General features: G+C 49.5%; 52 protein-coding genes, 1 pseudogene and 1 riboswitch (1 of these 54 running past the window's edge). Of the genes and pseudogenes, 40 read left to right on the plus strand and 13 right to left on the minus strand.

All coding sequences use genetic code 11. The features are described from left to right. The 4 genes from EJL91_RS24805 to EJL91_RS23545 form a co-directional block, all read right to left on the minus strand. Nucleotides 1-215, minus strand: a 215-nt coding sequence (locus tag EJL91_RS24805; protein WP_206429545.1) for a hypothetical protein, incomplete at its 3' end; no start/stop codon positions are given. A gap of 636 nt (nt 216-851) precedes the next feature. Then, nucleotides 852-1,613, minus strand: a complete 762-nt coding sequence (locus EJL91_RS23535; protein ID WP_243125550.1) for an ABC transporter ATP-binding protein — start codon at nt 1,611-1,613, stop codon at nt 852-854. 5 nt (nt 1,614-1,618) lie between these two features. Beyond that, a complete protein-coding gene (locus EJL91_RS23540) occupies nt 1,619-2,683 on the minus strand; it encodes a FecCD family ABC transporter permease (RefSeq protein ID WP_125144422.1) in 1,065 nt (354 codons plus the stop codon). Nucleotides 2,684-2,805: 122 nt separating this feature from the next. Then, nucleotides 2,806-3,948, minus strand: coding sequence for an ABC transporter substrate-binding protein (locus EJL91_RS23545; protein ID WP_125144423.1), 1,143 nt, complete (start codon nt 3,946-3,948; stop codon nt 2,806-2,808). A 126-nt stretch (nt 3,949-4,074) separates the two neighbouring features. Then, a riboswitch (cobalamin riboswitch) is annotated at nt 4,075-4,255 on the minus strand. Nucleotides 4,256-4,913: 658 nt separating this feature from the next. Between EJL91_RS23545 and EJL91_RS23550 the strand changes: the two genes are divergently transcribed. The 9 genes and pseudogenes from EJL91_RS23550 to EJL91_RS23585 all read left to right on the plus strand — a co-directional run bounded on the left by EJL91_RS23550 (nt 4,914) and on the right by EJL91_RS23585 (nt 16,676). After that, nucleotides 4,914-5,822: a helix-turn-helix transcriptional regulator gene (locus EJL91_RS23550; protein WP_125144424.1), complete on the plus strand. Its 909-nt coding sequence runs from the start codon at nt 4,914-4,916 to the stop codon at nt 5,820-5,822. A gap of 70 nt (nt 5,823-5,892) precedes the next feature. After that, complete coding sequence (locus EJL91_RS23555) at nt 5,893-6,351, plus strand: GyrI-like domain-containing protein (protein ID WP_125144425.1); 459 nt, start codon at nt 5,893-5,895, stop codon at nt 6,349-6,351. A gap of 97 nt (nt 6,352-6,448) precedes the next feature. Beyond that, nucleotides 6,449-6,766: pseudogene (locus tag EJL91_RS25430) on the plus strand (TfoX/Sxy family protein); the annotation flags it as partial. Beyond that, nucleotides 6,767-7,444 carry a GyrI-like domain-containing protein gene (locus tag EJL91_RS23560; protein ID WP_243125551.1) on the plus strand — a complete coding sequence of 226 codons (678 nt, stop codon included), beginning with the start codon at nt 6,767-6,769 and terminating at the stop codon, nt 7,442-7,444. A 66-nt stretch (nt 7,445-7,510) separates the two neighbouring features. Then, nucleotides 7,511-8,266: an N-acetyltransferase gene (locus EJL91_RS23565; protein WP_125144427.1), complete on the plus strand. Its 756-nt coding sequence runs from the start codon at nt 7,511-7,513 to the stop codon at nt 8,264-8,266. 528 nt (nt 8,267-8,794) lie between these two features. Next, the gene (locus tag EJL91_RS23570) at nt 8,795-11,251 is read left to right on the plus strand and encodes a LuxR C-terminal-related transcriptional regulator (protein WP_243125547.1); all 2,457 of its coding nucleotides are present in this window, start codon (nt 8,795-8,797) and stop codon (nt 11,249-11,251) included. Between the two features lie 134 nt (nt 11,252-11,385). Next, a complete protein-coding gene (locus EJL91_RS23575; RefSeq protein WP_125144428.1) occupies nt 11,386-11,724 on the plus strand; it encodes a DUF2442 domain-containing protein in 339 nt (112 codons plus the stop codon). A 2-nt stretch (nt 11,725-11,726) separates the two neighbouring features. Beyond that, the gene (locus EJL91_RS23580) at nt 11,727-12,611 is read left to right on the plus strand and encodes a hypothetical protein (RefSeq protein WP_125144429.1); all 885 of its coding nucleotides are present in this window, start codon (nt 11,727-11,729) and stop codon (nt 12,609-12,611) included. 318 nt (nt 12,612-12,929) lie between these two features. Further along, the gene (locus EJL91_RS23585) at nt 12,930-16,676 is read left to right on the plus strand and encodes an Ig-like domain-containing protein (RefSeq protein ID WP_125144430.1); all 3,747 of its coding nucleotides are present in this window, start codon (nt 12,930-12,932) and stop codon (nt 16,674-16,676) included. Nucleotides 16,677-16,907: 231 nt separating this feature from the next. On the opposite strand, the gene EJL91_RS23590 is transcribed toward EJL91_RS23585, so the two are convergent. The 4 genes from EJL91_RS23590 to EJL91_RS23605 form a co-directional block, all read right to left on the minus strand. Continuing rightward, a complete protein-coding gene (locus tag EJL91_RS23590; RefSeq protein ID WP_125144431.1) occupies nt 16,908-18,773 on the minus strand; it encodes a cobaltochelatase CobT-related protein in 1,866 nt (621 codons plus the stop codon). Between the two features lie 14 nt (nt 18,774-18,787). Beyond that, nucleotides 18,788-19,687 (minus strand): AAA family ATPase, encoded by a 900-nt coding sequence (locus EJL91_RS23595; RefSeq protein ID WP_125144432.1) that lies wholly within the window; start codon nt 19,685-19,687, stop codon nt 18,788-18,790. A gap of 534 nt (nt 19,688-20,221) precedes the next feature. Continuing rightward, entirely contained in the window at nt 20,222-21,226 is a 1,005-nt protein-coding gene (locus tag EJL91_RS23600) for a polysaccharide deacetylase family protein (protein WP_341467054.1), read from the minus strand. Between the two features lie 29 nt (nt 21,227-21,255). After that, entirely contained in the window at nt 21,256-22,158 is a 903-nt protein-coding gene (locus tag EJL91_RS23605; RefSeq protein WP_125144433.1) for an AraC family transcriptional regulator, read from the minus strand. A gap of 264 nt (nt 22,159-22,422) precedes the next feature. On the opposite strand from EJL91_RS23605, the gene EJL91_RS23610 reads away from it, so the two are divergent. Together EJL91_RS23610 and EJL91_RS23615 are read left to right on the plus strand one after the other, a co-directional pair. Next, the gene (locus EJL91_RS23610) at nt 22,423-23,622 is read left to right on the plus strand and encodes an MFS transporter (RefSeq protein ID WP_125144434.1); all 1,200 of its coding nucleotides are present in this window, start codon (nt 22,423-22,425) and stop codon (nt 23,620-23,622) included. Between the two features lie 99 nt (nt 23,623-23,721). Next, nucleotides 23,722-24,603 (plus strand): AraC family transcriptional regulator, encoded by an 882-nt coding sequence (locus tag EJL91_RS23615; protein WP_125144435.1) that lies wholly within the window; start codon nt 23,722-23,724, stop codon nt 24,601-24,603. Between the two features lie 469 nt (nt 24,604-25,072). Here the strand turns inward: EJL91_RS23615 and EJL91_RS25220 are convergent, their stop codons facing one another. Beyond that, nucleotides 25,073-25,207, minus strand: coding sequence for a hypothetical protein (locus EJL91_RS25220; protein WP_279230064.1), 135 nt, complete (start codon nt 25,205-25,207; stop codon nt 25,073-25,075). A 712-nt stretch (nt 25,208-25,919) separates the two neighbouring features. Here EJL91_RS25220 and abc-f point away from each other — a divergent pair. Next, nucleotides 25,920-27,458, plus strand: coding sequence for a ribosomal protection-like ABC-F family protein (gene abc-f, locus EJL91_RS23625; RefSeq protein ID WP_125144437.1), 1,539 nt, complete (start codon nt 25,920-25,922; stop codon nt 27,456-27,458). A gap of 330 nt (nt 27,459-27,788) precedes the next feature. On the opposite strand, the gene EJL91_RS23630 is transcribed toward abc-f, so the two are convergent. Then, on the minus strand, nt 27,789-28,529 hold the full coding sequence (locus EJL91_RS23630) for a MerR family transcriptional regulator (protein WP_125144438.1): 741 nt from the start codon (nt 28,527-28,529) through the stop codon (nt 27,789-27,791). Nucleotides 28,530-28,803: 274 nt separating this feature from the next. On the opposite strand from EJL91_RS23630, the gene EJL91_RS23635 reads away from it, so the two are divergent. From EJL91_RS23635 to EJL91_RS23680, 10 genes are all read left to right on the plus strand, one after another. Then, the gene (locus EJL91_RS23635) at nt 28,804-29,325 is read left to right on the plus strand and encodes a PadR family transcriptional regulator (protein WP_125144439.1); all 522 of its coding nucleotides are present in this window, start codon (nt 28,804-28,806) and stop codon (nt 29,323-29,325) included. A 37-nt stretch (nt 29,326-29,362) separates the two neighbouring features. Then, nucleotides 29,363-29,629: a DUF3795 domain-containing protein gene (locus EJL91_RS23640; RefSeq protein ID WP_125144440.1), complete on the plus strand. Its 267-nt coding sequence runs from the start codon at nt 29,363-29,365 to the stop codon at nt 29,627-29,629. Further along, on the plus strand, nt 29,622-30,464 hold the full coding sequence (locus EJL91_RS23645; RefSeq protein WP_125144441.1) for a MerR family transcriptional regulator: 843 nt from the start codon (nt 29,622-29,624) through the stop codon (nt 30,462-30,464). Before EJL91_RS23640 ends, EJL91_RS23645 begins: the two co-directional genes overlap by 8 nt. Nucleotides 30,465-30,526: 62 nt before the next feature. After that, the gene (gene tsaA, locus EJL91_RS23650) at nt 30,527-31,003 is read left to right on the plus strand and encodes a tRNA (N6-threonylcarbamoyladenosine(37)-N6)-methyltransferase TrmO (protein ID WP_125144506.1); all 477 of its coding nucleotides are present in this window, start codon (nt 30,527-30,529) and stop codon (nt 31,001-31,003) included. A 171-nt stretch (nt 31,004-31,174) separates the two neighbouring features. Then, complete coding sequence (locus tag EJL91_RS23655; RefSeq protein ID WP_125144442.1) at nt 31,175-31,543, plus strand: nuclear transport factor 2 family protein; 369 nt, start codon at nt 31,175-31,177, stop codon at nt 31,541-31,543. 56 nt (nt 31,544-31,599) lie between these two features. Then, nucleotides 31,600-32,520, plus strand: a complete 921-nt coding sequence (locus EJL91_RS23660) for a DUF7638 domain-containing protein (protein WP_125144443.1) — start codon at nt 31,600-31,602, stop codon at nt 32,518-32,520. Between the two features lie 89 nt (nt 32,521-32,609). Continuing rightward, nucleotides 32,610-33,164: a GNAT family N-acetyltransferase gene (locus EJL91_RS23665; protein WP_125144444.1), complete on the plus strand. Its 555-nt coding sequence runs from the start codon at nt 32,610-32,612 to the stop codon at nt 33,162-33,164. A 111-nt stretch (nt 33,165-33,275) separates the two neighbouring features. Beyond that, on the plus strand, nt 33,276-33,938 hold the full coding sequence (locus EJL91_RS23670; protein ID WP_125144445.1) for a YHYH domain-containing protein: 663 nt from the start codon (nt 33,276-33,278) through the stop codon (nt 33,936-33,938). Nucleotides 33,939-34,264: 326 nt separating this feature from the next. Further along, nucleotides 34,265-34,684, plus strand: a complete 420-nt coding sequence (locus tag EJL91_RS23675) for a YjdF family protein (protein WP_125144446.1) — start codon at nt 34,265-34,267, stop codon at nt 34,682-34,684. 491 nt (nt 34,685-35,175) lie between these two features. Beyond that, nucleotides 35,176-36,501, plus strand: coding sequence for a serpin family protein (locus EJL91_RS23680; protein ID WP_125144447.1), 1,326 nt, complete (start codon nt 35,176-35,178; stop codon nt 36,499-36,501). 41 nt (nt 36,502-36,542) lie between these two features. On the opposite strand, the gene proC is transcribed toward EJL91_RS23680, so the two are convergent. Next, nucleotides 36,543-37,343, minus strand: a complete 801-nt coding sequence (gene proC / locus EJL91_RS23685) for a pyrroline-5-carboxylate reductase (RefSeq protein ID WP_125144448.1) — start codon at nt 37,341-37,343, stop codon at nt 36,543-36,545. A 202-nt stretch (nt 37,344-37,545) separates the two neighbouring features. Between proC and EJL91_RS23690 the strand changes: the two genes are divergently transcribed. From EJL91_RS23690 to EJL91_RS23715, 6 genes are all read left to right on the plus strand, one after another. Further along, complete coding sequence (locus tag EJL91_RS23690; RefSeq protein ID WP_125144449.1) at nt 37,546-37,845, plus strand: ATP-dependent Clp protease adaptor ClpS; 300 nt, start codon at nt 37,546-37,548, stop codon at nt 37,843-37,845. 40 nt (nt 37,846-37,885) lie between these two features. Then, complete coding sequence (locus tag EJL91_RS23695) at nt 37,886-40,333, plus strand: AAA family ATPase (protein WP_125144450.1); 2,448 nt, start codon at nt 37,886-37,888, stop codon at nt 40,331-40,333. Between the two features lie 5 nt (nt 40,334-40,338). After that, nucleotides 40,339-41,001: a leucyl/phenylalanyl-tRNA--protein transferase gene (gene aat / locus EJL91_RS23700; RefSeq protein ID WP_125144451.1), complete on the plus strand. Its 663-nt coding sequence runs from the start codon at nt 40,339-40,341 to the stop codon at nt 40,999-41,001. Then, nucleotides 40,991-42,385: a flagellin lysine-N-methylase gene (gene fliB, locus EJL91_RS23705; protein WP_125144452.1), complete on the plus strand. Its 1,395-nt coding sequence runs from the start codon at nt 40,991-40,993 to the stop codon at nt 42,383-42,385. Before aat ends, fliB (EJL91_RS23705) begins: the two co-directional genes overlap by 11 nt. 62 nt (nt 42,386-42,447) lie before the next feature. Further along, on the plus strand, nt 42,448-42,792 hold the full coding sequence (locus EJL91_RS23710; RefSeq protein ID WP_125144453.1) for a TIGR04076 family protein: 345 nt from the start codon (nt 42,448-42,450) through the stop codon (nt 42,790-42,792). A 21-nt stretch (nt 42,793-42,813) separates the two neighbouring features. Continuing rightward, entirely contained in the window at nt 42,814-43,233 is a 420-nt protein-coding gene (locus tag EJL91_RS23715) for a C-GCAxxG-C-C family protein (protein ID WP_125144454.1), read from the plus strand. 23 nt (nt 43,234-43,256) lie between these two features. On the opposite strand, the gene EJL91_RS23720 is transcribed toward EJL91_RS23715, so the two are convergent. After that, nucleotides 43,257-43,952: an alpha/beta hydrolase gene (locus EJL91_RS23720; protein WP_125144455.1), complete on the minus strand. Its 696-nt coding sequence runs from the start codon at nt 43,950-43,952 to the stop codon at nt 43,257-43,259. Nucleotides 43,953-44,370: 418 nt separating this feature from the next. Between EJL91_RS23720 and EJL91_RS23725 the strand changes: the two genes are divergently transcribed. The 11 genes from EJL91_RS23725 (at nt 44,371) to EJL91_RS23775 (ending at nt 55,741) form a co-directional block, all read left to right on the plus strand. Continuing rightward, complete coding sequence (locus EJL91_RS23725) at nt 44,371-44,991, plus strand: helix-turn-helix domain-containing protein (protein WP_125144456.1); 621 nt, start codon at nt 44,371-44,373, stop codon at nt 44,989-44,991. A 148-nt stretch (nt 44,992-45,139) separates the two neighbouring features. After that, on the plus strand, nt 45,140-45,853 hold the full coding sequence (locus EJL91_RS23730; RefSeq protein ID WP_125144457.1) for a phosphatase PAP2 family protein: 714 nt from the start codon (nt 45,140-45,142) through the stop codon (nt 45,851-45,853). A gap of 138 nt (nt 45,854-45,991) precedes the next feature. Continuing rightward, nucleotides 45,992-46,951 (plus strand): lactate/malate family dehydrogenase, encoded by a 960-nt coding sequence (locus EJL91_RS23735; RefSeq protein WP_125144458.1) that lies wholly within the window; start codon nt 45,992-45,994, stop codon nt 46,949-46,951. Further along, a complete protein-coding gene (locus EJL91_RS23740; protein WP_125144459.1) occupies nt 46,948-48,048 on the plus strand; it encodes an iron-containing alcohol dehydrogenase family protein in 1,101 nt (366 codons plus the stop codon). The genes EJL91_RS23735 and EJL91_RS23740 overlap by 4 nt, the downstream gene beginning before the upstream one ends. Before the next feature lie 288 nt (nt 48,049-48,336). After that, nucleotides 48,337-49,506: an amidohydrolase gene (locus tag EJL91_RS23745; RefSeq protein ID WP_125144460.1), complete on the plus strand. Its 1,170-nt coding sequence runs from the start codon at nt 48,337-48,339 to the stop codon at nt 49,504-49,506. Between the two features lie 64 nt (nt 49,507-49,570). Then, a complete protein-coding gene (locus EJL91_RS23750) occupies nt 49,571-50,503 on the plus strand; it encodes a transporter substrate-binding domain-containing protein (RefSeq protein WP_125144461.1) in 933 nt (310 codons plus the stop codon). A gap of 227 nt (nt 50,504-50,730) precedes the next feature. Next, complete coding sequence (locus EJL91_RS23755) at nt 50,731-51,393, plus strand: amino acid ABC transporter permease (protein WP_125144462.1); 663 nt, start codon at nt 50,731-50,733, stop codon at nt 51,391-51,393. Next, the gene (locus tag EJL91_RS23760) at nt 51,386-52,108 is read left to right on the plus strand and encodes an amino acid ABC transporter ATP-binding protein (RefSeq protein ID WP_125144463.1); all 723 of its coding nucleotides are present in this window, start codon (nt 51,386-51,388) and stop codon (nt 52,106-52,108) included. The genes EJL91_RS23755 and EJL91_RS23760 overlap by 8 nt, the downstream gene beginning before the upstream one ends. Nucleotides 52,109-52,142: 34 nt before the next feature. Beyond that, nucleotides 52,143-53,324 carry a pyridoxal phosphate-dependent aminotransferase gene (locus tag EJL91_RS23765; RefSeq protein ID WP_125144464.1) on the plus strand — a complete coding sequence of 394 codons (1,182 nt, stop codon included), beginning with the start codon at nt 52,143-52,145 and terminating at the stop codon, nt 53,322-53,324. A 54-nt stretch (nt 53,325-53,378) separates the two neighbouring features. Beyond that, nucleotides 53,379-54,668 (plus strand): flagellin lysine-N-methylase, encoded by a 1,290-nt coding sequence (gene fliB, locus EJL91_RS23770; RefSeq protein WP_125144465.1) that lies wholly within the window; start codon nt 53,379-53,381, stop codon nt 54,666-54,668. Nucleotides 54,669-55,360: 692 nt separating this feature from the next. Continuing rightward, nucleotides 55,361-55,741 carry a hypothetical protein gene (locus EJL91_RS23775; protein WP_125144466.1) on the plus strand — a complete coding sequence of 127 codons (381 nt, stop codon included), beginning with the start codon at nt 55,361-55,363 and terminating at the stop codon, nt 55,739-55,741. On the opposite strand, the gene EJL91_RS23780 is transcribed toward EJL91_RS23775, so the two are convergent. Continuing rightward, a complete protein-coding gene (locus tag EJL91_RS23780) occupies nt 55,722-57,089 on the minus strand; it encodes an MATE family efflux transporter (RefSeq protein WP_125144467.1) in 1,368 nt (455 codons plus the stop codon). The two genes, EJL91_RS23775 and EJL91_RS23780, sit on opposite strands and share 20 nt — an antisense overlap. A 255-nt stretch (nt 57,090-57,344) precedes the next feature. Between EJL91_RS23780 and EJL91_RS23785 the strand changes: the two genes are divergently transcribed. Further along, nucleotides 57,345-57,671, plus strand: partial view of an aspartate aminotransferase type Ic gene (locus EJL91_RS23785; protein ID WP_125144468.1) — the 5' end (the start) only. 963 nt of this gene lie beyond the right edge of the window; only the first 327 of its 1,290 coding nucleotides appear in the window; it begins with the start codon at nt 57,345-57,347; its stop codon lies beyond the right edge, outside the window.

The following is a 57,671-nucleotide window of genomic DNA, read 5'->3' on the forward strand; positions in this document are numbered from 1 at the left end:
CGCTCGTGGGAGTACATAATGGTACTAACCTCGAAAAGACCTCGGTAAGTACCAATGAACTCCCAGGTTCCCTCCGGAATCTTTTTCTCCCTTCTTCCCCGCAGGAAGGTTATGGCCGGGACGAAAGACTCAGCCCAGGACGTCTGCCCGGCCCCCGGCCTGCGGAGGCTGATTTGTCCTCTTTCTTCAATGGGGGAGGCGCTTGTCGCTGCCACTACGTTTCCCCAAATACCGGAAAACTGCATCCTGTTCACTATGAGACTGTGTAAGCTTATAAGCTTAGAGTGTTTATTCTGACACTCTTTTTATGCAGCCCATGATGTCGTCAGAATGTAAAATAGTTACGACTATATCGTGGCCACGACAATACCACCTCCCCACTTGACGAAAGAGACAATCAGCCCCTGACGCCGGCGGACGGGGCAACACACTTCGCTGAGTCTTCAGTCCCGCCGACAACCTGCCCGGGGAAGGAAGGAGAAAACTTTCCGAAGGGAGACCTTGGAATCCGCCAGTGCTTGCTGAGGTTTCTCACGAAGCTAGCATCCGCTGCGCATTCCACAAGCGGGAGCGAGTCCCCGCAGGAATTTTTTCTCCTGGATTCCCCCCTCACCACAACCTGCAAACCGGGACTGAAGACTCATACACAACCTCCACCACCCCGTCCGCCGTCTTACAGAGGCGTCCTCACATCTCAACTAAATCCCCATGGTTCTGTCAAATGTAGATGTATTGTTTCAAAACTTCTCGCAGGCTGTTATTTTATTTGGGCACCAATCGGGCACCATTTCACGGTCTTGTTCATCTGTTTATATTGCGGGAAACCCTGTATTCATGCGAATTTCATCAAGTCATGCCCTTACAATTACGGATCGTCTGCCTATCCGCACGAGTTCCGTATCAACTCCGTAGGCTTCTCTTATCTGATCCGGTGTCAGAACTTCCTCAGGAATTCCCTGGGCGACAACCGTTCCTCCGGAGAGCAGGACGGTGCGGTCCGCATAGTCTAAAGCCAGATTCAGATCGTGGATGACGGCTGCAACGGTGATGCCGTTCCGGCTGATGCGGTGCAGCAGGTCCATGACCTCATACTGATATTTTAAATCGAGACTGCTGGTGGGTTCGTCTAAAAGCAGTACCTGAGGTTCCTGGGCGATGGCCCTTGCGATCAGCACCCGCTGGCGTTCTCCGCCGCTGAGCTGGTTAAACGGCCGGAACGCATAGTCTTTCAGACGGAATTCCTCTATTACTTCCGATACTTTTTCCAGATCATGTTTTCCTGCCTTCATTCCCATGTGGGGAAGGCGGCCGGACAGCACGATTTCCATTACATTCAGAGCGCATTCCGTCTGGGTATTCTGTGGCACATAGCCGAAAATGCCGGCTCTCTCCCGGACGGTAAGCTTCCCTGTTTTCGTTTCATTCCAACGCACGCATTCGGGATCTGCCTTAAGAAGTCCGTTGATGCAGCGCAGCAGCGTTGACTTTCCTGCACCGTTGCCGCCGAGGAATGCGCAGAAGGTTCCCGGCTCGACGCGGAATGATACATTCTTTAAAACTTTCCTGTGTCCGTAGGAAAAGTTCAGTCCCAGGACCTCTAATCCGTTCATCATATCATTCACAGCCTCTTCCTCCCCCGGAAAATCAGATATAAGAACAGCGGGACGCCTACGTAGGATACGACGATTCCCACCGGGATCATGGTAGGGGAAAATGCGCACCGTCCGATGGTATCCGCCGCCAGAACCAGGGCCGCTCCCGTGATGGCGGAGAGAGGGAGCAAAAGCCTGTGATCGCCGCCGATTATCATCCTGGACATATGGGGGGCCACGAGGCCGACGAATCCGATAATGCCGGTGAAGCTGACAATAGCCGCAGTAAGCAGCGTGATGCAGCCTCCCGTCAGGATCCGGGTTCGTTTTACATGGATTCCAAGGGCGGCTGCGCTCTCATCCGAGCCGGCGGCGATCATGTTAAACGCCCAGGCCTGGCTTTGGAATACAGGCAGCGTAATCAGCAGAAAGAGCGCCATGACGGCAATATCCTTCCATCCGACGGCGGTGAGGCTGCCGAAGGTCCAGTGTATGATGGCCGGAAGCTGCTGTTCGTTGGCGATAAACTGCATCGTCGAGTTGAGTGCATTGAAAAAATAGTTCAGGGCGATGCCCGTCAGCACCAGGGTTTCTGAACCGAGCCCCTTCAGGCTGGAAAGCCCATAGACAAAAGCGGCACAGAGCAGCGCCATGAAAAAGGCGGCCAAAACCGTGGCCGTTTTCTGAAGATGGACGGGGAATCCGCCAAAGACAATCACCGCGGCTGCGCCCAGGGCAGCGGCTCCGGAGAGTCCGGTGGTAAATGGGCTGGCCATCTGGTTGCCTGTAATTGCCTGCATCCCCGTTCCGGCTATGCCGAGGCCTGCGCCCGCAGTGAGAGCGGCTGCGACGCGGGGCAGCCGCAGCAGGAGAAGGACGTTCAGTTCTTTGGGGCTGAGCGGCTGGACGGTTATGAAACGTTCTGTAAACGGCAGCCAGGTGACGGCCAGACGGGCCGGAGTGAGATCCGCCACACCGAGGCAGACGGCGGCGGCAGCAAGCGCGCAGAGAGCGGCGGTAGCCAGAAGGATCCAAAGAATTTTCCGGCGGATCAGGGGTTTATATTCGCTGGTCAGCGTATTAAAAGACATAAAAATAATCTCCTTAATTTAAAATCAGCCCGCATGCCGGATGAAAACGGACTGCGGGCGGACTGCCGGACGGTATCCGGCGCAGCCTGGTTAGAAAGCCGCGGCCCGGATACTGCCTGGATTTATTTTTGTGCGGGAACGTGATAGTAGTGCTGGGCATTTGGCTCAAAACCCTGGTATTTCATCCACTGTTCAAAGATGGCGTCCGGATCCAGATCCGTCATTAAATCGGGATAGAGCCATTTGGACATGTAGGCGGCTCCGATCATTTTTCCCAGTCCTCCGCTCATAAAGGCGGTATTGAGATAGAAATTGCCCTCTTTAACAGCCGTTAATTCCCGGAAACCTTCGCGCTCCATCATGGATTCCGCCTTGGCTGCAAATTCCTCCTGTAAAGGCGCGATGAATACGCCGCTGTTTCCGACTACTTCCCCTGCATAGACCTTGACAATCAGGTCGGGATCCGCCATCAGAACCTGTTCCGGATCAATATCCTTGCCGGCCAGGGAGGCGTCTCCGAAAATATTTTTACCGCCGGCCATGAGAATCATATTATGCCAGCCGTCGTTGGAAGTTCCGGGAATGCAGGTGGTATAGTCACCGCCGTACTCCCAGTAAACAGTTTTAGGTTCTTCTACCTGTTTTAACTGTTCTTTCATATAATCAACCGGTTTCTGATAGAAATCAACCAGTTCTTCCGCCTGATCTTCCTTGCCGAATAACTGGCCGCAGAGTCTAATCTGCTTTGGCACATCGGAGTTGTCCCATCCGGTGATAACCACAACCTTAATACCGAACGGTTCCAGTTTCTCAATGGATTCCTCCACCACGCCGTTTTTGGGAACAACGAGCACCTGAGGATCGAGAGCTACGATCTTTTCATAGTCGTACTCATCTTTGCCAAAAGTTTCGTTCTCTCCGAACCGGGGCCAGTAGACCTCGTCCTGGGAGGTGTAGATATCCACTCCGACAACGCTGTCCCCGGCTCCTACGGCACGGATTAATTCGTTGTTGTAGCGGTTTGCAACGCAGGCCCTTGTAATCGGAAGGGTCAGCTCCACCTCACGGCCGATGTCATCCACAAAGACGGTAGTTCCCGCTTCAGCATTTTTGACATCTGCCTCTTGGCTTTCTGCGCCTGTTTCAGCAGCAGCGCTTTCCACGGCCGCTGTTGTTTTCGCCTCGTCTGTCTTCGCGGCACAGCCGGCCAGGGAGAGCATCAATACGGCGGCAATCCCTGCAAATCGTTTTCTGTTCTTTCTCATCTTCGGTAAATCTCCTTTCAACCTGTCTGTAAAATATTGTAGCGCCCTGAATTGCAAAACAGAGCATACTTACAAACCCAATCTGGTTATCAGGCTGAAAGGTGATTTTCCCTGTCCCGGAAAATTTCCTCTGCAATGCGACTGGCAGGTCTCCTGGCTTATGATTCGTCCTCCGGATCGCCTTCCCGTTCGAACAGTGGCTGTTTATGATCCTTCGTCATCAATTACAGTAGAGGCAGCTGTGGGGGATTCTCACCCCGCTTCCCTATTAAAAAGCTTCCGCTTTGCCAATCATTGCAAATTCAGTTAAAGCGTACTCAGCATATCATAAAATTGGGGTTCAAGCAAGAGGGGGAGGAGAATTGAGATGCGGGACGCTTCTGTGAGATGGCGGACGGGGGAGTGGGGGTGTATGAATCTTCAGTCCCGATGGGTGGGTGTGGTGAGGGGGAATCCGGAGAAAAAAATTCCTGCGGGGACACGCTCCCGCTTGTGAAGCGCACAGCGGATGCTAAGCTCGAAAATACCTCGCCAAGCACCGGCGGGCTCCAAGGTCCCCTTCGGAAAGTTTTTCTCCTCCTTCCCCGGGCAGGTCGTCGACGGGACTGAAGACGCAGCGAAGGGGATTGCCCCGTCCGTCAGCTTCAGAGGCTGATTGTCCCTTTCGTCAAGTATGGGAAGAGGTATTGTCGCGGGCATGTATGTTCCGTTTCATTAAGGGAGCGTGAATATGTTTTTGGTTTGCTATTCCGAGTTTATAGTATATACTTTAATTTATGGGAAAAGGAGTTGCAGGATATTCTGCGTTCGGAATTAATGAAATGGGTAAATAACAGGAAATATTAAAACATAAATGGCTGTAAAGCACAGATAATATACTATATTCCCGTTAGGAATATGTGGCTTCGGCGGGGCCGGAGCCGGGTTTGTGCTTATGGTACCAGTGGAAAAGAGGAAGCAGACTTATGAAAATCGACCGCCTCATCGGGATCCTTTCCATTCTTCTTCAGCAGGAAAAGGTGACGGCGCCATATCTGGCAGAAAAATTTGAAGTTTCACGCAGGACAATTAACCGGGACATTGAGGATATTTGCAAAGCAGGGATTCCTATTGTCACATCGCAGGGGCAGAACGGGGGAATCTCTATTATGGAGGGATACCGGATGGATAAAACCCTGCTCACATCCTCCGACATGCAGGCTATTCTGGCTGGGTTAAAGAGCCTGGACAGTGTGTCGGGATCGAAACGGTATCAGCAGTTGATGGAAAAGCTGGCAATGGGTAATTCCTCTGTTTTGGCATCGAATAATCATATTATGATCGACCTGGCGTCCTGGTACCGCACTTCTCTGGCGCCGAAAATCAGTGTGCTTCAGGCAGCCGTTGAGGACAGGCGGAAGGTGGAATTTAACTATTATGCGCCGGGCGGGGAGAGCAGCCGGAGTATTGAACCGTACCTTCTCATTTTTAAATGGTCATCCTGGTATCTGTGGGGATACTGCTGTGAAAAGCAGGACTACCGCCTTTTTAAACTGAACAGAATGACGGATTTAAAAGCGACGGAGGAACAGTATGAACCCAGGCAGATACCGGTGCCGGATCTGTCGGCAGAGCGTGTTTATCCGTTGGGAATTGATGTGGAGGCCGTTTTTGAGCCGGATATGAAATGGCGGCTGGTGGAGGAATTCGGCATGGAGAGCTTTGTGGAACAGGAGGACGGACGGCTTAAATTTTCCTTTGGTTTTGCGGACAAAGAGAACCTGTTCGGATGGCTGCTGAGCTTTGGGGACAGGGTAGAACTGACAAAGCCGGTGGAACTTCGCAGAGAACTTTATGAGATGATGGGACGGCTTCAAAAAATGTACCGTGAATGATGACGCACAGATGTCATGTTTCATATGGTATGCTTTGTCTATCAGAAAATAAGACAGGAGAAAAGAAACAATGGAATATGAGATTGTAAAATTAGAAGAGAAAAAAGCAGCAGGAATTAAGGCGAGAACAAATAATATGTCCCCGGATATGGGAGCGGTAATCGGAGGTCTGTGGGGGAGATTTTATTCCGAGGGAATCTATGAGTCCATTCCTGGAAAAACGAATGATAAAGTCCTGGGAATTTATACAGAATATGACAAAGACGCGGCGTCGGATTACACCATTGTCGTTGCATGTGAGGTAGATGGGAAAGAGGAACTTCCCGGGGATGCGGTCCTTGTAACAATTCCGGCCGGAAATTATGCCAGATTTATTGCGAAGGGCGAGCTCCATGAGGCGGTTGCAAAATGCTGGCAGGAGATTTGGAGTATGGATCTGCCAAGGACCTTTGCCTGCGATTTTGAGGAGTATCAAAATGACGGCATGGACGAGACCGAGATACACATCTATGTAGGTTTAAAGGAATAAAGACATGAAGGTCCGCAGCCTGCCGGCGAACGCATGCTGCGAAAAATAACATGTACTGAGAAGATGTGCGGGAAAAGGCACCAAGGAGGGTGAGGATATGGCTTCAAGCATGGAATTTGTTCAATATGCGACAGACCAGATGAGAAATGCAGGGGAAATTACCTGGAAAAAGATGTTTGGGGAATACGGCATCTACTGTGACGGTAAGATAATCGGCCTGATCTGTGACAATCAGCTCTTTATCAAAATCACGGAGGCGGGGAAAAAACTATGTCCCGATTTTGAGGAGGAGGCGCCCTATGAGGGATCTAAGCCGTTTCTGCTGGTGGAGGACATCGATGACAAGGAATTACTGACTGAACTGGTTGTGGAGACATTCAGGGAACTTCCCATGCCTGCGCCCAAGAAGAAAAAAATGGAAAAGCGGGTGAAGCCGGAGACGGTGCCCGGGGAGAAAGTAGATTTTAAGAAACGTGACAAGCTCCTTTACCAGCCGGGGAAGAAACCGTCCATCGTGGATGTGCCGGAGATGACGTTTTTTGCAGTAAAAGGTTCCGGTGATCCCAATACCTCCGAAGAATATAAAGAGGCGGTGGGAGCATTGTATGCCTTGTCCTATACCGTAAAGATGAGTAAGATGGGGAGCCAGTGCCCTCCCGGATATTTTGATTATGTAGTGCCTCCGTTGGAGGGACTGTGGCTGGTGGACGACCGTGGATTTGACGGAACTAATATCACGGATAAGAGCCAGTTCCAATGGATCTCCATGATCCGGCAGCCCGACTTTGTGACGGACGAGGTGTTTGAACAGGCCAAAGAAAGCTGCAGCAGGAAAAAACCGGAGATTGATCTGTCAAAGGTCCGTCTGGTAAAATATACGGAGGGACTTTGCGCCCAGATTATGCATATCGGACCATATGACAGTGAGCCGGAGACGATTGAACGGATGGAGTGTTTTACCGAAGAGAACGGTTATGAGACAGACATAAACGACAAACGGCCCCACCATGAAATCTATCTGAACGATCCGAGAAAAACGTCCCCGGAGAAAATGAAGACAGTTATCAGGCACCCGGTGAAAAAAAGAGATTAGTGTGCCGGCACGCCGGAGAGAACGGATGGGAAGGCGTTATGCACGCAGTATGAGGGAGGCGTCATTTTGGAGATTATAACAGTTACGAAGGAAAATCTGGATAAAGAGCACATCTGCTGTGCCATTTCCAGCAACAGGGACTGCCAGGTATTGTCGAAGAAAAACTGGCTTTCAGAGCGGTTTGATGACGGCCTTGTTTTCAAAAAAGGAGATGTGCGCGGAAAATGCTTTATCGAATACATTCCGGCGGAAAAGGCCTGGGCGCCTGTCGAAGCGGACGGATACATGTATATTGACTGCATGTGGGTTGCAGGACAATATAAGGGGCAGGGAAATGCCGCGCTTCTTCTGGATGAATGCATCCGTGACAGCAGGGAAAAGGGGAAGAAAGGACTCGTGATCCTCTCTTCAAAGAAAAAAATGCCGTTTCTGGCAGAGCCGAAGTTCCTGCGATATAAAGGCTTTCTCACCGCAGACACAGCAGAGCCGTTTTACGAACTGCTCTATCTTCCTTTTGAAGACGGCGCCCATAAACCGCGCTTTAAAGAACAGGTCAAACAGCCCCGAATCGAAGAGCAGGGATTTGTGCTTTATTATGCGAACCAGTGTCCTTTTACGGCCAAATACGTTCCTCTGATCGAGGCGGCGGCCAAAGAAAAAGGAGCGCCGTTCCGGTCGATCCGTTTTGAGACTACGGAACAGGCCCGGAATGCCCCGGCGCCGTTTACGAGCTACAGTCTGTTTTATAATGGAGAATTTGTGACAAATGAAATACTCTCCGTACCGAAATTTGTGAAGCTGATGGAAGCAAAAAGAGGGTGACCGGCAGATAATAGGGAAATTTATCACATATTCGGCAGTGGAAAAAGAACTCGTAGAAGAAGGATTTGGAGCCATATCCCGTATTGCAGATGGATTAAAACCCGATAAGAAATATTTAATCTGCCGGCAGGAATATTAGATAAGAGCTTAAGCAAGATAATCATCAGGAAGGCGGAGACAGCAGGACGGAAGTTTTTATGCCTGGAAATCTAAACTATGAGTCAGTTACGGCTTTAGTCTGGATTTTCAGGCATATTTTATGTCACTAAATTGCACGTAAAGATACAAAAAAAGCTGCAGAGCCATCTATTAGAAAACGTGTACCTTTACCCGCAGCATCTGTCACAGAATAAGAGGATGCAATCACTTTACTTTTGATGGGGAACCCCTTATAATTAAGTTCATACTTAGACAAATTTCACAACATGCGCTACATAAGACTGGTGCAATCTGTGTCCGTTAAAAGGGTGATGATTTTCCGCACTTGTCACGTTTCAAAACTTCGTGTTGACAAAGGAGATAACTGTTATGCCGCGAACCAGACAATTAAAGCAGGATATAAAATACTTTCCAAAGGCTCTGATGGAAAAGCTGGAGAACATCAAGACCTACCCTCTAACCATTCTGGAAGCGGATTCCGGTTTCGGAAAGACCACTGCAGTCAAGCAATTTTTTGATACCAGGAATCAGGAAGCGTCTCCACTCTATGTCCATGAGTTTTCCAATGACCGCCCCGCCGAGATGTGGAAAGGATTCTGCGGGCTGATCGCCAATTTTGACGAAGAAAGCGCGGAACGGCTTCTTGCACTGGAAAAACCGGACGAGGATAATATGACTGAAATCGTGCGGGGGCTGCGCTCCATCTCCTGCGACAGGGAAACCTTTTTATTTCTGGATGACTTCCAGATGTGGGATTTGTACCACCCCTGTGAATTTTTAATCCATCTGTCCAGGCACGGCGGGAAAAAGCTCCACATTGTTGTAGCGACCCATCCCTATACCCACGAGGAGAGGGGCGGCTTAATCGGGAGCGGACAGTTATACCTTCTGCAAGAGGCGGCTTTCGCTTTTACCAGAGAGGATACAGACACCTATTACCGGGAGGCGGGGCTTTCGCTTACCGGAAGCCAGCTTGACGAGGTGATGCAGCTGACGGGCGGCTGGGTTATGGCGCTCTATCTGCAAATGGAGACGATGATCGGCACCGGAAAATTTGAGCAGGGCGGTATGGAAGCCCTAATGCAAAAAACGTTCTGGGGCGGACTGTCAGAGGACGAAAAGAATTTCCTGATAGAAGTTTCCATTTTCCCAAGGTTTACCATATCCCAGGCGACGGCATTCTCTGGCCTGTCGGCGGAGGTAACGGAAAACCGCCTGCGGGAAAAGCGGTTCTTTATTCGCTTTGAATTAGAAAGCCGCTGTTATTATATGCATACCCAGCTCAAGCTGCTGCTGGCTGATAAATTTGCCCTCTTGCCGGAAGAACGGCAAAAAGAAATCTACTTAAAAGGCGGCGAGCTGGCGGAAAAGGCGGGCGACCGAATGAACACGTTACGGTTCTATTACAGCGCTGGAGCGTGGGAGCGGCTGTTTGCCATGTCACTGACCAGTTATGATTTGGCGGACACCATCGACGAAACCACCACTCCCATGATTTTGGATATTCTGGAAAATACCAGCCGAGAGGTGAAGCTGCGCTATCCAAAATCCCTTGTCCCACTGGCGTTTACCCTGTTCTTTTTGGGGAAAAATGAAGAACTGATACGCCAAAAGGACGAAATCGAGGCAATTATTACGGAGAGCGCCATTCCCGACAAAGAGAAAGACGCGCTCCGGGGTGAAATGGAATTACTGCTTTCATTCCTTGAGTACAACCGCATTGACGCCATGAGCGCCATGCACCGCAGGGCGTATGACCTGATTGGCGGCCCGGCGACGCTCATCAACATGAAAAGTACCTGGACATTCGGCTCCCCGTCCGTTCTTTATATGTACTGGCGGGAGCCGGGCAAGCTGGACGAAGAACTGGAGCAGATGGACGAGTGTATGCCCTATTATTACCGGCTGTCTCACGGACATGGCACCGGCGCGGAACTGATGATGCGTGCTGAGGCCCACTTATACCGCGGGGAAACCGGCGATGCCGAAATCCTCTGCCATCGGGCCGTGCTCACCGCAGACAGCAAGCATCAGGGCAGTATAGCTCAGTGCGGCATTTTTACGTTGGCAAGGCTCGCGATTCTGCACGGGGACAGGCAGCTTTTGGAGGACAGCCTCGCCACTCTGCTGGAACGCTCCTACCGCAACGCGGAGGATTTGTGCCGCTATACCTATGACTTGGCCTACGGCTATCTTTCCCTGTTGTTAGGACATCTGGAGGAGGTTGCCCCGTGGCTTAAGGAGGGGCATATCGACGACAGGCGGCTTGTAATTATGACACAGCCTTATGCCTATATCATTTATGGCCGGGTTCTTTTGGAGAAAAAGGAATACCAGAAGCTGCTTGGTGTGAGTGGGTATGTAATGGGGATATCCTCCATCTTCCCCAACCTATTGCCGCAGTTATATATGAAAATTTATATGGCGGTAGCGCTGGATGCAGGGGGGAGGCGCATAGAGGCGGCGGCTCTTCTGACCGAGGCGCTTGAAATGGCGCTGCCGGATAAGATGTTTCTGCCTTTTGCAGAGAATTATGAGGGAATAAAAGGCGCGCTTGCCTCCGGGATTAGAGATCAGAATGATATGAAACAAATTTTCCGGCTCGCGGAGCGCCTGAAACATTCTTTGGCACAACTCGGAGGAGAAAAAGTCGATATTTCACCGCGTGAAAGAGAAATTATCGAAATGGCCAGACAAGGTGCTTCAAACAGTGAAATTGCTGAAAAATTTGATATAAAGATTTCCACCGTGAATAACTACTTCTCACGACTGTATCAAAAAACCGGTGTATCCAATAAAACCCAACTCTTGCTCCTAAATTTATAAAATAAGTTTGAAAGTGTGAGTTTTGTCTACATACGATATTTATTCCGCACTCTATAATGATAGTTATAGGGTGCGGATTTTTTGTACTCTAAACAGAAAACGTACTGCGAAAAATAAAAGAAAGGGGAGCGTTTATGGCGTATAAACTTCAAATCAATAAGGAAAACACGCCGCCAATCCAGAGTGTGACGCCTCTGGCCGCCCACCGGCTGATGCTCCGGTTTGCTACCGGAAGCGAGGTTCTGCTGAACATGGGAAACCATCTGGAAACATTGCGGTATAGCCCGCTTGCAGACGAGGATGTGTTTCGTTCCGTGACGACAAACGGAAATACATTGTTCTTCGGCGTCAGAGAAATCCCGCCCGTCCTGAAACCCAATTTCCCGGAGTACGCCACCATCGCGGCGGTGAAAATCCCTGTTTTAGAGGTCATGCGGCTGGCAGTTGGTTTTCCCGTATGGGGGGAGGAATGAGGATGAGTGAGGGTACGATAGCAATGCTGTATCCCGCAAAAATTATTGCTGTAGCTGAGGATGAGGGGATTGGGGAAATGGTATGTCTGCGGCTTAGAGACAGCAACGGCCTGTATCCGAGCGTTATGTACCCGGGAATCTGGTGCTGCCCGCTTAATAGGAAATACATCGGCAGGACGATTGTTTCCGCGCAGGAACTGACACTGGCGGAACTATGTGCGCCGGAACAGGCGAAGCGGCTGGCCGCTGTCTGCTCCCAGTGGGGGACGGAGAATATTGAAGAAATTTACAGCGTAGTACACCAACGGGGTGGAACTTTTTTCCTGCATACGATGGAGAACGGCGAGGAAGTCATTGTTTTCTCCAGCACGCCGGTTATTCGCTACATTCAATCCGAAGAGATTCACTATTGGGATGTGGGGCTGTCCTTTATGCCCACGCATGACCGGATGGATTGGAACACTATGTCCGATTACTTCCAGCCGTGGCGCACCGACAGCTTCTCACTGTTGCCGCACGGAAACGACAATCACCTGTATGGAAATGTGCGGATTATCGATGTGGCGGAAAGCGAATACGCCCTGCGCCTGACCGTGGAGGATGAACTGCTCCGCAGGCACAGCGTGGTCTACCGTAATTGTGCGTGGAGCACCATTAAGGCTGACCAAGCGGGCCTCCCCCTGACGCTGGTGCGGGAAATTTCCGCAGAGGAAATGGCCGGCCACCAAACAGCTTTGGAATGCTGCCTAAAGGATCATCCGGAGTATACGAGACTTTTCCAATGGGTGCCGGAGGACGTGGATTATGGTTATAAGCTGTATCTGCATGAAACCGGCGACCCGGCGGCGGAATATCTGGTTGTTGCGGGATACGTCCATATGAATTAAGAAGCAGGGGGGCTAAACTCCAGACAGCCGGGAACAGGCCGGATGTGATTGTGCTTGATATCTGGCTCCCAGATGGCAGCAGATTGGAGTTTATGCGAAAGCTGCGCCGGAGTGGACATGCCGATATTCCCGTGCTGCTTGCAAAGACAGAGGCGCTTTTGCATTGCACTGATTCATAGAGGGCAGGTCTTTGATTTTTTCCATTGTAACGAATTACTCTCCTAAGTTCGTGAAACACCTTGCGAAGGAGAGATGACATGTATCACACGTAAGAGACTAAAATACGGTCTCTACCGTTCATAACGAGGAGGAAACGATATGAAATGGAAATTGAAACGAAAGCTGTCCGTCGTGATGTCGGCAGCGCTGGTATTATCCGGATTAAACACCGGGCCGGTCATGGCGGCGGTGGATGAGACGGAAAAGACAATTATCAGGTTTGAGGAGCTGGAGGAGAAGGTTGCCCTTCAGGAACTTCCTGTTGGGGCGGAGGAAGGGGATATCAAATTCCCGTCCAGCCTTTGGGCGTATATAGAAGTGCAAAAAGTGGAGAAAACAGATTCAGATGAGTTTCGGGCATATTCTGTATCAGATGTAATTCCATTCACGGAGAATACAGACGGCGGCGAGAATGCGGCAGAAGAAGCAGGGCAGGAAGAAGATGCCGAGCAGGGGAATGAATCCCCCGGTGTAGGTAACGATGCAGAGGAGGACAAAGAGGCCTCCTCAAAGACGGAAGAAGTGCAGGAAGATGAAATACAGGACAAGAGTGAGTCCTTTGACGAGGAAACCGCCGAAACGGAAGACTCAGAATCCGGGGAGATAGAAGAGACGGAGCAGGTTGATGAAATAATTGAGGAATCTGAGCCGGAACATAACAGCCAGGAAGAGGATAAAAAAGAGAATCTGTCGGATAAACGGGCAGGGGAAAAGGAAGAAAGTCTGTCTGATAAAGAGGTCCGGACGGCAACACCGTCCCAGGCAGGAGAGTCGAATAAGAATGATGCAAATGACCCTGAAATAAAGACTGTACGGAAAAAAATCGAGAATATTGACTGGGAGCTTAATTTTGCAGAAAGTACGGACTCGCAGTTTCATTCCGAAGAAGAGGGAACCTATGTCTATGAGCCGGTAATACCGGATGAATACGACATGGATTTAGATGTGGAGCTGCCACAGATCACCGTGGTGATAAAGGCCGCGGATGGAGAAAAAGAGGCAACCGTCCTGACCGCCGAGGCCGGGGATTACCGGATTACGGTGACCGCAGACGCAGGCGTATTCCCGGAGGGCGTGAGCCTCTCGGCTGCTCTGATCGAAGATGAGGAGTCCATTGAGGAATTTGCCGGTTCGGTACAAGATGCAGCCGGTGAAACCCCTGATGAGCTGGTTGTATTTGACATTACGATTCTGGATGAGGAGAATCAGGAAGTCCAGCCGAATCCGGAAAAAGGGAAAGTTGTGGTGTCTTTTGAGAATTTAAAGAAAGACAGAAGCGCTCCGGACGCAGACGGGGAACAGCAGATCTACCATATGGATGAAGAAAAGGGGCAGGTGGAACTCTTAGATACCACGGTAAAGGATAATGTGGTGGAAGCGGAAACAACGCATTTCAGTACATTTGCTGTTGTATTGCTGGAAAAGGGCGCTAATGGCGGCTCCGACGAGCTGGAGGCCTCCACCGGCCTCCTGACCATCACATCCGGCAGCACCACGGGGGATGCCTACTACGACACCGAGGGCTGGAAGTGGGACGGCTCCACCCTGACGCTGAAAACGCCTGCCAACGGCCCCCAGCAGGTCAAGTCCGTCAACTTTGACAGCAGCGTTACCGGCGCCACGGTCAAACTGGACAGCAATGTGACGCTGGACGCTTCCACCATCTCCGACGACCAGCCTCAGCCTGCTATTCAATGCCAGATTCCTTCCAGCACATCGCTGACCATCGACGCGACGGGACATACGCTGACGGTAAAAACCAATGGTACTACATCGGCTATCTTTACATTCGGTGGGGCTATCGCTTTTACCGGCGGAACAGTGGTTTCAAACAGCTCGGTTAACAGTGTCGCTGGGAATGTCGATATCACCGGTGGCAACGTATCGGCAACCTCCTCATCGGGCAATGCGATTAGCGCCGGTGGTGTGGTTACCATCTCCGGCAATGCGCAGATAATCGCCACATCGGCTGTCGGCAGTGGGATTTCTGGGGAGAATGGGATCTATATTACCGGAGGCACGGTAACCGCCACCACAAAAAAAAGCGATTCGAAGGTCTTCGCGCTTGCAACCAATCTGGAAAGCGACGGCGACACCCAGGCCGTTTCCATCAGCGGCGGCACGGTCAATCTGGTGAATGAGACCGACGGCAAACGGATGATTACCGCCCACAGGCTTTCGGTCACCAATGGTGCGAAGCTGACCTTTAACGGCCAGCCCGCCTTCACCATCGCCGGCGTCTCCCCCGCGAGCGGTTTCAAGAAGGGCGGCACAGCGGTAAACGTCACCGGCACGAACCTCACCGGCGTCACCGGCGTGAAGCTGATGCGGGGCGCTGATTATGAGGAGCAAACCGCACGGAATGCCGCCGGTCTCCAAACGGCTGCCGGCTGCCTGACCTTCACCACGCCCGAGCTGGGCGACGACTACACTGGTCCGGCGTCCGTCCAGTTTGCCGACGCAAACGGCGCGGTCCGGCTGACCAATGTCTTTACCTACACTGACACACCTGACCCTATTGCCACCGTCACCAATGTCGCGGTAACACCCAACTCTGCCAATGTGCAGAAAGGCACAACCCGGCAGTTTAACGCTGTAGTGACAGGCACGGGCAGTTTTGCACGGACAGTAAAGTGGACAGTGACGGGTGGCGCCCTAGGAACCTCCATCGACAGCACCGGCCTTTTGACCGTGGCAGCGGGTGAAACAGCGAAGACCCTGACCGTTACCGCCACCTCCACAGTGGACGGAAGCAAGAGCGGCACGGCCACTGTGACCGTGACAACAGAACCTGTCACCAAATATCAGCTTACTGTAACCGACGGCACAGGCAGCGGCGAGTACGAGGCAGGCACGAACATCACCATTACCGCAAATAAGCCGCAGACGGGTAAGATATTTGATAAATGGACAGACAACGGGGGCGGCAGCTTTGCAAGTGAAACCGCCGCAACGACCACCTACACCATGCCGGGGAATGCGGCAACGGTGACAGCAACCTATAAGGACGCTCCCGCCGGAACCATAACGGTGACGGGAGTAACACTGAATAGAAACACAATGTCCCTTTACAGCAATACCACACTGAATACAGCCACCCTCACAGCCACGGTATCTCCCGCTGACGCTACCAATAAAGCGGTAAGCTGGTCGAGCGGAAACACGGAGGCTGTCACAGTTGATGGAAACGGAAATGTCAGAGCGGTAGGTAATGGCACGGCGGTTATCACAGCCACCACGGCTGACGGCGGCCATACGGCCACCTGTACTGTCACGGTATCCACATATTCCGGTGGCAGTTCGGGCGGTGGTTCCAGCAGCGGCGGTTCATCAGGCGGCAATTCTTCAAGCGGGAATAACTCACAGTCCGCAGGAACTACCACGACCGATGCGAAAAAGGGCCAGATAAACTCCGTGACCGGAATCATCACCGGCAGCGGAAGCGGTCAATCCAACTGGCAGTCAGAGACAAAAGCAGACGGAACCACAAGCTGGAAGCTTCAGTACGCCGACGGCACGACGGCCGCGGGAACCATCGTGACAGCCGCGGACGGAACCACCTATGAGCAGCCTGCCTGGGAGATGGTAAATGGAGCATGGTATCCATTTGGGGCGGACGGCTATGCAAAGAGCGGAATGGTATTTGACCCGGCGCTGGGCGGATATTTCTATATCGACATCAATACCGGTATGAAGACCGGCTGGCAGGAGATTGACGGGAAATGGTATTATTTCAATCCCAATTCAGACGGCAAAAAAGGAATCATGTTTATGAACGGAAAGACACCGGATGGGTACTATATCAAAGAAGACGGTACCTGGGACGGGGAAGCAAAAAAAGAATGACAGAACAGGAAGTTGTTTCAAAGAAGTTCGCTGCTTACTCATGGGATATGAATGGCTGCATGAAAAATTTTTAAAAACGTGTGAGGGAGTATCGCACAGCGGCGTGAAATCATTTTGATTTCACGCCAAGAGCGATGCCCCTGTTTTTATGCTGTAACATTCCCATCCCGTTTCTCCTAATGGAATAAGAATACCTGGAAATTTATCCTGTTGGTGAAAGAATAAAGCGGCCTAAACTATCAATTGTTCCTTCAGATACCTTCCGACCACATTTGAAAAGTCGTTTATATTTCTTATATAAGCAAATTCATTTCCAAATATCTGCCGTTCCGCAGGAAGGGCCTCCTCTTCGCCGGCAAATATTCCCATGACGGCAATACCTTCATTTCTAAGGCGGTATACTTCCCTTGCCGTATCTTTCACCGCGTATTCATTGCAGTACTGGACGCGCTGGCGGCTCTTGGACTTGCTTACGATAATATCGTTTGGGGTTCCGTCGCTTAATACAATCAGGATTTTGTTCTCTTCCTTCCGCGCGGCCAGACTGTAGGCGGCGGCACGGATGGCGAGTCCGTCCCGGTTATTGGCGGAACCGTAGAATTCCAGGATGCTTTTGTCGGCCTCGATTGGCTCATCATAGTCGCGGAACCGTCTCATCACCGTATAATCTCCAAATGTGCAGAATCCCATCACGCGGTGGGGAATCTCCGCCAGACTCAGCGCTTCGCTGATAATATAACCCTGGAGCGCAACCATGCTCTGCCGGATCTGCTGGGAGCCGCTGGAATCGATCAGGATTTCCACGGTAAAATCGGTGAATTCCTGTGTGAATTCACGGTCAAATAATTTCCTGTTGTTGGTTCTCCCCAGGTTCCATAGACGGTCTACCCGGATCTTACCATATTCGCCCGGGAAGATTTCCTTCTCTTCTCTGGTGAGGAGCGCCCTCTTTAAGATGTCGGCCAGCGAGAGGATGTTCTGCCTCGTGACAAGCTGGTTTGCTTTCAGGACATCGAGATTTTCAAACAGAACGCGTCTTGCGTACTCGACTTGGTAGGTATCGGAAGCAGTTTCCCTGTTTTCCGGCCTATCTTGAATCTGCGTCTGAACCGTAGTTTCAGTCCCGCCCGTTTCATCCGTTTCGCCGGGATGGAGCAGACCGTCGGTAAAGTGAAGTTTACATTCTTTATGGGCGCCGGTGCAAAGTTTATGGGTAAGTTGGCGCTGCTCCTTTGGGGTTAGGTAGCTCTTCCCATAATTCAGTTCAATATAGTCTTTTGCCAGAGCCATGGACTCATCTTCCAGAACAACGGCATTCGGCTTTTCGGCCTTGTTTTTACCGTCGTCATCCTCCTGAAGATAATCGGCCAGAAGATTAACGATGCGGTCTTCCTCTTTTTCGGGCTTATCGTCCCCGTCATCAGAGTCGGACTGCTTATCGCCCCGGCCCGGATCGTCCTCAAATAGGCCGAACCCCTTGAATTCATCTGCAAATCCTTTGGGGTAGGCGCCATTATACACTTCATCGAGACAGCGGATTATTTCGACCGTATCGTCTGCCTCTTCAAGGGCACAAATCTTATCAATCCAGACCTGTTTTGAGGCAGGGGCGGGGGTGTGGTAGAGGCAGTATCGCAGATAACAGGCCTCCAGAGCGCCCCAGTCCGTATGGGTCAGACGGCTTTCGTCTTTTCTCAGCGTATCCTCAAATGCCAGCCGCCGGATATCGATTACTCCGCCGCGCTCCGCGGCTGCCTTTTTCCAGACCGCGCTCTCAATGCACATGCGGGAGAGGGGCAGAAGTACGGAAGGTTCGGCTCCGAAGAGAAAGGCCTTCTCAAAATACTGTTCCAGCGTCCGGGGACGGAAGTATCTGGCGAAGCCGCCTTTGCAGACTGCGTCGTAAAGGGCAATATATTTTGATTTGCGGAATAAAGAGGCATCCACCTCGGTCCCCAGACTGTAGTCACCGCTTATGGTCCATAAGAGGTTCTTAAGGCGGTTCTGAATTCGGGCGGTTTCCATCTCTTCATCTGCTTCCGGTTCCGACGGAGCCGGATTTTTTATCTCTTCCGCTTCATATTTCATGGTTTTCATAGGCGCCTCGCTTTTCAAAATACGTCGCTGCTGGTCCATGAATCGGGAATCCGGGTTAAGACGATGTCATCCACCATATCCTGCTCAAATACATCAAAGCACTTGTTGGTTATGCCCATGGTGACGGCGGCTTTCGGCGTCAGCCCACCGCGGATCAGCTTCAGGGAACCGATCATACCGCGCAGATCCACCGGCTTGGTGGAAATCTCCCCATTCTTTGCCTTAGCCTGAAGATCCAGGAAAAGTCCCGAAAATTGTTCCAGAGCCGGAAGGGAGGCTCCGGGAACGGCGGCATCCAGAATTCTTATCAAATCCTCCTGGCCAAGAGTCGGCATATTGATGACCATGAAGCGGGAGACAAGAGCCTCATTCAGTTCCTTTGTCCCCGCATATCCGTAGTTCATAGTTCCGATAAAACGGGCCGCAGGGTGAAGCTCAATCCTGTCATATCCGGGAACATCAATGATGCGGCGGTAGTCGAGCGTGGCATGAAGGACGGAAACGGCATCATTTTTAGCCATATTAATTTCATCCAGAATACCAAAACCGCCGTAGGCGGCGCACTGGTACACAGGTCCTCTGCGCAGCTTCACCTCATTATCCACAAAAGTATCGCTCCCGATCAGGGTGCCGCTGTCCGTATTCACATGAAAGGACATATTATAAACAGGCCGTCCAAACATCCAGGCCAGATTTTCAGCCAGAATATTCTTACCCGTCGCCTTATCCCCGCAAAGCAGAAGGTTCTCACCCTCCAGCAGAGCGGAAACGGCCATCTCCACGATTTCCTTTCCAAAGAAAGGCATATCAGGCTGATAGACACGCCGCCTCACCTCTTCCGCAACAGGATATTCAGCCCTGAAACGTTCAAGTTCTTTTAATAAATGTTCACTGATTTGTTCATTCGGTTTCATAAAAATCCCTCCTCAAGCACCCGGCACTCCGGGTGCGCCGGCCCAGGTTTCATTGTCATAGTTTATCCGATTTACGGCATTCCATAATGCCTCGTCATAAACTCGGCCATTCTTCTTATATGTGTTTTAATATCTAAAATTATTATAACAACGCAGAATCTAAAAAACGTCGATACAATCCCCCAAATTTCCCCCATCAAAAAGATCCGGCAAACGCACTTTAGACGTTACCGGATCCTTTCGATAGTTAAAACAACAAAATTAAAATGAAAAGTTTATAACTGTAGAATTTAAAGCAACTATACATCCATTCAACAATATTCATCGAGTTCTCTGAAACTTATAAAGTTGCGGAAACTACAGAAACTTCGGTCACCATGAGTAATACCGGAACTATGGAAACTACAGAGTCAACGGGCACGCGACCCCTTCGCGACTTCAGTCCCGGCCAAAACCTCCCCGGCGGGGAATCTTTTTCTGCCCGGATTCCCCGCCCCGCGATCCCCCCCGCCCGGGACTGAAGCTATACCCCTCCTATTTTTCCCCCACAAGCTCATCCAACGACCCAAAATGATACCCCATCTCTTCCCACTTTGTCAGCAGTTCATCCAGTATCTGCCCATTGGTTTTAGAGGTACTATGTAACAGCACAACGGCTCCGGGATGGATGCGGCCGAGCAGCTTTTTAAATGCCTCTTCCTTTGTTGGCTGTTTATCTTCATACCAGTCAACATAAGCAAGGCTCCAGAAAAAGGTTTTGTATCCCATATCGCTTGCCATCTGCAGGTTGCTTTCACTGTATTTTCCCTGAGGCGGCCTGTAGTATTTTTTCATAGGCTGGCCGGTAGTCTGTTCGAAAAGCGTTTCCAGGTCACCCAGTTCCTTTTCAAAGGATTCTTTTGTGGAGAGTTTGGACATGTCCGGGTGATGGAAGGTGTGGTTGCCTACGTTGTGGCCCTCCGCTATCATTCGTTTGACGAGATCCGGGCTGGTCTGCATATAATTGCCGACCAGGAAAAACGTAGCCTGGGCGTTATGTTTTTTCAGAGCATCCAGGATTGCGGCCGTGTTGCCGTTCTCATATCCGGCGTCAAAGGTCAGATAAATCACTTTATCCTGCGTGTTTTGGACATAGTAGGCATTGTACTGCTTCAGATAGTCGGCCGTTGCATTTCCTATCGGAGCCTGGCCTTCGGTCTGGAAACTTAAGCCCCAGTTACCGTCTGCGGAGGCAGGAACGGCGGAAGCGCTGTGGTGGGATTCTACGGGGGCTGCGTTCTTATGAGGTTCCACGGTCTGGGCAGCGGCCCGGCCCACAAAGAAAGAGAGGGCAAAGATGGCTGCGGTAGATAAAACCTTTCGGGATGTGATTTTTTTAGCCTGGGTTTTCAGAGAGTGAGCGCTTAGATGGGGCAGACGGGCCCTGAGCCCTTCGATCCGGATCCGTCTGCCTTTGAGTTTGAGATGTTTTTTCATAGAGACACAAAAATCCATTTCAGAAATGTTTATTACAATATATCGAAACAGGGGATGTATCATTCATAATATTGCATTGGGAACAGTAAATGTCATTCCTGTTTTCTCTGTCTGTATTCTTTGGGAGAACATTTGTAATAACGTCTGAACAACTGGGAAAAATTTCCGGGGCTGTCGAAACCGCATTCCTGCGCAATATTGGAAATGCTCTTTCCCGGTTCGCGAAGAAGCAGGGAAGCGCCCTGCATAATCCTGTATTTAATCAGATACTGCATCGGTGAAATCTGGATGGTCCGCCGGAAACAGCGCAGACATTCGCGTTCACCGATATTAGCGGCTTCCGCAATTTGAGCCAGGTTCAGATCCTCGGAAAAATGGCTGTGGATATAATCGAGCATTGTCCGGATGCGCAGATTATCGGGAGCAAGCCCCGGACGTTCGGACGGCTGTTCTCCACCGTATTTTTGACAGAGTGAATAACAGATTCCGGAGAGACACTGCCTGACTGTAAATTCATAGCCTGGAAGCTCTCCGGAAAGGGCGTGGAACGCCTCTGTAAATTGCTCTTCGAAGAGTTTCTGCCTATAGGAAGCGAGGTGGAACGGGCAGCCGTCAAAAGCGGGAGAAGAGACGAGGGGCGTAATATATTTTTCTGCAAAGACGGAATCTGCGCTTCCCGTGATTAACAGGGGGTTAAAGACAAAGGATTGCAGCTCACAGTAAGGTTTTGCCGCCGCCGAGTGAAGGATATTGGAATTAACAGCAATTCCTTCCCCCTCTTTTAAATGAAATGTTTTCTCAGGTATCTGAAGTTTCAGGTTTCCAGATTTTATATAAATGACCTCAAATTCCGTATGCCAGTGCCAGGGAATGATATCCTCCGCGCCGTCAGTATAGACGGCGTCATAACCGGCACAGGGGAAAGACGGCGTGCCGTGGGGCTGCAGCTCCTCGTTGCTGCGGTTCAGATTCAATCCGCATTTTTGCAGACTCATTGTTTCACCTCCGTATTGATTGGAACTAATTGAGAATTATTTGACTATTAGTCGTTTTTTTTATATTATATGTCTGGAATAAGGTAGATTCAAGATAAAAAAGACGGTATTCTTGTATTTGTGAGGAATGCATCACCGTTCATGGTCAGTATTCCGCGCGTAGAGAGATACTGGGCATGGTGTGGACAGTAACAGGATTGCGTCACCGTTTACTGTGTACATGGTGTGTATTCAGTACATAGAATTATATTCAGGAGGATTAAAATGTTCCAATTACTGCTTATTATTATTTATCTGGCGTTTATCAGCCTGGGCCTGCCAGACTCGCTGCTTGGTTCGGCCTGGCCGTCCATGTACGGCGAATTAAATGTGGCGGTCTCTTTTGCCGGGATTATCAGCATGATTATCGCCGGAGGCACAATCATATCCAGCCTGTTCAGCGACAGGCTGATCAGACGGTTCGGCACAGGGGTTGTGACGCTTATCAGCGTTGCAATGACCGCTGTGGCCCTGATGGGATTTTCCCATTCCCATTCGTTCACGCAGCTTTGTCTGTGGGGAATTCCCTACGGGCTGGGGGCCGGGAGTGTGGATGCGGCGCTTAACAACTTTGTGGCGCTGCATTACAAATCACGCCATATGAGCTGGCTTCACTGTTTCTGGGGAGTCGGAGCCACGGCGGGGCCGTATATTATGGGACTGTGCCTGACACAGGGACTGGGATGGAATTCGGGATACCGGACAATCGGGATCATCCAGTTTGTCCTGGTGGCCTGTCTGCTTCTTTCCCTGCCGTTGTGGAAATCAGGAAAGGATGACGGGAAAGGGGAAACTCCGGAATATAAGGGGATTGGACTCGGGGAAACACTGAAGCTGCCCGGAGCGAAGGCAATTCTGACGGCGTTTTTCTGCTACTGTTCTTTGGAGGCCACAACCGGCCTGTGGGCGGGGAGTTTTATGGTGCTCCACAAGGGCATCAACGCAGAGACGGCGGCAAAGTGGGCCTCTCTTTTTTACCTGGGAATTACAATCGGCCGTTTTATCTGCGGTTTTATAACCGATCGGTTCGGTGATAAAAATATGGTGCGTCTGGGGCAGCTTCTTGCGGCGTCCGGGGCATGTATGATTCTCCTTCCCTTTGGAAATGCGGCTATGCTTATGGGGCTTATTCTCACGGGAGTAGGCTGTGCCCCGATTTATCCGAGCCTGCTCCATGCAACACCGTACAATTTTGGCGCGGAGTATTCTCAGTCCGTCATGGGCATGCAGATGGCCTGCGCCTATGTGGGAACCACCCTGATGCCGCCGCTGTTCGGACTGCTGGCGGAATGGATTGGGGTCTGGCTCTATCCCTTCTATCTTCTGATCTTTGCAGCGGGGATGTTTGTAATGACGGAGAGAATGAACCGTATCAGAGCCGCTTCTGAAAATTCGGGAGGGATACCTTCAACGGATGCGGTATAAGTGTGCATCCCGGAGTCCGTCACCCGGCAGCACAAATTATCATGAAGAACGTTCCCGTCTTTTGTATACTGGGATTGTGAACAGGAAAGGGGAAATGAGATGGGATGGATAGACGGATTGCAGAAAGCAATTGACTATATTGAAGACAATCTGACCGAGGAACTGGATTATGCTGAGATTGCCAGACAGGCATATTCCTCCAGCTTTCATTTTCAGAGAGTATTTGGGATTCTCTGCGGTTATACACTGGGGGAATACATCAGAAACAGGCGGCTGACCCTTGCGGGCAGCGAGCTGGCCTCGTCTGACAGCAAGGTAATAGACGCAGCGGTAAAATATGGGTACGATAGCCCGGAGAGTTTTTCCAGGGCGTTTTCCAGGTTCCACGGCATCACTCCGTCCCAGGCGCGCTCGCGAAAAGCGGAGCTTAAATCATTCTCACCCCTTTCCATCAAACTCGTATTAGAAGGAGGAAACGTGATGGATTACAGAATTGAGAAAAAAGACGCATTTAAGGTGATTGCACGCAGAAAGAGATTTAAAGGAACCGGGGATATCACGCAGCAGAGCATTCACAGTGCGTGGGAGGAATGCGGGAAAGACGGAGTGCTTGAAACACTGTGCCGCTATATCACGCCGGAAAGCGTATTTGGCAATTCAATTGTGGGCATCTGCTTCGATAACCCAAATGAAGGCGATTTCGACTATGCCATCGGAGCGTCCTATGAGGGCGGTGAGCCGGCGGAAGGGTTGACTGTGGAGGAAATTCCGGCGAATACCTGGATGATATTCAGCGGAACCGGGAGTATGCCGGATGCATTTAAAGAGTTATGGAAGAGAGTCTATACCGAGGTGTTCCCGACCAGCAGCTATCAGCCGTCCGGAGGAATGTGCATTGAGGTGTATAAGAGCGATGAAGTCCATTCGAATGATTTTTCTTTTGAGATTTGGCTGTCTGTGGCTCCTGGGAAGATGAAATGAGGATTTAATTGAGATGCGAGGACGCCTCTGTAAGACGGCGGACGGGGGAGTGGGAGGGTGTTTATGAGTCTTCAGTCCCGGTTGGTAGATTGTGGTGAGGGGGAATCCAGGAGAAAAAATTCCTGCGGGGACTCGCTTTCGCTTGTGGAATGCGCAGCGGATGCTAGATTCGAAAAGACCTCATCAAGCACCGGCGGATTCCAAGGTCTCCCTTCGGAAAGTTTTCTCCTTCCTTCCCCGGGAAGGTGGTCGACGGGACTGAAGACTCTGGGAAGGGTATTGCCCCGTCCGCCGGCTTCAGGGGCTGATTGTCTCTTTCGTCAAGTGGGAGAGAGGTATTGTCGCGGCCACTATGTAGTTATGGTTCTTTTACATTCTGACGGCATCCTGGGCTGTATGAAAAGAGTATCGGAATAAACACTTTAAGATTATAAGCTTACACAGTTTCATCGTGTACAGGATATGGTTTTTAGGCATCCTTAGGCACTCTGAGAAACGTAGTAGCAGCGACAGGCGCCTCCCCTCTTGAAGAAAGAGGACAGATCAGGCGCCGCAGGCCGGGGGCCGGGCAGCCGTCTTTGGCGGAGTCTTTCGTCCCGGTCATAACCTTCCTGCGGGGAAAAAGGGAGAAAAAGATTCCGGAGGGAACCTGGGAGTTCATTGGTACTTACCGAGGTCTTTTCGAGGTTAGTACCATTATGTACTCCAAAGAGCGAAAGCGTTTCCCGCAGGAACTTTTTCTGCCCGTATTCCCCGCCCGCAACAACCTGACGCCCGGGACGAAAGACTCATCGATCCCCCTCACCATCCCGGCCCCTGGCCTGATGGCGAAGTCCTCATTTCTCAATCAAATCCCCACTTTATGGCTGAACTGTTACTTGCGGTTTTACACCGTAACCATAATCGGATTGACAACCGCTTTCCCTGATGTTATAATGACAGCGTTTTTCAGAAGGAGATTAGACAATGAACTTTTATTTAACCAGTCAGCTTAAAAGGAAACTTAACTCTGTACAATTCAGACCGATGAAACATTGTGCAGAGTATAGCGTATAAAGATACGCCCGGATTTCATCGGAAAGAAATACAGTATGGTTTTTTTGCCGTATTGTTTTCTTTTCGTATGTTTTTTGGCGTGAAAAGGCTATGGACAGTGTTTTGTCCATGGCCTTTTGTTGATTAAAACGGTGAATTTTACACCGTTTCAGACAATAGTCAGTCAGACAGAAGGCAGGTATAGGAACATACCGGAGCCTTCTGTCTTTTTTTATTATTATATCATAGGGAAGTTAGGCGCAAGAGAAAGGATTATTATCATGAGCTTATTAGAAATTACAGAATTATCTCATACATTTGGTGAGAATGAGTTATATAGAAATGCGGAGCTGGCCCTGAACAAGGGGGAGCATATCGGAATTGTGGGGCAGAACGGGGCCGGAAAAAGCACTCTGATCAAGATATGTACGGAGCTGGTTATCCCGGACAACGGGCGCGTCGTTTGGCAGCCTAATGTGACCGCGGGCTATCTGGATCAATATGCCGAAACGGAAAAGCAGATGACGATGAGAGAACTGCTAAAATCGGCTTTCCGGAATTTATATCAGATCGAACAGAAAATGAACCTCCTCTATGAGGAGGCGGCGTGCGGAAATACAAAGGCGTTTAATATGGCGGCAAGATATGGAGAGCAGCTGGAAAACCTTGACTTTTATTCCATTGACACAAAGATTGACCAGGTGACGGAAGGTCTTGGCCTCCTTGCCATAGGACTTGACAGACCTATCGGGGAGATGAGCGGCGGACAGAGGGCAAAAGCAATTCTTGCCAAACTCCTGCTTGAAAAGCCGGACGTACTGCTTCTGGACGAACCCACTAACTTTTTAGACCGGGAACATGTCACATGGCTGGCCAGCTACCTGTCGGGTCTGGAAAATGCCTTCATGGTCGTCTCACACGATTATGACTTTCTGGAGAAAATTTCCAACCGTATCTGCGACATAGACAACGGAAAAATTGCAAAATATTATGGAACTTATTCCGAGTTCTTAAGAAAGAAAACATTGCTGCGGGAGGATTATATCCGCCAGTACTCCGCACAGAGAAAAGAGATTAAAAAGACGGAGGAATTTATCCGGAAAAATGCGGCGGGAAGGAAGGCGAAGATGGCGAGGGGAAGGCAGAAACAGTTGGACCGGATGGATAAGATGGATGCGCTGGAAGAGAAGGAGATTAAACCGTTTTTCCATTTTCCCGCCTTACCTTTGACGGATACGGAGCATCTGTGTGCAAAACATTTATCCGTGGGATATCATTATCCTGTCCTGAAAGACATCAACTTTTCCGTTAAAGGGGGGCAAAAGGTCGTAATCACCGGATTTAACGGAATTGGTAAATCGACGCTCTTAAAAACTCTGGTGGGGCAGATTGATGCACTGCAGGGAAGTTTTTCCTTTTCGGATCAGGTGAGGCTGGGATATTATGAGCAGGATTTGGCGTGGGAAGATGCGGACAGGACGCCGATGCAGATTGTCTCCGATCAGTATCCGGAACTTGTTAATAAAGAGATACGAAAACGGCTGGCGCGCTGCGGTATTTCCAGCAGACATGCCATGCAGCCCGTCGGCACGCTGAGCGGGGGTGAGCAGGCGAAGGTGAAAATGTGCCTGCTCACATCAACGCCTTATAATTTTGTTATTCTGGACGAACCGACCAATCACCTGGATCTTTTGTCCAAGGAGGCATTAAAAACCGCATTGACGGAATTTGCAGGAACCGTGCTGCTGGTATCACATGAAGAAAAATTTTATAAGGATTGGACGCAGAAAGTAATTGACATTTCAGACGTGGTTAAGTAAGCTCTGCCGCCGGGGATAGGAGAGGCAGGTGAATAATGGAAAATTGATTTCATTGGCCTGCGGTTTGGAACGAAACAGGTGAAAGATTGTTTTTATTTCAATAATTTGAAAAAAAGTTGAAAAAAATATAAAATTCTGTCACAAATTGTCTTGTAAAAACGTTTAATATATAAGGGATGACTCATCACCCCTCCAATCCTACTTTGGCTCCGGTCCCTCAACCGGAGCCTTTTGCCGTCCAGCGGCAGTTTTTATTTTATGAATAGTGGTCTGTGCACGGAATATGCGGTCTGTGCACACAGTATACGGTCTGTATACAGAACATGAGGGCTATGCCTGATTACCGGTATAGATGTCAATCGCCCGTGAGGTGAAATCAGCAGTTCCTTTTCCGCCCTTGCCGTCTATTGTTTCCGTGAAGACTCCGCCTCCGGCATACATTTTTCCCAGCTCTTCTAATATTTCGGGGGTACAGTTGTAAAAGTGTTCCGTGATAAAATCCCTGAGTTTCTGTACCTGCCCCTGAACCTCTGGGGAATCGGGGGAACCGTTTTGGGCCTTCAGTTCTCCGAATTTACGGAAAAGTTCCATAAAATCATGATTAATCTCATCGTATTCTTCGGGGCTGCGGTCCCGTGTTTTTTCTTCAAATTCTTTATAGGCAGCCGTTTTACCCCAGGCGGCCTTGGCCTGCGCTGCATACTCATCAATTTTCTTTGCGTCAAATGCTGTAAAATCCAAATTTCTCACTCCTGTCATACGAATTCCACGAGCCATGTCGATCAGGTTCTCCAGGTGCTCTTTTTGAAGCAGCAGAAGATTCAGCTGCTGTTCCAGGGCCAGATTGCGATCAAAATCCGGGCTGTCCAGAATACGCCTGATTTCCTTTAAAGGAAACTGCAGTTCTTTAAACAGAAGAATATGTTGCAGCCGTTCTAGGGCCGCATCGTCATACAGCCTGTAACCGGACCCGGTGACCTGCGCAGGTTTTAACAGTCCGATTGAATCATAATAGTGTAAGGCACGTGCGCTTACACCGGTCAGTGCGCTCACTTCATTTACTGTTTTCATTGAGTGTCCTCCTCTCGTGTGATTATAGGATACACTATGACGTAAGGTAGGAGTCAAGGAAAATCCTGATGAAATTTCAGGAAAAAGCTGGCGGGAAATATCAGGCAAAATGATACGGATAATAATACAGAACTATGCATCACGACAACTTTCTTTGCAATATTGATAATTTCACTTGATTACAAATGTATACTATAGTACTATAAAATATAGTTAATGAAACAAAACATATGCGGCGCAGCAGCGGCCGGAACATAGAAAAGTGAGGTGAAACATGGCGGCAATTGATTTAATTGTATTGGGAATGATAAAAGCGCAGCCGCAGAGTGCCTATGAACTGCAGAAGAATGTGGAGTACAGGAACATTTCCAAATGGGTAAAGGTCAGCACTCCTTCTATTTATAAGAAGGTGGTGCAGCTGGAAGAAAAGGGCGATATTGCCGGGAACATTGTAAAAGAGGGAAAGATGCCGGAGAAAACGGTTTACCGGATTACGGAAGCGGGGGAGAAACATTTCCTGAAGCTGATGGAGGAGACAGCAAGCCAGTCCGTCCGCCTTTTCCTGGATTTTAATGCGGTGATTATGAGCCTTGATTTTGTGCCTGAAGAATCCAGGGGAGAGCTGACCGGACGGATTCAGGATGAGATTCAGATAATGAAGGACACGGTGGAAGAGAAGATGTCAGAGAGGAGCCATGCCCCGTTAACCGGCATGGCGATTCTGGAACAGCAGTATATGCTGTTTGATGTTTTGGGAAAATGGATGGAGAGTTTCAGGAAGGACTATCTGAAATAGCGTTTTCAAATTTTCAAATGTACAAAGGAGGAAAGAAATGTTTGAGTCAAGATGCGGAGTTTGCTGTAACGATTGTGAGAGAAAGGAAGCAGTGCACTGTACGGGATGCACCAATATGGAAAAGACGTTCTGGGGCGGCGTATGTGAAGTGAAAGCGTGCTGCGAGAACAGATCGCTGAACCATTGCGGGGAATGTCCCGATTTTCCATGCAGCATGGAGGCGGAGATGGGAAAAGACATGGGTTTTGACCCGGCGCCCCGCCTTGAACAGTGCAGAAAGTGGGCAGAGGAAAGTCATGTTTAAAATCGGAGAATTTTCCAGGCTGACCCAGGTGTCGGTCAGGATGCTCAGGTATTATGACGAAATGGGCCTGTTAAAGCCCGCCCATATTGATTCCTGGACCGGGTACCGCATGTATTCGGTGGAACAGATCCCGTTGCTGAATAAGATTTTATACCTGAGGGACAGCGGTTTTGGCGTTGCGGAGATTGCATCGGCGCTGGCTTGCAGGGATAACAGCCTGATTACAAAACAGCTGGATGGTAAATATGAGGAGATATGTAAAACGATACGGGATGAGCAGGAGAAGCTGGAGAAGATAAAACTGGCCAAAAAAGAAATTCTGTATGGAACCGGCGAGATGCACTACAATGTTGCAATCAAATCTATCCCGGAGTATCAGGTGCTTTCCCTGCGGAAGAAAATTCCGGATTATTACTGCGAAGGCGGGATGTGGCAGGAGATGAGCGCTTTTGCCCGGGAGCAGCGGATATCGGTGTCGGGAGAGTCTTTTTCCATCTATCACGACATGGAATTCAAGGAACGTGATGTCGACGTTGAGCTGTGCGCCCGGGTCACAAAAACCGGCAGGGACGGCAGCGGTTTTACCTACCGGATGACTGAAGCGGTGCCGTCCATGGCCTGCACGATGGTGTACGGGGATTTTTCCAATATTGCGGGGGCTTATCTGTCTTTTGCCAGGTGGCTCCAGGATAACAGCCAGTACAGAATGTACGGACAAAACAGGCAGATTGTCCACCGCGGTCCCTGGAATGAAGAAAATCCGGAGAATTATCTGGTGGAGATCCAGATTCCGATTAAAAAACAGGGAGAAAACCGGGAACCGGATTTTTCTTGACTCTCACACGGTGTCAGGGCCTAATATGGATTTACAGAAAATGAAAAACAGGAGGAAAAATGATGACAGAATTTAAGGTAAATCCGATTGGGGTAATTCACAGTGACGACAGCGGCTCGACGATTGAACTTTACCCGGAATACCGCCCTGCACTTCAGGCGCTGGACGGATTCAGTTACATCAATGTAATCTGGTGGTTCGACGGCTGTGATAATGAGATGGCCAGATCGGTACTGACGGTGGAGCAGCCCTATAAAAAGTCTCCGGAGATAGTGGGAATATTTGCCACAAGATCGCCTGCCCGGCCGAATCCCATTGCGCTGACCGCGGTGGAAGTGATTCAGATTGATTATGAGAACGGCATCATCAGGATTGCTTATACCGACGCCAACGACGGCACGCCGGTTCTGGATCTCAAGCCGTATACACCAAGCATCGACAGGGTGGAATCCCCGGATGTCCCGGACTGGTGTGCACACTGGCCAAAGAACGTAGAGGAGTCCGGTGATTTTGACTGGGGAAATGAGTTTAATTTTTAGTCGGACAAAGAGGACCTGAGAAAAGTAGCAAAATTGAATACAAAAACCCAAGATAATAGCAGGAACGAGAAGGAATATTTTGCAGCACGGTATATTGTGATAATCACTATACCGTGCTGCAATTTGCTTTTATCTCTGCTATAATGACATCAGGAATAATTGAGGTGGAGTATGAAAAAAGATACGGTTTTGAAATTTGTAGAAGCGATAAACAGACAGGATTTACCGTGCATTATTGAAATGATGTCGGAGGATTTTTATTTCATCGACACCTATGGCGGTAAAGCGGATAAGGAGCAGATGAAAACAGGCTGGCAGGGGTATTTTGATTGGTTTCCTGATTATCATATTGAAGTAGAGGATTACCTTGAAAATGAAAAGTTTGCAGTGATAATCGGAAAGGCCGGCGCGTCGTATCTGGGTGACGAAAGCAGGCATTGGGAATTTCCAGTCTGCTGGAAAGTGGTGGTTAGGGAAAGTCGGATTCAGCTCTGGCAGGTATTTTGTGATTCCAAAAAACAGTTGGATTCCATGCAATAACCCGGCGGGCAGGACTAAATTTTGCAGAATGATATTTATAGAAGAAAGGTGATAATATGGAGCGGGTTTACTATAAACAGTTAATAGAGGGAGCGGCGATTCCCGCCATTATTCATAACAGCAGTTATTTTCTGATACAGATGGCAGTGTATGAGAATGGAATTGTAAGCTGCTGGCACAAAAGCGATTTGCAACAGTTTCGGAGCGATTTGGAAAAGGGCTGGGTCGTACCTTCGGTACCGGCGGATGCGGAACTTTCCATAAACAATCTGGGCTGTTTCCCAATCCGAGAGGCCCGTTGGCTCTATAACAGGGAGGAATACTATCACCGCGTGGAAGAGGTGGTGCGTTCTCTTAATCCGGAGCTGACAAATCTGTACCGGATGGCTCAGTGGGAGAAAGATAAATGGGAGAAAGCGCGTGTCCGGTGGACGGCCGATCCGACTCCCTGCAAATTAAAACCGGGCTGGTGTTATACCATGATTGACGGGGACAGCGGCTATATTTTCTACCGGCAGGAAGGCCGGCTGCATCTCACTCCACTCACCGTTTATGCGGACAAGACGGTCCGGCTGGGTTTAGTAAGTGACCGGTCCTACACTATGGAAGAGATAGAGGGACTTTTTGTACAGAAGATCCTCTCTACATCCCCTGAAGGTGAGGAATGGGTAGAAATCGACGGTTTAGGAAACGTGTTGTTAGCGCCGCCCGAGTACGGGGCGCTTCCGGTAGAGGAGAAACAGAAAGAAATCAACGATACGATGTCCGGCCTGTCGGGGGAGAAGGATTCTTTAGACCGCTGCAGGCGCGCTCACTATCAATACCTGACCGACCCGAACGACTGGACGCGGGAAGAACTGAGGAAAGCCTATGAGGCGGTTCCGGAACATCAGCGGATGTTTCTTGGAGATATGGATACGAGAGATAAGGATATTATCCGTATTCTTTACTCACCGGGCATAAAGCGGGAAGTTTAGAGAATGACTTTATATCCTGCAGGTCATCCGGTGCGAAGAGGGTATGAACGGCGGGACAAAATAGACAGGGGCTAAGGAAGAAAATTGTTATGACAGAAACAGAAAGACTGATTCTGATTATGCGGCCATTTAATAAGGATGATTTGGATATTATTATGGGGCTTTATTCGAATGATGAAATCATGAGATATATGCCGGGTGACGTTATGGACGCAGATAAAGCACAAATGCATTTAGATAAAGTAGCAGGTGACTGGGAAGAGACACCGCAGGTGAATTTTGAAATGGCGGTAATTATAAAGGATAATCAGGAGAAAATTGGCCGTTCCAGAATTCACTTGGATTATGAAACCGATACGGCAATGATTGGCTGGCTGCTGTTGAAAAAGGAATGGGGAAAAGGTTATGCGTCGGAAATGACGCGTGCATTAATTGATTATAGTTTTGATGTTTTAAATGTGCACAGAGTCTGCGCCTTGTGCCACCCGGAGAATATTGCCTCATGGAAAGCTCTGGAAAAATGCGGCATGCGCAGAGAAGCGTATTATAGGCAGAAGTGCAGATATGTAAAGAACGACAATATAATATGGGAGGATGAATTGGAATATGCCATACTAAAAACGGAAAGACAGATTCGGCATTAAGAAATCTATGAAAATAAAAGATGTATATGGAAGGTATACATAGCTTATTGGCCGGGGCATATTGCTAAATAACTACGGCGGCGGTATAATGGCTGCAGGAGGGGAGATAAAATGAAAAAGAATTTAAAAAGGGTAATTGTTTTCATCGCGGCGTTGGTGATTGGAGTATCGCCTGCGGCCGGAAGTGCCGGCAGTCCATTCGTGATTACGGCCGAAGCCCATTCAGGAAGAACGGATTCCAGTGGAGGGCATCATGACTATAAGAACAAAAGTGGTTTGGGAAGCTATCATTATCATTGCGGTGGATATCCTGCCCATTTACATACAAACGGAGTATGTCCCTATAAGAGTGGCGGAACCGCCGGTTCGAATCAGGGAAGTACCGCCTCGTCAGGCAGCGGTGCGGTAAATAATACGGCCCCGGCATTACCTGAGACGACTGCAGCCGCTGAACCGGCGGATACGTTGGGATGGAAGATGGATGCTGCGGGATGGTGGTACAAAGACAGTGAAACAACTTATAAAAAAGATGGCGTTTATTATATTGACGGTTACTATTATCGATTTAACTCCGAAGGATACATGCTTACAGGATGGCAGGAGATAGACGATGATTGGTACTACTTTGACGGGAGCGGACATATGCTCATCGATCTGTGTGTATTAATTGATGATTCATACTGCTGCTTTGATAAAAACGGTAAATGGGATGAAGAGTATTACGACAGCTATGCGGAATATGAAGAGATGTACGATGATAGCTGGGATTACTAATTGAATATATGTTTAGGCATGAAGGGAGTGTTGCAGTGAATGTGCGGCACTCCCGTTTTTATACTGCGGGAAAGATCTCAGATGGAACCGGCCGTTATGCATGGAGGAATCGGTCCGAAGATCCGAGATACGTGTGCGCGTATGTGTTACATTACTCAGATTACTTGAAAAATGAAAGAGAGTGAGTTAAAATAAAAAGATAAATTAAATAGTACAAAGATAAAAACACAGTCCCGGTCGGTAGTCCGGGCGCAGTCATATAAATCTGTCAGTAACCTGCCTCCTCGGTTGTCCATTCTTTGTTATGAAAGAGAGGAGTATTTTCTATGCAGGAAAATAAGAGCAGACTGACAGTGTTTTACGACGGGACTTTCTGGATTGGGATTTATGAGCGTATTTCAAAGAACGAACTGGAAGCGTGCAAAATCACATTTGGAGCGGAACCAAAGGATTATGAAGTGTATGAATTTCTTTTGCAGAACTGGGCGCGGTTTAAGTTCAGCCCACCGGTAAGCGCCGGCGAAAAGCAGGAGAAAAAGATTAACCCGAAGCGGATGAAACGGCTTGTGAAAAAAGAGCTTGATTCACATGGAACAGGAACAAAATCTCAGCAGGCCCTGCAGCTTCAGCGGGAAGAAAATAAGATTGTCCGCAGCAGGAAGAGCCGCGAACAGAAAGAGGAAGAAAAAGAACGCCATTTTGAATTGAAGCAGCAGAAAAAGAAGGAAAAGCACAGAGGCAGATAATTCTGCCAACAACGAAAAGCACGCTTTGCGAATTTTTTATTGCCACTCAATAAAACGAGAGAAGCACAGGGAAGAAATTCCCTTGTGCTTCTCTTGGTTTTTCTGAAAATATGGGGGATGTAAATGCTTTTCAGAAATCTATATAAAGTTTAATTGTTGTTAGTCGAAGCCAACGACAGTGTGCGCGCTGTTTTTAATCATTGGCCTCATTTATTTGATACGATAATCATAACTGGAAATTGTGACCAATATTTGACTAATGTATAAAAAGAATCTAAAGCATTCTTACGAAAAAAGGAAGTATTTAGCAAGTTTGTTTACAATGTCCTGGTTTTGGTCTTTTTTGGCCGATGAGTGGATATGCTTGTGATTTTTTAGTATAATGAAAGTATCAGATAAAGATGGAAGTACGGTAGTGTTTTTGGGGACGGAGGGCTGATTGCGGGGGTGTCTGTCCAGATGTGCCCGGGAGATACATAAGGGGGATACGGATGAAGAAACGAATGAAGGTACAAATGAAAACGCAAATGACAGGGAGAACGAAGAAACGAATGACGGCGGCTCTGCTTTGTCTTACCCTGGCGGTTACGGCTCAGTTTTCGCTTATCGGATGCGGCGGCAGGCAGGAAAAGATTCAGTCTGAGGCGATGATGAAAGGAATTAAACCGAATACGGTTGAGACAAGTATGCCGCTTGATGGTGAACAGAGGATTGCGGTTGCAGATTTTGGCGTCCAATTGTTTCAGGAGAGTCAAGTAAATGGGAAAAATATTTTAATATCACCCGTGTCGGTTCTCTGTGCGCTTGGAATGACGGCAAATGGGACGCATGGAAATACGCTTTCACAGATGGAAGAAGTTTTCGGCATGCCTGTTGGGGAGTTGAATGAGTATTTATACACGTATGTTGAAAATCTGCCGATGGGGAAAAAATACAAGCTTAAAATAGCAAATTCCATTTGGCTTGAGAAAACTGTCACTGGGTTTAAACGGGATTTTTTGCAGTTAAATGCTGATTACTATAAAGGAGATATTTATACCTTTTCTTTTGAGGGTCCGATTATACAGGATATTAATCTTTGGGTTAGTGAAAAGACGGATGGGATGATAAAGGACATTTTGAATGAAAGTGATCGCGGAGAAGTTATCTATCTGGTAAATGCTTTGGTATTTAATTCGGAATGGCAGGAAATTTATAAAGGCGATCAGGTTAAAAAGGGAGTGTTTACAACAGAAGACGGAAAAAAACAAGATGTTATGATGATGTATTCCCCCGAAGGATTATATTTAGAGGATGAGAATGCAGAAGGATTTATCAAATATTATGCTGATCAGAAGTATGCGTTTGCCGCATTGCTCCCGGAAAATGGGGTCTCTGTTTCAGAGTATCTATCAACCCTCACGGGAAGGCGGATGATGGACATTCTGGATCATGGGCAGAGGATAGCCGTAAATGCTGCTATTCCTAAGTTTGAAACAGACTACCGTGTAGAAATGCAGGATGTTTTAGCTAGAATGGGAATAAAGGATGCTTTTCAACTTGAGATATCAGATTTTTCTGAAATGATCGACAATAAAGAAAAAGATTCTCCTCCATTCGCAATCAAAAAAGTTGTGCATCAGGCTCATTTTGCTCTTGATGAAGAGAAGACGAAGGCCGGTGCTGCAACCGTTGTTGTGGGAACAACGGCCAGCGCCGATACGTTCGAGCCCGAAGAGGGGAAAGAAGTCTATCTCGATCGTCCTTTTGTTTATATGATTATTGATTGTGAGACAAAACTGCCTGTATTTATCGGAACACTGATGGATGTAGAATAAAACAGCCGGAGTGACGGCAGAAACCCGCGCGTTGCGCGCGGTTACTGCGTTACAGGTCCTTCGACGGCATCAATGGCATCGATCACGGCAGCACGGAGGCCGCTGCGCTCCAGGGCGGCAACGCCCCTGATGGTAGTTCCGCCGGGGGAGCAGACGGCATCCTTCATAGCGCCCGGATGTTCCCCTGTTTCTAACTGAAGTTTTCCGGTTCCAGCTATCATCTGGGCGGCCAGACTGTAAGCGGTGGCTCTTGTGAGACCGTGCATTACTGCGGCGTCGGCCAGGGCCTCCATGAACATGCTGGCAAAGGCAGGGCCGCATCCGCTGACGGTTCCGGCAATAGAAAGCTGGCTTGTCTCAACAAACTGCATCAGGGCAATACGGGAGAAAAGTTCCTGTACCAAATTTAGTTCATCATCGGTCAGGGAGTGGCGGTTTTCGCAGATAAAGATACCCTCGCCGACTGCGACCGGAGTGTTGGGAATCGTGCTCAGATGGTGGGTTCCCGGCAGCAGGATTTCTTCATACTTTTCGAACGGGTAGCCCGCGGCTACGGAGATAACGATTCTATCCTTCAGGATGTTCTTAATGGGAGCGGTTACTTCCGCTATCATGTAGGGTTTAACAGCCAGAACCACAATATCTGAATGTTCAGCCGTCTCTTCTGCGGTCCGGCAGGGAGTAATCCCTCTCTGCTCCGCGTTGCGGCACAGCTTTTCCCAGTTGGCGGCACAGGCGTAAATCTGTGACGGGGCGGTTACATTCTTACATAAAAGGCCGTCGGCGATAGCCTGTGCCATGTTGCCGAAGCCGATAAAACCGATTTTTGCAGTCGATGCCATATTGATTACCTCTTTTCTATTTTATTTTCTGCTGGTTTTTATTTCTGCTAATCAACTGTTACTAAATATACCATATCTCCCACTTTTTTTCCTGTCTTTTTTTATGCAAGTATATTATACTATATGAAACTGATGCTGTACCCATCCGAAGGCCGGACTGCGGCGCAGCCGTGATAATATTAAGTAATGGAAGGTGTTTCAGATGTCAACCCAGGGAGAAGTAAAACAGCAGATAAAATCACAGGTCAGAGAACCAAAACGATACAGCGTTATCATGCACAACGACGACTATACTCCGATGGATTTTGTAGTACAGGTTCTGATGGAGGTGTTTAACAAGAGACAGGAAGAGGCTGTCATGCTGATGATGATGGTGCACAAGGGCGGGAAAGCCGTCGTGGGCGCTTATTCTTATGACATTGCCCTGACAAAGATAAGAACAGTGACAGCCCTGGCCGAGGAGGAGGGGTATCCTTTCCGGCTGACGGTGGAAGAACAATAGAAAGACTCATGATTTGGACCCACGAAGGAGGCATCATAAAATGAGAGTGACAAAAGAAGTGGCGGATATATTAAACCTGACTTTTGACGTAGCGGTGCGGGAACACCATGAATATGTAACTCCCGAACTGCTGTTATATGAGATTGCAGCCCAGGATACGTTCCGGGAAGCTTTTGAAAACTGCGGAGGAGATACGGACATGCTCAGGCAGAACCTGAGGGAATATCTGGAGCAGCATATGGCTGCGGGCAGTCTGGACGACGGCCCGGAGGAAGAAGACGACCCGGAAGATTCTGCGGCAAAAGAGCATACATTTGATGAAGAGAGACCGGAGATGACGGCCGGTTTTGAAAACGTGCTGATCCGGGCACAGGAGACGGCCGATAATTGTGGAAAAGATGCGGTGGAACTCGCCCATCTCGTATATGGTTTTTATTCGCTGGAAGAAAGCTATGCCATCTATTATATGGAAAGCCAGGGAGTGGGAAAGACGGCCCTGCTCCAGGAACTTTCGGAGATTTATGATGGGATTTATGAACGTTATCAGGAGAGAAAAGCCCAGAGAGAACTTGAGAAAAACGGTTCCGGCCGCGGAAAGCAGGACTCTGGAAACGGCCGTGGAAAAAGTGCGGAAGATAAATCTGCCCGAGGCCGGGGAGAGGTAGAGCCGTCCGGAACCGGTGATGAAGCCGGCGGTCAGGATGCGGGCGAAGCCCAGGAAGGCCAGACCGGCAAAAGCAGCAGATGGCGCCGTTACGTGACCTGTCTGAATGAGAACCTGGAGGGGGTAAATCCCCTGATTGGCCGTGAGGATGAACTGGAACGGACCATGCAGATCCTGTGCCGGAAGGAGAAGAACAACCCGCTCCACATTGGTGAACCGGGAGTTGGAAAAACCGCTATTGTCTATGGGCTGGCACGGCTTTTAGAGGAAGGAAAGGTGCCGGATCCGTTAAAAGGCGCCACGATTTTTACCCTTGATCTCGGAACCCTGCTGGCAGGAACCCAGTACAGGGGCGATTTTGAGAAACGATTCCGTGAGATTATGGACGGTGTCATGAAAGAAGAAAAGCCGATCCTTTATATCGATGAAATCCATAACATCGTAGGCGCGGGAGCGGTGAACGGGGGCAGTTTTGATGTTTCCAATATGCTGAAGCCATACCTTGCCGCGGGGGAAATCCGTTTTATCGGAGCCACTACCTATGAGGAATATAAAAAACATTTTGAGAAGAGTAAGAGCCTTGTGAGACGGTTCCAGAACGTCGAGATTAAGGAACCGTCCGAAGAGGATACGGTGAAAATCCTGGAGGGGCTGAAAAAGCACTATGAATCATATCACGGCGTCAAGTATGGCAAAGGCGTCCTGGAATATGCGGTGAAAATGAGCGCCAGATATATCAATGAACGTTATCTGCCGGACAAGGCTATCGACCTCATCGATGAGGCCGGTGCATACAGACGCCTCCATCCGCAGGAGCAGAAGACGCAGACCGTAGGAAAAGGGCTGATTGACGAGATACTGTCAAAGACCTGCCAGATTCCCAAACAGGTGGTGGAGATCGACGAAGTGAAGAAACTTGCGACGCTGGACCGCAGGATTTCCACACATGTTTTCGGTCAGGACGAGGCCGTGGGACAGGTGGTGAATGCAGTCAAATTCTCACGGGCAGGACTCCTCGAAGCGGGAAAACCGCTGGCCAGCCTGCTGTTCGTCGGCCCTACCGGCGTCGGCAAGACGGAGATTGCGAAAACACTTGCACAGGAACTGGGAATCAGGCTGATCCGCTATGATATGAGTGAATATGAAGAAAAGCATGCCGTGGCAAAGCTGATTGGAGCGCCCGCCGGGTATGTGGGATATGAGGAGGGCGGCCTTCTGACGGAGGAAATCAGAAAGAATCCCCATGCGGTGCTTCTGCTGGATGAGATCGAAAAGGCCCATCCCGACATTTACAATATCCTGCTCCAGGTGATGGACTATGCGACGCTGACCGATAACCAGGGAAGAAAAGCGGATTTCAGAAATATTATATTGATTATGACCTCCAATGCGGGAGCCAGCCAGATAGGAAAATCCCAGATTGGTTTTGGCGAACGGACGGTGAAGTCCGATATTATTATGGATGAGGTCAAGAAGACATTCCAGCCGGAGTTCCGCAACAGGCTTAACCGGATTGTTGTCTTTAACGCAATGGATGACAGGATGGCGGCCGCTATTGTAGATAAAAAACTGAGGGAGCTGGGAACGATGCTGGATGACAAAAAGGTTCAGTTTACCGTGACCGATGCAGCAAAAACCCTCCTGAAACAGAAGGGAATCAGCCAGGAGTACGGAGCGAGGGAAATCGAGCGCGTAATCGGGAGCGAAATCAAACCGCTGCTGGTGGATGAAATCCTGTTCGGCAGCCTGAAACGGGGCGGTGACTGTCTGTTGGACTGCACAGACGGCGCTTTTACCATCAGGGCTGGAAAGAGGAAAGGTTAAAAGAGATGCCGGTATATCGTTTATCTGAAAAGGAAATCAGCTTTCCGGATCCGGTTCTTGCCGAGGATAACGGACTCCTGGCAGTTGGAGGCGATCTGTCGATGGAACGCCTCCTTCTTGCCTATATGTACGGTATTTTCCCGTGGTATAATCCGGAAGATGAGATAATGTGGTGGTGCCCGAAGAAACGGTTTTTGATATTTCCGGGGGAGATTCATGTTTCACGTTCCATGAAAAAGTATATGAAAAAGCATGATATCAAACTCTGCATGAACCGGGACTTCCGGGATACGATGCACCGCTGCAGGATGAAACGGGAAAATGCGGAGGGAACCTGGATTACGGATGAGATGGAAGAGGCTTATTACAGGCTGAACGAGAAGGGTTGGGCCGTCAGCGTGGAGGCCTTTGAAGATGGAAAACTGGCTGGCGGGCTTTACGGTGTGTCCATCGGAAAATGTTTTTTCGGTGAGAGCATGTTCTCCGAGAAGGAGAACGGTTCCAAGACGGCCCTGATTGCCCTGGCGCAGATACTGGAAGAGAACGGGTTCCTGTTTATCGACTGCCAGTTTCATACGGAGCATCTTGAGAGCATGGGAGGAAGGTACGTCCCATGGGAGGAATACAATAAAATGCTGGAAGAGGGAACACACAGAGGTGAGTGGTAAAAAGAGAACACTGGTACGTAAACCGGATTACTTTGACCGTTTCAGGTGCACGGCTTCGGCCTGCAGCGACAACTGCTGCATCGGCTGGGAAATTGACATTGATGAAAAGACGGCCGGGAGATATAAGAATGTTTCCGGGGAGCTGGGGAAAAAGCTTCGGGAGATGATTTCATGGCCGGGAGGAGAAGGAATTCAGACGGAGGAAGTTCAGGCTGAAGAACCTCCGTCAGAGAGAAAATCTCCTTCTGACAGAGAACCTCCTCATTTTATTCTCCAGGGGGAGCGCTGTCCGTTTCTGGATCAGGACAACCTCTGCGAGATTATACGGGAATTGGGAGAAGAGAGCCTCTGTGATATATGCAGGGAACACCCGAGATATTACGAATGGTTTGATGGGCTGACGGAGAAGGGGGTGGGCTTGTGCTGCGAGACGGCGGCAGGTCTTATCCTGGAATCTTCTAAAAAAGCAGAGTTTGTGACGGAACTGGAAGAGCTGCAGGAAAGCGAATCGTGGGATGAGGCGTTCCGGGATCCTCTTCTTGCCGGGCTGCTGGCAGCACGTGAAACCGCATTTGAACTGCTTCAGAACAGGGAAATTCCACTGAATGAAAGACTCGCCCTCTACCTGATGCTCTCAGAGGATATCCAGGATTATCTGAGTATATACGCCGATTATCAGGAAAATCCGCCGCAGGTAGACAGCGGTGGAATAGATACAGGAGCGCCGGTCAGAGTTCAGGCAGGAGGAGAAGTCAGGGCACAGACGTCGGAGTGGATCCGTGAGGTGGCGGAAGAATACAGGGATCCGGAATTTGTCTCCGGGCTTTTGAAAGACTGCAGGGAAGACGACGGGAACAGGAGCGCAAACCTTGTAACGGAGAGTGGTGGACCGGGGCTTTTAGCTTCGGAAAAAGAAGGGATTTTTGCAGTGGCGGCCGACAGATACCGGGTAATACTAAAGTTTCTGCGTACGCTGGAGCCGGTTTCAGAACAGTGGCCCGAGCTGCTTGGGCATCTGGAAGGAACGCTTGAGTCTGTCCTTGCAAAAAGGGAGGAATTCGCAGCGTATTTTAAAGAGCGGGAGTATCAGTATGAACATCTCGCCGTCTATTTTACATACCGGTATTATCTGAAATCCTGCTTTGACTGTGACCTTCTTTCCAGAGCCGCATTTACCGTGGTAAGCATTCTGGTTATCAGATTGTTTGACATGGAAAAATATGCCGGAAGCAGGGGTGTGACGGCGGAGGAGCAGATTGAAATTATCCGGTATTATTCCCGGGAACTGGAGTATTCCCTTGAAAATCTGGGGGCATTCTCAGATGAGGTCTGGGAGGGAGACACATTCACTTCGGAAGACCTGCTGGAATTATTATTTATATAACCGACAGGAAGTCCGGGCTGAAGGTCCGGATGAAAACAGGCAGATAGGAGAGGAGAATCCATATGAGAAAAGTGAAGATAACGGTTTTAAAGACAACATTAGATGAAGAACTGGCAAAAGAATATGGTGCGGAGGGCCTGTCGGCCTGTCCGATGCTCCGGGAGGGGCAGATTTTTTACGCAGATTACGCAAAGCCGGAAGGATTCTGCGACGAGGCGTGGAAAGCCATTTACCAGTATGCCTTTGCCCTGGCCCATGGCGCGGGGAATGAAGTTTTTTATTATGGCGACTGGATTAGAAAACCGGGGGTGGCGATCTGCAGCTGCAACGACGGTCTGCGTCCTGTTATCTTCAAGCTGGAAGCCACAGACGAGGAATCACAGATTGATTATGAGCCGGTGAGATAAGGGTCACATGGGGGATTATAGATGGAAAAAGAAGAATTGATCAGACAGAAGGTACACGAATTATACTGGCAGCAGGATATCAACTGTGCCAGAACCACGCTGATTTGTCTGGCCGAATGTTTTGAAGCCACACTTCAGGAACAGACGCTGGCCGCGGCGATTGGACTGCATGGTGCAGGCGGCTACCGGGCGCAGTGCGGCCTGGTTGAGGGCTCTCTTATGTTTATAGGAATTTATGGCCGGATGAAGGGGAAGACAGATAGAGAGACAGCACGGATCTGCTATGAGTTTGCCGATTGCTTTATCGGCAAATTTGGTTCCCTGAAATGCCGTGACTTAAGGCCGGGAGGATTCAGGGAAGACGATCCGCCGCACGCCTGTGAAACATTGACACAGGATGCGATTATGTTTACATATGACTTTATTAATATCCATTTTTGAGGCGAACCGGACAGATAAGCTTTTTATATCATTTTATCGGCCCACCCTGCCAGCACATCCAACTGCTCCGGTGTGTGGAACCAGTGTTCTCCTTCTTCCATAACGGTGAGACCGGCGCCGAATTTTTCCGTGAAAGCATCCACGGTGCTCCGCCCGGTCAGATTGTCTTTACCTGCATACAGGATTTCAGTCGGGACATCCCACTTTGCCACAGGATGATTTTTAGCATATTCCAGATATTCCCACGACAGTGTCTCGCCAAAATTCGTGGGAATAGTCTGTTTTTCCCGGAGCTCGTCTTCAGAAACGGAGGCCCACATCATCATATCACGGATCAGCCGTTCCATATCGAGAACCGGTGAGATGAAAAGACATTTCTTAAACGGTATGTCCTGAAAGCTCATCATACTGAACCAGGCGCCGAGGCTGTTTGCCATCAGGGCCATTTCCTTCCAATGCTGTCCAATATACTGCATAACGGTTTTCAGCTCGGGAACCGTATACCAGGGAAGAAAACGCTCCCCCTCTGCTTTGCGTTCCCCATGTCCGGGGAGATCAATACCAAGCATCTGCCACCCTCTGGCTTCCGCCGTAGGGGCAAACCCGGCCGCTTCCTCTTTACAGCCGTTTTTACCATGGACAAAGAGGTACACATTGTCAGACGGTTTTCCGTAGAGAACGGCCGGTATTGTTTCAATTTTCATATTGATTGTTTCCATAATTTAATCTCCATATTGTAAATATTTCTCTAAAGGATACTGTGCAGATAGTGTCCCGCAGGGAGTTTCCTGCGTGCCGTGCGCGGATATCCCTAGCTACATGGCGCGAAACGGTGAAAAAGACGGGACAGACACTTTTATTGTAGATGACAGGACAGGGAAAGTCAATCCGTGAGGGCGGGCAGTCATTTTACGAAGTCATTTTATGTTTCTGTGCATCGCGCAGCGTGTTACTGGGGATGGAGTAGACAGGAACCATGATAAAGCGGCTGCAAAAGATTCCATTGCTTTTTCTGTTGCGGTTCCTGTATACTTTAAAAGGGTCTTTGACTGAGCCGGTAATACGGACCCAGCCGTCTGTGCAGGCGGTGGGAATCCTCAGACACAGAAACAATAAAAAACGACAGGAGAGGCTTGAATGGAATTTAATGAAAAGCTGCAACAGCTCAGAAAACAACACAATCTTACACAGGAACAGCTTGCGGAGCAGCTCTATGTATCCAGGACGGCCGTATCCAAATGGGAAAGCGGCAAGGGCTATCCTAATATCGACTCGCTAAAATGTATTTCCAAATTCTTTTCAGTGTCCATAGACGAGCTGTTGTCAGGTGACGAACTGATTACTTTAGCGGAATGCGAAAACCGTTCCAATATGAAAAAGATTTACGGCCTCATCGGAGGAATCATTGATATAATGGCAGCGGCGTTTATTTTTCTGCCCCTGTACGGAAGATTGGAGGATGGTCATATTTATTTCGTCAGTCTTCTTTCCTTTACGGATACGGCAGAGATAAACCAGATGATTTATTGGGCGGTTTTTATACTCATGATCGCATTGGGAATTGTAAAACTTATCTTGATCCGCCTGGACAAAGAACCGTGGTGCGGCATCACCGCCAAATGTTCAATTGCATGGGGAGCGGCGGCGATTTGCGCTTTTGCCGCGGCGAGGGAACCATATGTGACAGTGCTGCTGTTTTTATTTTTCTCCGTAAAAATATTTATCCTGTTGAAACAAATTCAGGCAAAACAGTCTTAAATCCTTGAAAAAAGGCCTCCGACACGAAAGGTGTCGGGGGCCTTTTGCCGCTGTGACGGCAGGTTTCTTGCTCTTAAGGCCGCAGGGACAGATAATCAAAGGGCAGTCTGCAGAAAAATTATCACAGCAAAAGAAAGGAAGATTTACAATGCAAAAGAAAACAAAAAAATCACTGCTCATCACGGGAACCCTGTTTCTGATTTTCCTGCTTTTTACGGTTATGGTAAAGACCTTTGACGTCCAGCCGGTTGGACCCGGGCAGTCCACGGTAGGCTTTGCCTCCATAAATCAGGCGGTATTTAAGTTTTTCGGTGTCAATCTGATCTGGTACACCATCACCGACTACCTGGGCCTCGCCGCCATAGCCGTCGCCCTCGGTTTCGCTGTCTTAGGCCTGCTCCAGCTCATCAGGCGCAGAAGCATCAAAAAAGTAGACGCCCGCATTCTGTTACTCGGCGCATTTTACATCACCGTCATCGCGGTATACGTATACTTCGAAACCAAAATTGTCAACTACAGGCCAATCCTCCTGTCTGAAAAGCTGGAAGCATCATTCCCTTCCTCCCACACCATGATCGTCATCTGTATCATGGTAACGGCAATAATCCAGTTTCATTATTATCTGGTTAAAAAGAAAACATTGTTATGGACAGCAGATACAATCTCCGCCCTGATTATCATTGTAACAGCAGCAGGACGACTGATATCAGGAGTTCACTGGTTCACCGACATCATAGCCGGAATCCTCCTTTCCTCCGCCCTGATTTCACTGTACTGCACTATTCTGCGGTGTACAGAAGTAAAACACGAAGAGAGAAACATGGAAACTCCGCCCCCGCTCCCGGAGATGGGGGAACAGTAACCCTGGCGTCATCCTCCATCTTCTGATTTTTTTCTCATTGACACCTGCCCCCTCCCTCCTTATAATAATGGAGAAATACGGTTCAAGATATTTCTTCCCCAGGAGACACCTTAAACCACGTGAACGAGGAGAAAGACGATGTCAAAAAGAAAAACGGTGATTATCGGTGCGGGCCATGTCGGTGCCCATGTGGCCAGCGCCCTGATGATGCAGGATATCTGTGAGGAGATTGTCCTGCTGGATACAGATGAGGACAAGGCCTGGGCCCATGCGGTGGATCTTCAGGATACGGCATGCTATACAGGTAAAAATACAACGGTCCGAAACGGAGGCTATGAGGAACTGCGGGACGCCGACATTTGCGTGTTGAGCTATTGCGGAGCGATATTTAAGGAAAACCGGCTGGAAGAGCTGGAGGAGGCCCTGAATATTGCGGACAGGATTATCCCGGAGATTAAATCCTCCGGCTTTCAGGGTGTGATTGTATCCATCACCAATCCCTGCGATCTGGTGGCGCTTTATTTTTCCATGCACCTTGATCTTCCCGTAGTGGGGACGGGTACGGCGCTCGATTCGGCGCGTTTCCGTATCAGGACGGCACAGGCGCTTAACATCGCCCCGTCCGGTGTGGAGGCATTCTGCGTGGGAGAACACGGCGACAGCCAGGTTCCGGTCTGGTCACAGGTGCGGATCGGCGGCCGTTTCCTGACAGAACTAGAGAAGGAAAGTCCGGAGCGGTACGGAAGCCTCGATAAGGCGGAGGTAGAGAAAGCCACCATCGAAGCGGGATGGAAGATTCTTGTTGGAAAGGGCAGCACGGAATACGGAATCGGAGCGGCCGCGGCAGAACTTATCCGGTCAATTCTGACGGACGGACGCCAGGCGCTCCCCTGTTCGGGTAAATACAGAAGGACTGCGGACAGCCCGGTGATCTACACCAGTATTCCGTCCGTAACAGGGGCAGGAGGAATTGTGGAACGGATTATCCCTGTATTGTCACAGGAGGAGGCGGAGCGTTTTGATGCAAGCTGCCGTCTGATGGAGCAGTACAGGGCGGAGTATCTGGATGTCAGAAAACAGTCGGAGGACAGAAAATGAAAGCAGTGACAAAACTTTTTGCGGGTTATACAATCGGTGACGACGCCTATTACCAGGTGGACCGTTTCTGTTCTCCCTATGGCAAACGCGTGCTTTTAATAGGAGGAGAGACTGGCATGATGAAGGGCCGCCCTTTTCTGGACGGCGCTCTGACACTGACAAAGAGCAGGCTGGAAATCGTGGATACCGTTATCTATGGAAAAGAATGTACCTATGAGAGAATCAGGGAACTCAGCAGCCTCTATCAGGACCAGAAAATAGACATGGTATTCGGCATGGGCGGCGGAAAGGCAATGGATACGGCGAAGGGCACGGCCCATGAGCTGGGAGTTCCGGTATTCACATTTCCGACGATACCATCCAACTGTGCCTCGATGGCGGCGCTGTCTGTCGTATACCGGCAGGACGGCGGATTTGACAGCTTCTATTTCTTTGAACGTCCCGCCGTTCATTGCTTTATCAATACTGATATCATGATTCATGCGCCGAAAAAATATTTTCGTGCGGGCATGGGCGACACCATTGCAAAATACTTTGAGTGCCATTTCTCAGCCAGAGGGGATGAACTGGACTATCACTCGGCTCTGGGACGCGAGATCAGCAATCTCTGCTATGAGCGGATTCATACATATGCGGGAAAGGCGCTTGAGGAATTTGAACAGGGGAGGGCAGGCGATGCTTTTACTCAGGCCGTGCTGGCAATTACGGTGAATACAGGGCTTGTATCCCATATGGTGGAAGACTGCTATAACTGTGCTCTTGCCCACGCCGTATGCTATGGCCTAGATCTGGTTCCGGGAGTGGCGGAGCGCTTTCTGCACGGCGATCTGGTCGGCTACGGGCTCCTGATACAGCTTATGGTGGACGGCCGGACGGAGGAGTTTGCGGAAGTGAGGCGGCTTCTTCAAACGCTGGAAATCCCCGTGAGCCTTAAGGAGATGGACGTTCCCCTGGAGCGCGGCGCCTTACAGGATATGCTTAAAGAATCGGTCAGCGGCCCGGATATGGAGCATATTCCCTATCCTGTTACGGAAGATATGGTCTGGGAAGCTCTCTGCAAGGTGGAGAAGGTTACCGGGTACGGAGTGAAGCGCTAAATGGTAAATGGATAGATGGTAAAAGGCGGTGAATGGCGCGGGGAGCGTTATCACCGCCTTTAAACTGCGGAAAGGATACAAGGTATGCAGCGTTTATGCATGTAGGATTATATTCAAAACTTTATGCATTGTGACGTTCCCGCCGCATTTTCATCATTTGTGCTAAAAATGTATGAAAATGAACGGAAAATCAGGCAAAAAAACAAGTTGACAACATTTGGCAACAGTGTTATTATTATGCACATAAAACTTATATATATTCAAAAATGAAGAGAAAAGAGAGATTTTATGCTTGATGAGTGTATAAAAAAACAGTTATGGGATGCGGAAGATACAATAGCTCCCCTGGCGGAACAGGTAAGTGAGTGCATATTTAAACACCCTGAACTGGGAGACCGGGAATTCTTTTCAGCCGGATATCTGACGGAGGAAATCGCCAAACTGGGATTTAAGGTTGAATTCCCTTATATGGGCATTCCCACGGCGTTCCGCTGCGAGCTGGGAGATGAGGAAGGCCCGGCGGTCTGCTTTTTAGCAGAATATGACGCCCTTCCCGGATACGGTCCAAACCACGACGCACCGGCCCACGCCTGCGGGCACAACTGGATTGCGGCCAGCACCTTTGCAGCCTGCGCGGCCCTGGCAAAGATAAAACCGCTTTTTAAAGGAAAAATTGTATACATAGGAACGCCTGCCGAAGAAAATACGGGCAGAAAAGTCGATATGGCGGAAAAAGGAGCTTTTGACGGAATGGCTGCTGCATTCCAGATGCACCTGGATCAGGATTTCAGCGTCGATACGGTGACACTGGCTATGACGGATTTTGTTTTTGAATTCCACGGAGTTGCGGCCCATGCGTCCAGCAATGCGCAGAACGGCATTAATGCCCTGGAGGCATGCAACCTAGCGATGGCCGGAATCAACGCAATCAGGCAGCATCTGGAACCCGACGTGAGAGTCCATTACACGGTGATGAACGGCGGCATGGCTCCGAATATCGTTCCTGATTATGCATCCATGGCGGTTTTCGTAAGAGCGGGCCAGAAGGATTATCTGGAAGAAGTGATTGAGAAGGTCTTAAACTGCGGCAGGGGAGCGGCCCTGATGACGGGAGCTAAATTTGAGTTTAAGAGGGCGCAGAATACATACTATGACATTAAACGCAATAAGAAACTGAACGATATTATGAAGGGACAGCTTGCGGGACTTGGCATCACGGAACTGGCGGAGGGAGACAGATACCACTCCGGAAGCTCCGACATCGGGAATGTGTCTTATGCATGCCCCACCTGTTACTCTACGCTGGGTGTTGGCAAGATGACGAAAGCAGGCCCTCATGAGGAGGATTTCTTAAGAATCGTCGATTCTGAAGGTGCACATGAGCTTCTGCATCTGGCGGCAAAGGCCATGGCAGGAGCGGCCCTGGAAGTTTATCTGGGAGCGGATGTGACTGAGTAAGCGGATGCATCCGTGCGGAACTGGAATTGGATATAGCCCAAAAAGGGCGGAATGGAGGAGAATTATGAAAAAGTTATTGGCAATTTTACTTGCGGGAACAATGGCGTTAAGCCTGACGGCGTGCGGAGGAAGCACGAAAGGCACGGAGGCAGCGGCTGCTAATGCGGCGGTAGAGACAGACGGAGGTGCGGCACAGGCAGCCGATACAAAGGCGGCCGATGAGGCTTTGGAAGGTGCGGAAGCTTCGGGAGAGCTGACCGGGCGTTTAAAGGCAATCAAGGAGGCCGGTGTTTTAAAGGTAGCGACATCCCCGGATTATCCGCCTTATGAATTTGAGGACATCACAAAAGACGGCCAGGAAAAATATGTCGGCGCCGATATGGAACTGGCAAAATACATTGCCGATAAGCTGGGAGTGAAACTTCAGATTGAAGCCATGGCGTTTGACGCCTGCATGGCGGCCATCGGCCAGGGCCGTGTGGACCTTACCATCTGCGGCATGGTGCCGAAGGAAGAGCGGAAGACTACCATGGACTTTTCGGATGTATATTATAATGACGGCGACCAGGTAATCGTAATCCTGAAAGAGGATGCCGATAAATATAAAACACTTGCCGATTTTGCAGGACAGAGCATTGCCGCCCAGAACGGAACTCTGCAGTATGATCTGGTCACAACACAGGTTCCGGATGCAAAATGCGAGGTGGTCAGCGCCGTGACGGACGGAATCATGATGTTAAAGACGGGTAAAGTGGCAGGAATCGCCCTTGCAAGCGTAGCGGCCGACAATTATCTTGCCAATTACCCGGATCTGGTTGAATGTGATGAGAAATTTGATTACACTTCCCTCGGCGTGGTAGCCGGCGTTGTAAAGAACGAGCCGGAATTCCTTGCTGAGATCAACGGAATTGTCAAGGAAGTGGTGGACAGTGAAATCTACTACCAGTGGATCGACGAAGCCAGCCAGTTATCGAATGAAATTCAGGGAGTAAAGTAATTCCCGGTTACTGTTCGCAGAACCGCGCTTTACAGCGGGGTTATGAATAGTAACAATTCCCGGTAACGGTTCAGAAGGTAATGAAAAGTTACTTTCCGGAAAAGAAAATGTCTGCGGGAGTGGCGGAGCGTCCGGTGAGAGGCCGGAAGGTTCCGCCACCCCCTTTTACATGTTAGAAATGACCGCAGTGAAGAAATACTGCGCAGTTCAGGAAAATGGAGGATGCTATGGTAGGAAATATAATGATGCTGGTACAGCGTTACAGCGGACTGTTCCTGGAAGGAATGAGTTATACACTGCTGCTGGCCCTGATTACGGTTACGATGGGTACCGTGCTTGGAACGCTGGTGGCTCTGGCGAAGATGGGAAAATTTAAGATACTCTCATTTCTGTCCACCGCCTATATTGAGATTATGAGAGGAACCCCGCTGCTGCTTCAGCTGTACCTGTTCTATTTTCTGGTGCCGCAGATCCTGCCGTGGGAACCGTCAAAGTTCACCTGTGTCTGCACCGCCCTTGTGCTAAATGCAACGGCCTATGTGTCCGAGATTATCCGCGCCGGAATCCAGGCCGTGGATCCGGGTCAGATGGAAGCCGCCAGGAGCCTCGGTTTGAATACCTCCCAGGCTATGAAGAAGGTCATTCTTCCCCAGGCCCTTAAAAATATTCTCCCTGCCCTAGGCAACGAATTTGTTACGGATATTAAGGAGACTTCCCTTGCGTCCACATTCTTCCTCGGCGATTTGATGACGACATTCCGCACCATTAACGGCGCTTTATATCTGACGCTGGAACCGCTTATCATCGTCGGAATTATTTACTTCCTGCTGACGTTTACGCTCAGCAAGCTGATCACGGTATTTGAGAGGAGGATGGCAAGCAATGATTAGGGTAGAAAATCTGAGAAAAGATTTTGGAAAGCTTCAGGTGTTAAAAGGCGTGACGGAAGAAATCCACCAGAACGAGGTGGTTTCTATCATCGGTCCGTCGGGTTCCGGCAAAAGCACGCTGCTGCGCTGCCTGAATCTTTTGGAGACTCCAAGCAGCGGAAAGATATTTTTCCATGATGTGGATTTAACCGATAAAAAAGTGGATATCAACGTGCACAGGCAGAAGATGGGAATGGTATTCCAGCATTTTAACGTTTTCCCCAACATGTCGGTGGAAGAGAATATCACAATGGCGCCCGTGCTTCTGGGAATGAAAAACCGAGAGGAAGCGCATGAGATGGCGGCGGAGCTTTTAAAACGCGTCGGCCTCTATGAAAAGGCGGGGGTACGCCCCACAAAGCTTTCCGGCGGACAGAAACAGCGTCTTGCTATTGTCCGCGCCCTGGCTATGGAGCCGGAGGTAATGCTGTTTGATGAGCCGACTTCCGCCCTGGACCCGGAAATGGTTGGTGAAGTTCTGGCTGTTATCAAGGAACTGGTGACAACGGGACTGACGACCGTGATTGTAACCCACGAGATGGGATTTGCAAGAGAAGTTTCGGACCGTGTCCTCTTTATGGATGAAGGAATGATCGCAGAGGCGGGAATTCCGGCGCAGATCTTCGGAGATCCGAAGCAGGAGAGGACGAAGGACTTTTTAAGTAAGGTATTATAAAGTTCTATCAATGGAAGTTCAGGAGGAAAAGATTATGCCAAAATTAAGTGACCGCGTCGGCACATTTACAGATTCCGTCATCCGGAGAATGACGAGAATCAGCGACGCAAAAGAAGGTTCCATCAATTTATCCCAGGGGTTTCCTGACTTTGACCCGCCGAAGGAGATAACCGATGCACTGGCAAAAGCCGCAGCGGAGGGACCTCACCAGTACAGCATCACGTTCGGCGCCGATAATATCCGTGAGGCTCTGGCCAGGAAACACGGTAATGCCATCGGGCGTGCGATTGATCCCGATAAAGAGATCGTTGTGACATGCGGGGGGACGGAGGCCATGATGGCCGCTATGATGACCATCTGCAATCCCGGAGACAATGTCATCGTATTTTCCCCGTTTTATGAAAACTATGGGGCAGACGCCATTCTTTCGGGCGCTAATCCGATTTATGTACCGCTCATTCCGCCGGAATTTAACTTTGACCGTGAAGTTTTGGAGGATGCGTTTAAACAGGGGGTAAAAGCCATTATCGTCTGCAATCCGTCCAACCCCTGCGGCAAGGTGTTTACGCGGGAGGAACTTACCTTTATCGGTTCCCTGGCTGAGAAATACGATGCCTTTGTCGTGACGGATGAGGTATACGAGCACATTATTTTCAAACCCAATGTGCACGTACATATGGCAGGCCTGCCGGGCATGTATGAAAGGACGATTACCTGCAATTCGCTTTCCAAGACCTACTCGATTACGGGATGGCGGCTCGGCTATCTGATCGGGCCGGAGGAAGTGATTGAGGGAGCGAAGAAAGTCCATGATTTCCTGACCGTCGGGGCGGCGGCTCCGCTTCAGGAGGCGGCAACCGTGGGCCTGAATTTCGGACCGGAATATTACGAGGAGCTTCAGCAGATTTATACGGAGAAAAGAGACTATTTTGTGGCGGGGCTGGGAAAAATCGGGCTGAAGCATACGGTTCCCCAGGGTTCCTATTTTATCCTGATCGATATTTCCGATTTCCTTGCCCTGCCTCAGTTTAAAGGATATACGGATCTGGAATTCTGTGAGTGGATGATCAATCAATACGGCGTGGCCGCAGTACCCGGTTCCAGCTTCTTTAAAGAAGAGGTGAACCATCTGATCCGTCTGCATTTTGCAAGGCAGAAGGATACCCTGGATGAAGCCCTGCGCCGGCTGGGAGAGATGATGAAGGTGCTGGAATGAGAGAAAAGGCAGCGTCTAAAGAACCGGTTAACGGATGAAAGAACAGGCTAATGAATGAAAAAAATAATTACGGTGCGCTATCCGCACTACTATAGAGAATTTTCATGTACAGGCTCCCTCTGCGAAGACACGTGCTGTGCCTCGTGGGGAGTCTCCATCGATCCGGTTTCCCTGAAACGCTACCAGTGCGTGAAAGGGGAATTTGGAAGACGGCTTCGTGAGTCCATCGACACCGGGACGGGCAGCTTCATCCAGAGGGAGGGAAGATGCCCGTTTTTAAATCGGGAAAACCTCTGCGATATGTATACCTGCCTCGGAGAAAAGAGCCTGTGCAGAACCTGCCGCGATTTTCCGCGCCATATGGAGGACTACGGCCCGCTGCGCGAGGTGACGCTCTCCCTGGCCTGCCCTGAGGCTGCCAGGCTGATCCTGGGAACAGGAAGAAGGGGAGAGGATGAGAGCGCCGGGAAAACAAAAGCGGAGGATAAAACAAGGCGGCTTAAGAATGTGCAAACAGCCATCCCCGAATACTACATTCGCAGGAAAGCGGTTGAAAATAGAAAAGACCGGAAAAGGGCGGACAGCGAGGTGGACACGCATCTGCTCAGGCAGCTTCTAAAAGTCAGGGAGTCCTTCTATACCATACTCTCATGGGAAGGTGTAGAGATGGAAACCAGGATGGCGGTTATTCTGACTCTGGCACATGACGCCCAAAAAAGACTGGAAAACGGCCGGAAGGACAGTATTGAACGGCTGCTTGCCCGCTACACTCTGCCGGCGAACAGAGAACGCCTGCTCTCCCTGTACCGCTCATATAAAGGCGGGGCGGGGGAGAGGCAGAGGGACAGCCTGATGTGTCTTTACCTGGAACTGACCGATACCCTTGAACCAGTTTCACGCAGGTGGAAAGAGATGGCCGGGAGGTATGCGAAAGTATTATATGGCGGGAATACCGGAGCCGCGGAGCATTCCGCGCAGAATCAGGAGCTTTCCCGCAGTGAACTGCAGAAAAAGCTAAAACAGGTATATCCTTTCATCGATTCCGATATGGAAAAACTGATGAGGTATTTCCTCTATACCTATGTACTGGGAGCCGTATATGACGGGCAATTGCTGACCGCAGTCAAGATGGCTGTATTCAGTTGTCTGGTAATACGGGAAGCAGATCTGGGAATTCTTAAAGAGACCGGGAACTTCACGGAAGAGAACCAGATAGAGACAGCCCATCTCTGGTCCAGGCAGTTGGAGCATTCGGATTACAATCTTAAGAAAATGGAGCGACTGATGAGGAGGCATGAGGCTTTGGCGATGAAGCAGATGTTACTGTGTCTGCTGGGGATTTAATTGAGATGCGAGGACGCCTCTGTAAGACGGCGGACGGGGGAGTGGGAGGTTGTTGATGAGTCTTCAGTCCCGGTTGGTAAGGTGTGGTGAGGGGGAATCCAGGAGAAAAAATTCCTACGGGGACTCGCTTCCGCTTGTGGAATGCGCAGCGGATGCTAAGCTCGAAAGAACCTCGCTAAGCACCGGCGGATTCCAAGGTCCCCTTCGGAAAGTTTTCTCCTTCCTTCCCCGGGCAGGTTGTTGGCGGGACTGAAGACTCAGGGAAGGTATTGCCCCGTCCGCCGGCTTCAGGGGCTGATTGTCTCTTTCGTCAAGTGTGGTGGTGGTATTGTCGCGGCCACGATATAGTCGTAACTATTTTACATTCTGATGACATCTTGGGCTGCATAAAAAGAGGATCAGAATAAACGCTCTAAGATTATAAGATTATAATCTTAGAGCGTTTACATAGTCTCATAGTGTACAGGATGTAGTTTTCAGGCATTCTATAAAGACGTAGTGGCAGCGACAAGCGCCTCCCCCATTGAAGAAAGAGGACAGCGAAACCGCCGCAGGCCGGGGCCGGGCAGCGTCTTGGCTGAGTCTTTCGTCCCGGCCATAACCTTCCTGCGGGGAAGAAGGGAGAAAAAGATTCCGGAGGGAACCTGGAGTCCATTGGTACTTACCGAGGTTTTTTCGAGGTTAGTACCATTATGTACTCCAACGAGCGCAAGCGTTTCCCGCAGGAACTTTTTCTGCCCGGATTCCCCGCCCGCGATACCCTGACGCCCGGGACGAAAGACTCATCGATCCCCCTCACCACCCCGGTCCCCGGCTTGACGGCGGCGTCCTCATTTCTCAATCAAATCCCCATTATGTACTCCAACGAGCGCAAGCGTTTCCCGCAGGAACTTTTTCTGCCCGGATTCCCCGCCCACGACAACCTGACGCCCGGGACGAAAGACTCATCGCTCCCCCTCACCACTCCGGTCCCTGGCCTGACGGCGGCGTCCTCATTTCTCAATCAAAACAATGATATATTGGGAGAGCGGTCATATCGACAATCAGCACCCCCTATCGGGAAAGTGTCTTAATCTTTTTCACATAAATTCTCCTGAACAGAATCGTAGTCAGTGTGACAGAGATAAGTTCCGCCAGCGGGAAGGAGTACCACACAGCGTGGAGGCCCGCCACTTTTGCGAATAGGTAAGCCAGAGGCAGGATGCAGAAAAGCTGTCTGGCTACGGATACGACGAGGCTGTAGATTCCGTTGCCCAGCGCCTGGAAAACGGAGCCGAGTATGATGCAGTAGCCTGCAAACAGGAAGCTGGTGCTGATGATGCGCAGCGCCGGTGCGCCGACTTCCAGCATGTGATCGGAGGCGTTGAAAAGCATCAGCAGCCATTCCGGGAACAACTGGAAGATGATAAGGCCGATCAGCATAATTCCGATGGCGATGAAGGTGCTCAGTTTAATGGTATCCATGATTCTCTTTCTGTTTCCCGCTCCGTAGTTGTAGGCAACAATCGGAATCACACCGTTATTTAATCCGAAAATAGGCATAAAGATGAAACTCTGGAGCTTGAAGTAAATACCCAGGACGGAAACGGCCGTCTCGGAAAACATGATAAGAATTTTATTCATACCAAAGGTCATGATGGAGACGATAGACTGCATAACAATGGAAGGAACACCCACCTCGTAAATCTTGGCGATGATGCGGCCGTCGGGCCTGAAGCCTTTTATAGAGAGCTGAACGTCATGGTTTTTCTTTTTATTAAACAAAATGGCAAGTATCATTGCGATAATCTGGCCTGTGACCGTGGCGATGGCGGCTCCCTGAATTCCGAGACGAGGGAAACCGAACAGACCGAAAATCATAATCGGATCCAGGATAATGTTGATGATGGCTCCGGTTCCCTGTGTCACCATGCTGTAGATGGTCCGGCCGGTGGACTGCATAATTCGCTCAAATGTCATCTCCATGAAAATACCGAAGGAGAAAACCAGGCAGATGGTGAGATACTGCGTACCGTATTCTATGATTTCCACGTTCTCCGTCTGGCTTGCGAAGAACAGACGTGAACCGAAGATTCCAATCAGTGCAAAAACAAGGTAGCTGACAAAGGCCAGAAATACGCCGTTGGCGGCTGAAAGGTTGGCTTCCTTCTGGCGCTTTTCACCGAGGGAGCGGGAGAGCAGGGCATTGATGCCGACACATGTTCCGGATGACACCGCGATCATAAGGCTCTGGATAGGAAAAGCAAGTGACACCGCAGTCAGGGCATTCTCACTGATCTGGGCGACGAAGACACTGTCTACGACGTTGTAAAGAGCCTGTACCAGCATGGACGCAATCATGGGAAGCGACATGGAAACCAGTAGTTTATTGACGGGCATGGTGCCCATTTTATTTTCATTTGACATAGCTGTAGCTGACATTTTTATCCTCCTGTTAATTAGCGTGCTAACAATTACAGCATCCAGCATTATAGCATTCAGCAGGGAAACATGTCAATGTTATTATTATTTCGCCAAAAAACGGTACATATTTATACAAAAATCCGCTTGTCAGGCGTTCTGTATTTATGCTATCATTATCTTACTGCTTTTCGGTGATTGTTTGGAAATAAATACAGGCTTGTGCCTGAGGGGCCGGAAAAACAGATATTGGAATGATTAAGGAGGAATTTGAGGATGAAGCCATACAGCGAATTGACGAGAGAAGAGTTGTTGGAGCTTAAGAAAGACCTGTCTGCCCAGTACCATGCATTTCAGGGGAAGGATTTAAAACTTGACATGTCGCGCGGAAAACCAAGCGTGGAACAGCTCGATTTATCAATGGGAATGATGGATGTGCTGAGCAGTGACTGTGACCTGACATGTGAAGATGGTACAGACTGCCGTAATTACGGTGTACTCGACGGTATTAAAGAAGCGAAAGAGCTGCTTGGCGACATGATTGAAGTTCCGGCTGATAATATTATTATTTACGGCAACTCCAGCCTGAATATTATGTACGAC

The sequence above is a fragment of the Clostridium transplantifaecale genome, assembly GCF_900626075.1.
Lineage (GTDB): Bacteria > Bacillota > Clostridia > Lachnospirales > Lachnospiraceae > Otoolea > Otoolea transplantifaecalis.

What these genes read in the sequence shown, in the direction of transcription:
- EJL91_RS23535 (WP_243125550.1), bottom strand. Translation starts at nt 1,613, where the DNA reads ATGATGAACGGATTAGAGGTCCTGGGACTGAACTTTTCCTACGGACAC.
- EJL91_RS23540 (WP_125144422.1), bottom strand. Translation starts at nt 2,683, where the DNA reads ATGTCTTTTAATACGCTGACCAGCGAATATAAACCCCTGATCCGCCGG.
- EJL91_RS23545 (WP_125144423.1), bottom strand. Translation starts at nt 3,948, where the DNA reads ATGAGAAAGAACAGAAAACGATTTGCAGGGATTGCCGCCGTATTGATG.
- EJL91_RS23550 (WP_125144424.1), top strand. Translation starts at nt 4,914, where the DNA reads ATGAAAATCGACCGCCTCATCGGGATCCTTTCCATTCTTCTTCAGCAG.
- EJL91_RS23555 (WP_125144425.1), top strand. Translation starts at nt 5,893, where the DNA reads ATGGAATATGAGATTGTAAAATTAGAAGAGAAAAAAGCAGCAGGAATT.
- EJL91_RS23560 (WP_243125551.1), top strand. Translation starts at nt 6,767, where the DNA reads ATGGAAAAGCGGGTGAAGCCGGAGACGGTGCCCGGGGAGAAAGTAGAT.
- EJL91_RS23570 (WP_243125547.1), top strand. Translation starts at nt 8,795, where the DNA reads ATGCCGCGAACCAGACAATTAAAGCAGGATATAAAATACTTTCCAAAG.
- EJL91_RS23575 (WP_125144428.1), top strand. Translation starts at nt 11,386, where the DNA reads ATGGCGTATAAACTTCAAATCAATAAGGAAAACACGCCGCCAATCCAG.
- EJL91_RS23580 (WP_125144429.1), top strand. Translation starts at nt 11,727, where the DNA reads ATGAGTGAGGGTACGATAGCAATGCTGTATCCCGCAAAAATTATTGCT.
- EJL91_RS23585 (WP_125144430.1), top strand. Translation starts at nt 12,930, where the DNA reads ATGAAATGGAAATTGAAACGAAAGCTGTCCGTCGTGATGTCGGCAGCG.
- EJL91_RS23590 (WP_125144431.1), bottom strand. Translation starts at nt 18,773, where the DNA reads ATGAAAACCATGAAATATGAAGCGGAAGAGATAAAAAATCCGGCTCCG.
- EJL91_RS23595 (WP_125144432.1), bottom strand. Translation starts at nt 19,687, where the DNA reads ATGAAACCGAATGAACAAATCAGTGAACATTTATTAAAAGAACTTGAA.
- EJL91_RS23600 (WP_341467054.1), bottom strand. Translation starts at nt 21,226, where the DNA reads ATGATACATCCCCTGTTTCGATATATTGTAATAAACATTTCTGAAATG.
- EJL91_RS23605 (WP_125144433.1), bottom strand. Translation starts at nt 22,158, where the DNA reads ATGAGTCTGCAAAAATGCGGATTGAATCTGAACCGCAGCAACGAGGAG.
- EJL91_RS23610 (WP_125144434.1), top strand. Translation starts at nt 22,423, where the DNA reads ATGTTCCAATTACTGCTTATTATTATTTATCTGGCGTTTATCAGCCTG.
- EJL91_RS23615 (WP_125144435.1), top strand. Translation starts at nt 23,722, where the DNA reads ATGGGATGGATAGACGGATTGCAGAAAGCAATTGACTATATTGAAGAC.
- EJL91_RS25220 (WP_279230064.1), bottom strand. Translation starts at nt 25,207, where the DNA reads ATGACCGGGACGAAAGACTCCGCCAAAGACGGCTGCCCGGCCCCCGGC.
- abc-f (WP_125144437.1), top strand. Translation starts at nt 25,920, where the DNA reads ATGAGCTTATTAGAAATTACAGAATTATCTCATACATTTGGTGAGAAT.
- EJL91_RS23630 (WP_125144438.1), bottom strand. Translation starts at nt 28,529, where the DNA reads ATGAAAACAGTAAATGAAGTGAGCGCACTGACCGGTGTAAGCGCACGT.
- EJL91_RS23635 (WP_125144439.1), top strand. Translation starts at nt 28,804, where the DNA reads ATGGCGGCAATTGATTTAATTGTATTGGGAATGATAAAAGCGCAGCCG.
- EJL91_RS23640 (WP_125144440.1), top strand. Translation starts at nt 29,363, where the DNA reads ATGTTTGAGTCAAGATGCGGAGTTTGCTGTAACGATTGTGAGAGAAAG.
- EJL91_RS23645 (WP_125144441.1), top strand. Translation starts at nt 29,622, where the DNA reads ATGTTTAAAATCGGAGAATTTTCCAGGCTGACCCAGGTGTCGGTCAGG.
- tsaA (WP_125144506.1), top strand. Translation starts at nt 30,527, where the DNA reads ATGACAGAATTTAAGGTAAATCCGATTGGGGTAATTCACAGTGACGAC.
- EJL91_RS23655 (WP_125144442.1), top strand. Translation starts at nt 31,175, where the DNA reads ATGAAAAAAGATACGGTTTTGAAATTTGTAGAAGCGATAAACAGACAG.
- EJL91_RS23660 (WP_125144443.1), top strand. Translation starts at nt 31,600, where the DNA reads ATGGAGCGGGTTTACTATAAACAGTTAATAGAGGGAGCGGCGATTCCC.
- EJL91_RS23665 (WP_125144444.1), top strand. Translation starts at nt 32,610, where the DNA reads ATGACAGAAACAGAAAGACTGATTCTGATTATGCGGCCATTTAATAAG.
- EJL91_RS23670 (WP_125144445.1), top strand. Translation starts at nt 33,276, where the DNA reads ATGAAAAAGAATTTAAAAAGGGTAATTGTTTTCATCGCGGCGTTGGTG.
- EJL91_RS23675 (WP_125144446.1), top strand. Translation starts at nt 34,265, where the DNA reads ATGCAGGAAAATAAGAGCAGACTGACAGTGTTTTACGACGGGACTTTC.
- EJL91_RS23680 (WP_125144447.1), top strand. Translation starts at nt 35,176, where the DNA reads ATGAAGAAACGAATGAAGGTACAAATGAAAACGCAAATGACAGGGAGA.
- proC (WP_125144448.1), bottom strand. Translation starts at nt 37,343, where the DNA reads ATGGCATCGACTGCAAAAATCGGTTTTATCGGCTTCGGCAACATGGCA.
- EJL91_RS23690 (WP_125144449.1), top strand. Translation starts at nt 37,546, where the DNA reads ATGTCAACCCAGGGAGAAGTAAAACAGCAGATAAAATCACAGGTCAGA.
- EJL91_RS23695 (WP_125144450.1), top strand. Translation starts at nt 37,886, where the DNA reads ATGAGAGTGACAAAAGAAGTGGCGGATATATTAAACCTGACTTTTGAC.
- aat (WP_125144451.1), top strand. Translation starts at nt 40,339, where the DNA reads ATGCCGGTATATCGTTTATCTGAAAAGGAAATCAGCTTTCCGGATCCG.
- EJL91_RS23710 (WP_125144453.1), top strand. Translation starts at nt 42,448, where the DNA reads ATGAGAAAAGTGAAGATAACGGTTTTAAAGACAACATTAGATGAAGAA.
- EJL91_RS23715 (WP_125144454.1), top strand. Translation starts at nt 42,814, where the DNA reads ATGGAAAAAGAAGAATTGATCAGACAGAAGGTACACGAATTATACTGG.
- EJL91_RS23720 (WP_125144455.1), bottom strand. Translation starts at nt 43,952, where the DNA reads ATGGAAACAATCAATATGAAAATTGAAACAATACCGGCCGTTCTCTAC.
- EJL91_RS23725 (WP_125144456.1), top strand. Translation starts at nt 44,371, where the DNA reads ATGGAATTTAATGAAAAGCTGCAACAGCTCAGAAAACAACACAATCTT.
- EJL91_RS23730 (WP_125144457.1), top strand. Translation starts at nt 45,140, where the DNA reads ATGCAAAAGAAAACAAAAAAATCACTGCTCATCACGGGAACCCTGTTT.
- EJL91_RS23735 (WP_125144458.1), top strand. Translation starts at nt 45,992, where the DNA reads ATGTCAAAAAGAAAAACGGTGATTATCGGTGCGGGCCATGTCGGTGCC.
- EJL91_RS23740 (WP_125144459.1), top strand. Translation starts at nt 46,948, where the DNA reads ATGAAAGCAGTGACAAAACTTTTTGCGGGTTATACAATCGGTGACGAC.
- EJL91_RS23745 (WP_125144460.1), top strand. Translation starts at nt 48,337, where the DNA reads ATGCTTGATGAGTGTATAAAAAAACAGTTATGGGATGCGGAAGATACA.
- EJL91_RS23750 (WP_125144461.1), top strand. Translation starts at nt 49,571, where the DNA reads ATGAAAAAGTTATTGGCAATTTTACTTGCGGGAACAATGGCGTTAAGC.
- EJL91_RS23755 (WP_125144462.1), top strand. Translation starts at nt 50,731, where the DNA reads ATGGTAGGAAATATAATGATGCTGGTACAGCGTTACAGCGGACTGTTC.
- EJL91_RS23760 (WP_125144463.1), top strand. Translation starts at nt 51,386, where the DNA reads ATGATTAGGGTAGAAAATCTGAGAAAAGATTTTGGAAAGCTTCAGGTG.
- EJL91_RS23765 (WP_125144464.1), top strand. Translation starts at nt 52,143, where the DNA reads ATGCCAAAATTAAGTGACCGCGTCGGCACATTTACAGATTCCGTCATC.
- fliB (WP_125144465.1), top strand. Translation starts at nt 53,379, where the DNA reads ATGAAAAAAATAATTACGGTGCGCTATCCGCACTACTATAGAGAATTT.
- EJL91_RS23775 (WP_125144466.1), top strand. Translation starts at nt 55,361, where the DNA reads ATGTACTCCAACGAGCGCAAGCGTTTCCCGCAGGAACTTTTTCTGCCC.
- EJL91_RS23780 (WP_125144467.1), bottom strand. Translation starts at nt 57,089, where the DNA reads ATGTCAGCTACAGCTATGTCAAATGAAAATAAAATGGGCACCATGCCC.